The organism is Bacillus cereus group sp. BfR-BA-01381, assembly GCF_022663555.1.
GTDB classification, from domain to species: Bacteria; Bacillota; Bacilli; order Bacillales; family Bacillaceae_G; genus Bacillus_A; species Bacillus_A pacificus.
In genome coordinates, this window is the sequence record NZ_JAKUFR010000041.1 from 1 (window position 1) to 44,646 (window position 44,646).

Here is a 44,646-nt window from a genome sequence, read left to right on the forward strand (position 1 = left end):
TCCTTCACCTGTTGGTGGTGTTGTTGGATTCTCTCCACCAGTTTCCTTATCATCATCGTTCTTCTTCGTTATATCAATTGCATATTTAGCAAATTCATTTTCAGATGGTCCAACATATGATATTTTTCCATCTTTCTTTATATACTTTTGTGCATTTGGTGAAGAATCGAATGTTGTATGTAATTTATCGGCAACAATCGGTTTAAACGTCCAATTTTTATCTGCTGCTGGATCAATAACTGGTGTTTCTTGCATATACTTCACAATAATTTGACGCGTTTCATCTTGTGACTGGTATACAACTTCCCCTTTACTTACACCTGGGAACGTTTGGCTGCTTCCGCGATAGTTATTTGTAGCGACGATGAACTCTTGATTGTCAGCTACTGGCTTCCCTTCATATGTCATATTTACAATACGATTCGTATTTGCATTTACAACTTTTCCATCTTTATCGTATTTCGCCGGTTGTGTTACATCAATTTCGTATTTTAAGCCATCTAAAATATCGAAGTTATATGTAGGATAGCCTATATTTACTAACGGCTGTTCTTCTGTTTTCTTTGGATCAATTTGATTAAACTGACCTGCAGACATTTCAAGCCATTCTTTCACTTGTGCCCCATTTACTTTTACAGCATATAACGTATTTGGATATACATATAAATCTGCTACGTTTTTAATTGCTAACGTTCCAGCTGGAATATCCGTATAATATGTAGCACCGTTTCGGCCACCTGCTTTAAATGGTGCTCCTGCAGATAAAACTGGAATTCCTTTATATTTGCTGTACTGTCCATTTTCAGCAAATAACTTTTCTACATACCATTTTTGTGCATTTGTCACAAGTTGTACAGAAGGATCATCCTGTACTAATGAGAAATAACTATTAATTGGCGCTGTCGTTTTTCCTACGGCAGTATTCACATAATCAATTGTCGCTTGGTGATCATCTTTAATTTCATTAACTAAATTTTGATCAGATTGTACAAGTGGGTTTCCTTTACTATCAGCAATCGGACGAAGTTGCGGCTTCGATTGCTCTTTTTGTACTTCCCATTTTCCATTTACTTTTTTCAATTGCATATCAATAATGCCTAAGTTACTTCCAAAGACACCAGGCATTACAACTGGAACACCATTAAATACGTCCTTCACTTCAGTATGTGAATGTCCCATTAATACTGCATCTACACCAGGAACTTCTGTTAAATAATACGATGCGTTTTCCATGCCAACGTTGTATCCACTCTTATCAACACCTGAATGTGCTAGTGCAACGATAACATCTGCACCTTCTGCTTTCATTTTTGGCACCATTTTTTTCGCTGTTTCAACTATATCTTTTGCTTTCACTTTTCCTTCTAAATTTGCTTTATCCCAGTTCATAACTTGAGGTGGAACAAACCCCATTACGCCAATTTTCACTTTTTGTTTTTGACCTGATTCATCTTCTACTTCTTTTTCAAAAACATGATATGGTTTAAAGTAATTTTGATCATTCTCTTCATTATTATCTTTATCATCTTTATAGACGTTTGAGTTAATAACCGGGAATTCTGTTTTACTAATTACTTTGTTTAAATAATCTAAACCGTAGTTAAATTCATGATTCCCAAGAGAGATGACGTCATACTTCATTAAATTCATTAAACGATATAATGGGTGTGTATAACTAGGATCCACAGGCTTCTTCGGATCATTTATTTTATTCGCTACATAATCTCCAAGCGGTGTCCCTTGTAATGCATCCCCATCATCAAATAGGACAGAGTTCTTCGCTTCTTCACGCGCTTTATTCACAAGTGTTGCAGTTTGCACGAGACCTACCTTATTATCTGTTTTCGTTTGATAATAATCGTAATTCATTAAGTTAACGTGAATATCTGATGTTTCTAGAATTCGTAAGTTAACCGTACTCTCCCCAGTTTGCTCATCCGCATGAGCTGTTGCTGGCAATACTTGCGGCGCTATAACACCAATAGCAAGAGTTGCTCCAGCTAGCATTTTTTTTGACTTTTTCACAAAAAATCCCCCTTATACAATTACCAAAAATAATGAAATGAATCCGTCTCTAATCACATACCTTTTTTCTTCTATTGGAGATAAGATTTTCATTTCATCCTGCGCTAATGAGTAGTCCTCTTAAACGCTCGATTGGTGAGATTTTACTCATCGGGAAATAAAGCCCTACTAATTAAAATTTCACCTTATCTGACATTATCATATATAATGTACTTTCATATCGTCAATATTTTTTGACATACTTCTACAAATTTTCTGTAAAGTTATTGTAAACTTTTCATAAACATATAATATGCCCTTACATTGTTAATACTGCTGAATATGATACAATTACCAATTACAAGGAGGATGAATTTATGAAAAAAGTCATCTTAACAATTGTTTGTCTCCTCCTTCTAATCATTTCTTATTCTTATTTTGAAAAGAACGATGAGACAAAACAAAATGAACCCGAAGAAAAAACAGAAAAAACATCTACTCCAAGTTGGATTGATAAGCAAACAAACGATTCCTTTTATCATCTCGTACTAGGTGATTCGCTCGCCAAAGGATATGGATCGACACAAGGCGGATTTGCTGAATTAGCCTCTAAACAAATAGAAGCACAAATTCATAAACCAATTACTGTAGAAAACCTTGGGATAAACGGTCTTACAACAGATCGTCTCGCTAAAAAAGTTCAATCAGAAGATGTAAAGCAAAAAATTAGAGCAGCCAATATTATTACAATTAATATTGGGGGAAATAATTTGTTTCGCTTAAATCGTGATGTCGGTGTTATAGACGGTATTAAAATGTTAAATAAAGAAAAAGCTCATTTTGAAGCAGATGTAAAAAATATTGTAAAGACAGTCCGAGATCAAAATCCGCATGCTTTACTCATTCTTTCTGAACTCTATAACCCGTTACAACTCGATGACTCCATCGCAAGTTATGCAGATATGTTTTTAGACGGCTGGAATGAATCCGTTTATTCCATTGCAAAAGCAAATCAACCATCTATCGTTTTACCAATTCGCAAATTAATATCGAATGATAAGAAAGAATTACTCTTTGACCAAGTACACCCAAATGATAAAGGCTATTCGATTATTGCCGATTCCTTTACAAAAAAAGTGTTGGCCTACAAATATTAAAATCCGCATGAAACAATTCTATTTTTATAACATGTCTTTTTTGTTACAATGAGAGTGGAAGGGGGCCTTTATATGGAATCACGCGAGTGGGAACGTATTGTTGATCATCTTCTTTCGCTAGTGCCTCTTTTTTATCGCAAATTTATGCTTCCTGGAGAATTTTCTTCTCAAAGACATATGCCGCCATCACATACACAAGTATTACTGCTTCTGCATGAAAATGGCACATTAGCAGTTTCCGAAATCGGCAAGCGGCTAGCGATTTCACGGCCTAACATGACACCTCTATTAAACAAACTGATCCAAGAAGAACTAATAGAGCGTCATTATAGCGAAAAAGATCGACGGGTCATTTTAATTTCCCTGACAGCTGAAGGGAAATTGTTAGTAAATCAGTATCAACAATTCATTTTAGACAAATTAAAAGAAAATTTCCAAACGTTATCTGAGGAAGAACGTGAAAAACTCATTCACTCTCTTCAAACCATTCAAAATTTAATTTTGAAAACAAACGTATAAAGCTGCTTCAAATAGAAGCAGCTTTATGATTCGTAATAATTACCATAGTATACATTTGAATATGGCCATGTCGTTAAATACGGTTTATGTTCTTGCGTAGGCTGTTGTTGTGGTATTTGCTGAAATTGTTGCTGTTGATACACTCCAACTTGCTGCCTCATATCATTTACTGGATAATAATTTGTATATGGGTATACTTGAGGTACATAGTAATAATACATTCATTCTCTCCCCCTTTTTCTTAAACATATTCAAAGTAGGAAATGAATGTGCCATTCTTTATATTTGTACGAGTGGTTCTCTCACTTTTTTCTTTCTATTCTTCAAACGTAACTTACGGTTCTTTTCATACAAATAATGCACAACAAAATATGAAACTACACCAAACACACCCCCTAAAATCGTCATTCCAATTAATACATACACTTCACTCTGTAATAAGCTCTTTAATATCGTAAAAATGTGACTCGAAAACAAGTCCGATATCGTAAAGGGTTCATGATGTATTTTTTGTACATGAAATGGATAAATCATTTTTCCTAACGCATAAGCAAATGGAAATAAAAATACCGGTAAAAATGATATTTTCCCGATAATATTGCCAATCACCGCAGCAGGAAAAGATCCCTTTGCTAACCTGACGATTGGATAAAATATTAAATAGACGAGCGATGCTGTATATATAACCAACATCTCTAAACCAAAACCAATCGCAAAACCTAACGATACTTTCTTCGCCCCTTCTGGTGATCGAAGCAACTTATAATATTGAAACTTTAATATTCTCCACATCCGCTGAAAAAACGAATATGTTTTCTTAGTTGTTTTCAAATTCATCATCTCTTTAACTATATTTTTTTATCTAGTATGTCCTTACATGATATGAAAAACAAATTTAGTTTACTCTTTTTATTATAAATGATATAAAGATGGTTAACCAAATATACATACGACATTTCAATATAAAAAAGCACACCTCCAGTTATTTATATCTAACAACTGGGGTGTACATCCTTTAGGAAAGCTCTTCTACATTTTTAAATAAACTTACTAATAATGCTTTTTGCGCATGCAATCGATTACCAGCTTGCTCAAAAACGATAGACTGTGGTCCATCTATAATTTCTCCTGTTACTTCTTCTTCACGATGGGCAGGTAAACAGTGTAAGAAACGATATGTTTGTTTCGCATGCGTAACAAGTTCTTTATTGATTTGGTACGGTTGAAATAAAGTATATTTCTCTTCTTCTCCCTCTTGCCCCATGCTCATCCAAACGTCAGTATAAATGAAATCTGCTTCATTCACCGCTAGTTCAGGGTTATGCAAAATTTCAATTTTCGCTCCTGTTTCTTCAGCAATCGCTAACGCTTTTTTTACAATCTTCTCATTCGGTTCATATCCTACAGGCGTTGCAACAGTCATATGCATTCCGACTTTTGCACTCGCTAACAACAATGAATGACATACATTATTTCCATCACCTACGTAAGCCAATTTTATTCCTTTAAATGTATTTGTTTCTTCATATATTGTCATTAGGTCTGCCAATGCTTGACAAGGATGATGATCGTCAGTTAAACCGTTAATAACAGGAATGCTCGATTCTTTCGCAAGCTCTTCTACATCCGCGTGTGAGAATGTACGTATCATGATCCCGTCAATATAATGAGACAATACTTTTGCAGTATCTGAAACGGTTTCTCCTCTTCCCATTTGCATCTCTTTCCCATTTAAAAACATGCCATGTCCCCCGAGCTGTACCATTCCTGCTTCAAAAGATACGCGAGTACGAGTTGAATGTTTATCAAAGATAAGCCCTAATATTTTGCCCTGTAATAAAGGCTCCTGCTTATTCTTTTTTAAATATATAGCGAATTCAATTAATGAAATGATTTCTTCTTGCGTCAATTCTTCTAAAGTTAAAAGGTCTTTCGTATTTAATTTCGGTACTTGTACAGTTGACATGAAACTTCCCCCTTATATAATTGATACGTTTTTTGTACAAACTACTTTTTTTATCATATATACTGCCTGTTCTAATTCTTCATTCGTCACAATAAGTGGTGGTAATAGTCTTATAACATTAGGCCCTGCTTGTAATACGAGAAGTCCCTCTTTTTCTAGTTGTTCTATAAAACTTGCAACTTCATGCGTACATTTAATTCCAACCATAAGCCCCTTACCACGTATATTTTGAATACATTCGACATGTCGTAATTCCTCTTGCAACTTCTGTAATACGTATTCGCCCTTTTCCTTTACTTCTTTTAAAAACGATGGTTTCTTAGTTATTTGCAATACTTCTTTCGCTGCAGCCATTGCAATATAATTTCCACCAAACGTTGAACCGTGTGATCCTGCAGGAAACGATGTTCCAAGTTCTTTCCGGCCCATCATTGCTCCAACTGGAATGCCATTTCCAAGCGCTTTAGCGGTAGTAACGATATGAGGTGTTATTCCCATTTGTTCGTAAGCAAATAATGTCCCAGTTCTTCCAATTCCAGTTTGTACTTCATCTATAATAAATAAGGAACCGGACTTCTTACATAATGCTTCAATCGCTTTCAAAAAAGATAGATCAGCAGGTATGACTCCTCCCTCTCCTTGAACAACTTCTACCATTACTGCCGCAACTTCTTCATTCATTACCTCTTCCAATACCTTAATATCGTTAAAAGGAATATGTAAAAAAGATGGAAGTAATGGACCAAATCCTTCTTTCACTTTATTTTGCCCCGTCGCACTCATCGTTCCAAATGTTCTACCGTGAAAAGACTGCTCACACGTTACGACGAGAGATTTTCCAGTATGCTTACGGGCTAACTTCAAAGCTGCTTCATTCGCCTCTGCCCCGCTATTACAGAAGAACACATAATCTAATGCTGTGTTTTCTGTTAATAATGACGCGACTTCTTCTTGTAAGCTGTTTGTAAACAGGTTAGATATATGCCATATTTCATGCAGTTGCTCTTGTACAGCTTTCATAACAGTAGGGTGACAATGCCCTAAATTACATACGCCAATTCCCGATGTAAAATCTAAATATTGCTTACCGTTATGATCAATAACTTTCGTTCCCTTTCCCTTTACAAACTCACTCTTTCTTCTTCCATACGTTTGAAAAAGATGACTTGTCATGCAATACTCACACCCCTCGTTACCGTCGTTCCGATACACTCACCTGTAACCTCGGTAAAATCCTTCGTCCCATTTACGATACTAACCTTTTGCACTCCCATTTTTAATGATGCTAGTGCTGCCTGTACTTTCGGAATCATCCCACCGGTAATAACTCCTTTTTCTATTAAATTCACAATTTCAAATTCATCCGTTTTCTTTAGTAACTTTCCTTCATGTAATACCCCATCTACATCTGTAATAAAAATGAGTTCTTTTGCAGATAATGCAGCCGCAATTCCAGCTGCGGCGGTATCCGCATTTATGTTATAAATCTCATTATCTTTTATGCCGACCGGAGCAATAACAGGAATATAATTCATATTTATTAATCCTTTTAGTAAGGCCGTTTCGACATAACTTACTTCTCCCACATATCCTATCTCCTCACTGACAGGTTGAACTTGAAGTAACTTGCCATCACACCCTGAGCAACCTACCGCAAGTAAATTATGCTTTTGTAAATTCATTACGAGTTTTTTATTCGTACTTCCGCATAGCACCATTTGAACAATATCCATAACTTCTTTTGGTGTTACTCGTAATCCATCTTTTTTTTCTACGTTGATGTTACAATCTTTTAATTTGGCATCAATTTCTGGGCCACCACCATGAACAATCACTACTTTATACTTCTGTTGTAATTTCTTTATACAATCAAAAAACACATCATGTAATTGATTCAACATACTACCGCCGCATTTCACTACAATATAATCGCTCATCTTCCCTCTCCTTATGTACGATAACAAGCGTTTATTTTCACATATTCATAGCTTAAGTCACAGCCCCAAGCTGATCCTGTCTCTTCTCCTAAATGTAAATTCACATCAATCATAATTTCATGTTCTTGTAATCTCATTTTCATTTCCTCTTCAGAAAACATTTGAGGTTCACTATTTTTCAGCACTGCAATAGATTGAAGAGTAATATCAATTGTATTTGGGTTAATCGCGACTTCACTTTGTCCAATGCTACTAATAATTCGCCCCCAGTTTGGATCTTCACCATGTATTGCTGTTTTCACAAGACTCGAACCGACTATTTGCTTTGCAATTTTCTTTGCCTCTTCATTCGTTCGAGCTCCTAACACATTTACTTCTATTAACTTCGTAGCGCCCTCACCATCTTGTGCGATTTTTTTCGCTAAATCTTCACATACCTTCTGTAAAGCAAATACGAAAGTTTCCCAATCTGCATGTTCCATATTGATTGGTTTCGTTTCTGATAATCCACTTGCCATAACGATGACCATATCATTCGTAGAAGTATCTCCATCTACCGTAATTTGATTGAATGTATGATTTGTGATTTGTGATAATGCTGTTTGTAATACGTCATGCTCTATATGAGCGTCTGTCGTAATAAAACTTAGCATCGTTGCCATATTTGGATGAATCATCCCTGAACCTTTCGCAACACCAGCAATCAGCACCTTCTTCCCATCAATCACCATTTCATAGCAAGTTTCTTTCGTTATAAGATCCGTCGTTAAGATCGCTTCAGAAAAAGAATGAGCTTCCCTTTCTTCCTTCGCCGGGATAAGAGTAGCAATCCCATTTCGGATTATATCCATCGGCAGCGGAACACCAATTACACCTGTTGAAGCTACTGCAACATAATTTTCTTTCAATCCAAAATGTTCTGCTCCTAATGCACGCATCTCGTAAGCATCTTGTAATCCTTTCATTCCTGTACAAGCATTTGCATTTCCACTATTAACGATAATAGCTTGTAATTTCCCCTCAGTCGCTATACTATCCTTCGTTACTTGCAAGGGTGCTGCTTGTATTTGATTTGTTGTATAAACAGCAGCACATGATGCTGGTGTTTCACAAACGATTGCCCCTAAATCCTTTTTCTCCTTTTTCAGACCAATTGCAGTGCCAATGGCCAAGAAACCTTTTGGAGTTACAATCGAACCATTTTCTAATTTTGTAATAGACGCTACTTTAATCATCATGTCCCCCTTATAAATAAAGCGGCATATGTTGTAAACCAGTTGTTTCTTCTAGTCCCGCTACTATATTTGCATTTTGAATTGCTTGCCCAGCCGCACCTTTCATCATATTGTCTATAACAGAAACGACGGTCACTCTTTCTGTTCTTTCATCGTAAGCTATCCCCATATCACAATAATTTGAGCCCCTCACTTCTTTCGGACTTGGAAACTCTCCTTGCGTACGAATTCGAATGAAAGGCGATTGTTCATACGTTTCTTCATATAATTTTTGAAGTTGTTCTATTTCCATTTCTCGTTTTACTTTCGCATAAAGTGTAACCATAATTCCCCGTGATATCGGTATTAAATGTGTACTAAACGTGATTGGCTTCGTCTCCCTATTCCACTCCGCAAGCATTTGCTCGATCTCAGGAACGTGTTGATGCTCATTTACTTTATAAATACGTAAGTTATCGTATAACTCAGGAAAGTGAGTCATCGTTGTTGGCGTTTTGCCTGCTCCAGATACTCCTGATTTCGCATCAATAATAATTGAATCTTCTTCAATTATGCCGCTACGAACTAACGGTAATATCGCTAATAATGTAGCTGTAGCAAAACAACCTGGGTTTGCAATTAAATTTGCCTTTTGAATTTCGGACCTTTTCCATTCACTTAACCCATACACAGCTTCCCTAAGGACTCCTTCTTTTGCAGCTGTCCTTTTATACCACTGTTCATATATGAAAGGATCTTTCATACGAAAGTCTCCAGATAGGTCAATTACTTTTAAACCTACTGCTAATAATTTTGGAGTTAGCTCTGCTGATACTCCTGCCGGGGTTGCCAAAAATACAATTTCTGCTTCTTTCACTATTTCCTCCGCATCAATTTCTTGTAACGTATGAACAAGAACATTTTGAAAATGCGGATATACATTTGTTATACACTCGCCAACTTTGGAAAAAGAATGAAGAGATGCTATCGAAAAATATGGATGTTGCTCTAATAACCGAATTAACTCAATACCCCCATACCCAGTTGCTCCAATAATCGCGACTTTCATATGCTCCTCCTCATATCGATTCTTTAAATTAAGTATGATTATAATATTGTATATTTATAGAGTCAATTAAATATTTATAAATTTCATAAACTTAAAAAACTTAATTTTACTAGAAAAACAATATACACAACAGAATTTTTATACACAAATATTGCATAGTAGTTTTTTCATTTCACTTCAAGTACAATAAAACAATACATACGTACATACAGGCGGGGAAAACATGAATGAAAAATTAATTGAGAAAATGATTATAAAAAGTTTTCAGCAATATCAATGTAATCCTATGTCAAATGAGGATCAGGAAATGCTTGTTAAACATATTCAAACGATCATTCATTCAAATACTAAAATTGATGTATACGAGGCGGTTGAGGATATCGTTTACGATTATGTAACTGGAAAATAAAAAAACAGGAGATTTCCATATGGAAATCTCCTATTTTTTACTTAATGATTTGCCTGCTACGCGCTCAAATAAACCTGGGAATAAAGCATAAAGTTTTGGACCAATGCCCATCCATTTCGGTAAGTTTATTTCACGCTTTTTCGTTTGCATCGATTTTACAATTTGCTCTGCTACATATGTTGGTTTTAACATGTATCGTCCCATATTTTTCACATATGTACCGGATTGATCAGCTATTTCAAAAAAGTTTGTATCTATCGGACCTGGATTAATCGCTGTTACGAAAATATTTGTACTAGATAACTCCATGCGTAAACTATTCGTAAATCCTAGTACTGCATGTTTCGTCGCTGCATACGCACTCGATTTCGGAGTTGCAATTTTCCCAGCAAGTGAAGCAACATTAATAATATGTCCTTCGTTTCTTTTCACCATATAAGGTAGTACCGCTTTCGTACAAGCTACTAATCCAAATACATTTACTTGGAACATATCTTTCACTTCATCCATTGATGCATCTTCAAATGTTTTAAAAATACCAAATCCCGCATTGTTTACTAATATATCAATACGTCCTACCTCTTGTAATACTTTTGAAAAAACAGATTGTACTTCCGTCTCTGCACTTACATCTAATACATAATAATAGCAAGGCGTATTATAAGTTTCTTTAATTTTGTCTACTAACGCTTTTAATTTCTCTTCTGTTCTAGCCATTAATACTGGAGTCGCCCCCTGCTCTGCAACTTGCATTGCAACTTGCTCTCCAATTCCACTAGAAGCACCTGTAATGACGATTACTTTATTTTGTAAACGTCCCGTCATTGCTGTCACCTACTTTGCATAATAAATCAATTGTTGCGAAGATTCATCAATCATCACTTGTTGATTATATGCTAAAAAGTCTAATTGTCCAACCGTTTCTGAAATAGTAAGTGGCAATTGTTCCTTATACAATACTGGAAATAGTTTTACACATACTTCAAATGCTGTCATTGGTTTTTCCTTTAATAACTCAAGCACTTTAAATGCACGTGTTTCTTGCTTTTGTAATCTCGTTTCAATAAGTTGTTTCACATTTAGAACATCTTCTCCATGTCCTGATAAAATGCGTGAAATATTCATTTCACTTAAACGCTTTAACGTTTGATTATATTGTAATAACGGGCGCGCCCTTTCTGTTTGTCCTTCATATGGTGGTTCTAATATTGGATTCGAAGAAATATGACTAATGAGAGCATCCCCTCCAATTAGTATTCCATCAGATTCTCTATATAATGAAATATGAGTGGAAGCATGACCTGGTGTTTCAATTACTGTAAAACCAGGCATTGAATCAATACGATCTCCCTCTCTCACAGTATGCGTTAGCGATCTATTACAAGAATATTTCAGTGTCCTTGTCGTCAATAAAGCCTCGTCTTTCAAAAATGCTGCTGGAACACCAAATTGTAAAGCCGTCTCTCTAAAAAACTCATGATATCGCTTTAAAAATTCTGGATTTTGCGTGATCCACGGCTCATTCCAAGGGTGTCCAATAATGTTCGTCTTCTCAGAAAATATATTTAAAAGCCCACAATGATCTGCATGATGATGCGTAATAACTACTGTTTTAATATCTTCTATCGTATATCCTAATGTACCTAACTGACTTTCTAACACATTTCTTGCCTCTTCTGTATTCGTCCCTGTATCAATTAATGTTAATGTCTCCCCCTCAACTAAAAACACATTCACAGTTTCAACTGCAAATGGCACAGGAATCTCCATTCGGTGAATCGCCGTCATGCTTAGCCCCCCCTGTCTCTTTCCGGTTCAAAAATGAATACTTCTTCAGTTTACAACTTCCTTATATATTTGTCATTATTTTCAGATAAAAAGAGGTGTTTCCTAGAAAAAAACGAATGTATGTACATTTATAAGAATTTCTAACCAAAATTAAAGGAGGAACATCATGTCTATTCAAAACATTTCCTTTCTCGGTGCGGGCTCTATTGCCGAAGCGATTATTGGTGGCTTGTTACATGCAAATGTTGTGAAAGGCGAACAAATTACTGTAAGTAATCGTTCTAATGAGACAAGGTTACAGGAGCTACATAACAAATACGGTGTCAAAGGTACACATAATAAAAAAGAACTACTTACTAATACAAATATTCTTTTTCTAGCAATGAAGCCAAAAGATGTTGCAGAAGCGCTTACCCCTTTTAAAGAAGACATACATAATAACCTGCTTATTATTTCGTTATTAGCAGGTGTTTCTACTCATTCAATTAGAAATCTACTTCAAAAAGACGTTCCGATTATTCGTGCCATGCCAAATACATCTGCAGCTATTTTAAAATCAGCTACTGCTATCTCACCTTCAAAACATGCAACAAAGGAACATATTCAAACTGCCATAGCTTTATTTGAAACGATCGGTCTCGTCTCTGTTGTAGAGGAAGAAGATATGCATGCTGTCACTGCATTATCCGGAAGCGGGCCTGCTTATATTTATTACGTAGTAGAAGCGATGGAAGAAGCTGCAAAAAAAATCGGTTTAAAAGAAGATGTTGCAAAGTCACTTATTCTCCAAACGATGATTGGTGCTGCTGAAATGCTAAAAGCAAGTGAAAAACACCCGTCTATTTTGCGAAAGGAAATTACCTCTCCTGGTGGAACGACCGAAGCGGGCATTGAAGTATTACAAGAACACCAATTTCAACAAGCGCTTATTTCTTGTATTACACAGGCAGCGCAACGATCACATAATCTTGGGAAAACGTTAGAACAATTAACAAAAGAAAAATAAAAAATGGAGCTCAATCTTACTTGAGCTCCATTTTTTATAAACATATATTTTTAGTTATTCGTCTTCCCAAAAATCTCTTCTTGCAGACGGCGTCCAGTCGGTGTTGCTGCAAGTCCACCTTCAGCTGTTTCACGAAGTGCTACTGGCATCGTTTGTCCGATTCTAAACATCGCCTCAATTACTTCATCACATGGAATAGTACTCGTTACACCAGCTAATGCTAAATCAGCTGAAATCATCGCATTTGCAGCTCCTGCTGCATTACGTTTTACGCAAGGTACTTCTACAAGTCCTGCAACAGGATCACATACTAAACCAAGCATGTTCTTTAATGAAATTGCCATCGCTGTAGCTGCTTGCTCTTGTGTTCCACCAGCCATTTCAACTGCAGCTGCAGCTGCCATTCCACTTGCTGAACCAACTTCAGCTTGGCATCCTCCCGCTGCACCAGAAATACAAGCGTTATTCGCAACAACCATACCGAAAGCTCCCGCTGTAAATAAGAATTCAATCATTTCTTCACGTGTAGGCTGCAATTTTTCTCTTAGTGCAAATAGTACACCTGGCACTGTTCCAGCAGACCCTGCTGTTGGTGTTGCACAAATAATTCCCATCGCTGCGTTTACTTCATTTGTTGCAACAGCTTTACTCACTGCGTCCAAAATCGTATCTCCAGATAAGCCTTTTCCACTCTTCATATACGCCTGAACTTTTACAGCATCTCCACCAGTTAAACCAGTTGGTGATTTCACTCCGCGAATACCACGTTCTACCGCTTGCTCCATCACGACTAAGTTCTTTTCCATACCAGCAATTACTTCTTCACGTGAAATACTTCTTGTTTCCATTTCACATTGAATCATAATTTCTGCGATTTTTACATTTTGTTCTTTAGCTTGCGCCACTAGTTCCGCTGCGTTCCGAAACATGGTGTGTCCCCCCTGCAATTATTCCATAATAGTTACTTGACAAATATTTTGTTGCGCTTTTATTTCTTCAATCACTTCATCTGCTAATATTTCATCTGTTTCGATGACCATAAGCGCTCTTCTTCCTTTTTCTTTACGAGAAACACTCATTGTACTAATGTTAATCTCATGTTTCGCAAGGATTGAAGCTACTGCTGCAATAGCACCGAAGCGATCGTTATTTACAATAAGTAGTGCTGGACTCGTGCCAGATAATTGAAGATCGAATCCGTTTAATTCTACAACTTCAATTTTACCGCCACCAATTGAGCAAGCAACAACTTCAATTTCTTCTTCATCTTTATACAAACGAATTCTCGCTGTATTTGGGTGAGGTGCATTGGCATCCTCTTCAATGAATTCCACTTCAATTTCGCGCTCTTTTGCTATCTCTAGCGCCTCTGGAATACGTAAGTCATCTGTTTCAAACCCTAATATCCCACCTATTAGCGCTACATCTGTACCATGCCCACGATACGTCTTTGCAAATGATCCATATAATGAAATGCTTACTCTTTCTGGTTCATGACGAAACAGCTGGCGAGCAACTTGCCCCATTCTTGCTGCGCCTGCTGTATGTGAACTTGATGGACCAATCATAACTGGACCGATAATATCAAATACTGAGCGATACTTCATCATAACTCCCCCTAAACCTCTATGAAAAAATTTTTTACTATTCTATTAAGCTACCAAATCGGTTGCTTTTCCAGTTGTACTACGAATTTGTTCCGCTATACGAATTGGATCGTTTTTGAATAACAATGAAACAATCTATCCTGAAATAATACTAGTTGTCATAATAAATAAGAAACTTAGCATTACCTTCATTTAAAAATAATATAAGCTAATCCACAATAAAGTCTGGTAGCAATCCAAAGTTTAACACAGAACCACTTACAAGGATAGCATAAACAAGTGAAACTATAATCAGTGGGAGTTTTGTCCATTCCCAATAATTATTAGCCCACAACAATCGTGCTTTTACGAGCAGTTATCTCTCGCCTAAATTCCTCGCATTCGCGAATTTTGAGGTAGAGTCTTACTGCCCATTAAAGTGGGATAAATTATAATCTGCCCTCATTATAACTTGTTTTTAATAAAACGCTTACTTTTAATGAATTTTAAAAGTTCTGAATAAAATTCCGTTTTTGCTATTTGTATCATTCGTATGTCGTCTGACTTGTATAACAGTTTTTCTAAATAATCGATACTATGTATTTTTATCCTATATCTTCACATCATTAAAACTTTCTGTTTCATCTAATATAAGCATAAAATGATAACAGTTTTATTTTATTTTTTTCGAAAAAAAATGGCAACCTCTCGTCGCCATTTTTTCATATCATTATTATCTTTCTACTGGAAATGATTTTAAATCCGTTGCTATTTCTGTATTAGAAAATAGCTCTCTTGCCTCTTTCAATAATTCCTTATACGTATCCCCTTGATAACGAGAACTAATATGAGTCAATATTAATCGTTTTGCATTTGCCTGAAGTGCAATACTCGCAGCTTGCTTAGATGTGGAATGAAAATAATCATACGCTTGTTGTTCATCTTCTGCCGCAAAAGTTGCTTCATGAACTAGTACGTCAGCGTCTTGTGCCAGCTCTCTACTCGCTTCACAAAATCTTGTATCACCTAAAATGGTAATAATTCTTCCTTTTTGAGGTGGGCCGATAAAATCTTGTCCGTTTAGTATCGTACCATTTTCCAATTCAACCACTTCTCCATCTTTTAAACGCTTAAAGAGTGGACCTGGTTTCACACCCATCTCCAGCAATTTATCGACTAAAAGGGCGCCTTGTATATCTTTCTCTATAATACGATACCCAAAACATTCAATACCGTGTGACAATCTTTTCGTTTCCACATGAAATTCATTATCTTCAAACACAGTACCTTCTTCTGTTATCTCAACAATTTCAAGTGGGTATTTTACATGTGTCGTACTTACTGATAATGCTACTTCAATAAATTGTTTAATTCCTTTTGGTCCATACACTGTTAAAGGTGTAGTCCCTCCTTGAAACGAACGGCTTCCTAATAAGCCAGGCAATCCAAAAATATGATCACCATGTAAATGCGTAATAAATATTTTTTCAATGCGGCGTGGACGTACTGATGTATGTAATATTTGATGTTGCGTCGCCTCGCCACAATCAAATAACCAAGTTTGTCCTCGTTCTTCTAACAATTGCAAAGCAATTGCTGAAACGTTCCTTCCTTTCGAAGGAACACCTGCACCAGTTCCTAAAAATACAAATTCCACTTTCTTTCCTCCAGCTCTTTATATAATCTACCTTTCATCTTACGGAATGTTATTTCAAATGGCAAATCGAATTTACACAACCAATCATCTAGACAACTATATATCACGAACATTATACTCAAAAAACTTGGATATCGTTCGTGTTTTATGTTAAAATGATTATACTACATTTTAAGGGAGCGTTTTATTATGAAAGAAGCATTTCGTTTACAAACTGATTTTTCATCTTCATTTGATCGCTGGGTAAGTTCTTTCGTGTCTGATCACCCAGCACAATTAGAATGGACGACTTTGAAAGAGTTAATCCATGAATATACAACAACACATACAAATGATTCGTTACCAACATATATTTCTTCAGCTCTAACATATTATGCACAACGCGTTTCAACTGCAAACAGTTCAGAGATTGTTATTTTTGAAAATGCTACAATCTCATAATCTATAACAAAAAGCACTGTGATCAGTGCTTTTTATTTATGTTCATTACAATATTTATTTTCCAACCTTATTTCAAAAAAACTCCGCTTATTTCCTACTATATAGCCAAGATAAATCTATTTGAGTTTTCAAAAAATATGTTGACACTACAAAATTTCAGTGCTAACATTCAACATGTAATTGAATATGGTCTCTGTTAGGTGAGGCTCCTGTATAGAGAAACGCTGCTGCCCAAAAATGTCGAGAGACGCCAATGGGTCAACAAGAAAGGTCGGAATGAAGGCCTTTTTTAACGTAGCTGGTTTCAGTACCTATGCTATACAGTGCTAAAACTCAACGAGGGAGAGGTGCATGTATTTTGTCATACACAAAAACTGTTTTGATTTATGCTTACTATCAGTCTTTGTTGTGGACTCTTTTAACTGTGAATTCAGACCTTTACTCGTTTTGAGTAAAGGTCTTTTTACGTCTATATGCACCTTACTATGAAACAAACATAGCATATTCAGAAACTACTAAATTGTACGGAGGTGAGGAACAGTTGGCAATTGATGATTCGGCCCAGATACCCATATGTTTTACGTTAATATTTCATCATGTAGGTAGGAAAGAAACTGTTCCTCCTAATTTTAAATAGTCGAGTAACAGCTTGTTTCCTCCTTCATGAAAAAGGAGGAACTACCGATGTTAAATTTACAAAGACAAGAAACGAAACATTCATACGATCAAGATTGTATGAAAACAAATAACAAATTATTAGTGGAAGTCGCAACGCAGGATGCAAACAAAGCGTTACGACTTTTAGAAACAACAGAAAATGGACTCTCTAAAGAAGAAGCGTCTCGTAGACTTTCTTTATATGGCCTTAATGAAATAGCTCATAATAAAACATCACCGTGGTACATTCAATTTCTACTGGCATTTAAAAATCCATTTATTTTTGTTTTATTAGCTCTCGGCGCACTTTCTTTTTTCACAGATGACATACAAGGAACTATTGTCGTCTCTGTAATGGTAATGCTAAGTGCAACGATTCGCTTTTTACAAGAATTTCGTTCTCAAAAAGCTGCGGATCAGTTAAAGGCTATGGTTCGAACAACGGCGAGTGTCTTTAGAATAGATGGATTTGTACACGAAACAAAAAATGTAAAAATTTTGAAACAAACTGATACAACGGAAATTCCAATTGAGGAACTTGTACCTGGCGATATTATTTCACTTTCAGCCGGAGACATTGTTCCAGCTGATGTGCGTATTTTATCGGCTAAAGATTTATTTGTGAACCAATCTTCTTTAACAGGAGAAGCACTTCCTGTAGAAAAATACGAAAACTGCTACCATACAGAAAATAAACATCTATTACCGAAAAGCACGAAAAAAAATTACAATCCACTCGATATGGAAAATCTTTGCTTCATGGGGACAAATATTGTAAGTGGTAGCGCAAGAGCGGTTGTCATCTCCACAAGTACTGATACGTATTTTGGCTCTTTAGCAAATAAAGTAATCGGTAAGCGCGTAGAAACAAGCTTTGATAAAGGTGTAAACAAAGTAAGCTGGCTCTTAATTACATTCATGCTTATTATGGCACCTATCGTTCTTCTCATTAACGGATTCACAAAAGGGGATTGGCAAGAAGCTTTCTTCTTTGCTATTGCAATCGCAGTTGGTCTAACACCTGAAATGTTACCAATGATTGTGACTGCTAATTTAGCTAAAGGTGCCGTTAACATGTCTAAACAGAAAGTAATTGTAAAACAACTGAATTCTATTCAAAACTTAGGTGCTATGAACATTCTTTGTACCGATAAAACAGGAACTTTAACAGAAGATAAAGTTGTACTTGTTCGGCACTTAGATCCTAATGGTAATACATGTAATCGTGTATTACACTTTGCCTATTTAAATAGCTTCTATCAAACAGGATTGAAAAATTTAATAGATAAAGCCGTTATAAAACATACAGAAGAAAAGCAAAAATTTGATCCATCTGTTTTTCAAAAACTAGATGAAATTCCATTTGACTTTGCTCGTCGGCGTATGTCCGTCATTGTAAAAGACAATTCAGGTGAACATACAATGGTCTGTAAAGGGGCTGTAGAAGAAATTTTATCTATTTGCAACTACACTGAAATAGATGGCAAAATTGCTTCTCTTACCGATGACATGCGCTTACATGTAAAACAACTAAGTGAGACTTTGAATAGTGAAGGTATGCGCGTTATTGCTGTAGCTTATAAAAAAAATAGACCAACAAATAATAAAGAGTACGCCGTACAAGATGAAAATGATATGATTCTCGCTGGATATATTGGCTTTTTAGATCCACCGAAACCATCTGCCGCTACTGCCATTCAAGCATTACAAAAACATGGTGTACAAGTAAAAATTTTAACTGGTGATAACGAAATCGTGACAAAAAAGGTATGTAAAGAAGTTGGATTAAATATTGGCGAGCCTATCCTTGGTTACGAAATCGATGCTTTACCTGATAAAGCATTAGCAAAGCTAGCCGAAGAAACAACTGTTTTTGCTAAACTAAATCCAATGCAAAAATCTCGCATTATACGAGTATTACAAGGAAACGGACACACTGTAGGTTATATGGGAGATGGCATTAACGACGCCGTAGCGTTACGGGAAGCTGACGTTGGCATATCTGTTGATACTGCAACTGATATTGCAAAAGAGTCTTCCGATATTATTCTACTTGAAAAAAGTTTAATGATATTAGAAGCAGGTATTTTAGAAGGGCGCACTACATTCGGTAATATTTTGAAATACATTAAAATGACAGCGAGCTCTAACTTCGGAAATGTATTTAGTGTGTTAGTAGCAAGTGCCTTCATTCCTTTCTTGCCGATGCTTGCCATTCACCTTTTAATTCAAAACTTACTTTATGATATTTCACAACTGTCTATCCCATGGGACAAAATGGATAAAGAGTTTTTAGAAAAACCAAGAAAATGGGATACTGCAAATTTACGGAACTTCATTATTTGCATCGGTCCCATTAGTTCCATATTTGATATCATCACCTATGTGGTCATGTGGAACGTCTTCGATGCAAATACAGCTAGCGAACAATCATTATTCCAATCTGGTTGGTTTGTCGTTGGATTGCTAACACAAACTTTAATTGTTCACATGATAAGAACACAGAAGATTCCATTTATTCAAAGTACTGCATCAGTACCGGTTCTTTTATTAACCGCTTGTATTATGGTAATTGGAATTTATATTCCATTCTCGCCACTTGGAGCAGCCGTTGGATTACAAGCATTACCACTTAGCTATTTCCCTTGGTTAGTAGGAATACTATTAGGCTATGCTTTCTTAACACAGTTCCTAAAAAAAATTTATATTAAAAAGTTTCATAGCTGGTTATAAAAATGAGAATGAGCGGGTGCTTCCCGCTCATTCTCAAAAATATAACTTGGACTTATATGTATGGAGGTGACCATGATGGTATGGTATGACATTGTACTAAGATTATTTATTGCAATTATTGTAGGTGCTTGCATCGGAATGGAACGACAATGGAGACATAGGATGGCTGGGCTACGGACAAATGCTCTCGTATCACTTGGTGCCTGTATATTTGTTTTATTATCCGTCATGATTGATCACGATGCTAGCCCTTCACGTATTGCCGCTCAAGTCGTCAGTGGGATTGGTTTTTTAGGAGGCGGCGTTATTATCCGTGATGGTTTTAGTATTAGGGGGCTTAATACTGCGGCTACCCTATGGTGCGCAGCTGCTGTTGGTACTCTTACAGGCGCTGGTTTCCTCATTGCAGCTATATTAGGTGCATCTGGCGTTTTACTAGCAAACATACTACTTCGTCCAATCGCTCTCTTTATGAATCAGAAATCAAAAGAAGAATCACCTGAACAAACGAACTACTTACTTTCTCTTACTTGTTCAGAAGAACATGAAGCCCATATTCGTTTTTTACTTATGCATATGGTAAGTTCTGAAGGCATTGGTTTAAAAGAATTGTATAGTGAGGACGTAAACTCTAATCAAAAAGTGTGTATACAAGCGACATTACACTGCAACACAAATACAGCAGTCTTAATTGAAAAAATAGTGAGCAGAATGCTATTAGAATCTGGCGTTACTGCAGCTGGTTGGAAAACTTCATTAGATTTAGAAGCAAGTTGAACATGAAAGGTGTCATGATATTTACAGCTTCATGACACCTTCTACATAAACTTATTTTCTAATTTTTGCTGAAAAGACTTTTCTTGCTTACGTAATAATTGACTACCTCGTTGTAAAAGCGGCATTCCATACTTATCATTAATTTGATCAATGACAGCAAGTAGCGGCTCTTCTTTCGCATCTTCTTCAAATGAAAACAAATCTAATTGCTTCACCGATTCAGTCTTCCACTCTATTTCAGTAGCTGTAACACCTAATAAACGAACGGAATCGCCGTCCCAATGTTGCTTCCATAAACGAGAGGCCGCTTGAAAAATATCTCGTTCTTCCCAAATGGCATTTTTCAATTGCTTACTCCTCGTTACTGTCCGCCTATCATGATATTTAATCATAATCTGAATATTATAGCTGACAAGCGTTCGCTTTTGTAATCTTTTACTCACTGATTTTGATAGCCTTTCTAACATATCAAGTAATTCTTTTTCTTCATCCATATCCTTTGAAAAAGTCATCGAATTACCAACGCTTTTATGTTGTCCCATTTGACTCGGATCAACTTCTCTATCATCCACACCTTTTGCCCGCCTTTGTAAATCAACACCATGCTTTCCAATTTTAGCGCGAATGATATGTTCATTTCCTTTTGCTAACTGTTCAATTGTTTGTATATGAATATCTTTTAATTTCTCAGCTGTTTTTTCTCCAATTCCATGCATCGCTCCAACCGGAAGCGGCCAAATCATTTCTGGAATATCTCGTTTTCGGAGCACGGTAATACCGAGAGGCTTTTTCATATCAGAAGCTGTTTTTGCTAGGAAAAGGTTTGGAGCAATTCCGATGCTACACGGCAACTGTAACTCTGCTAATAACGCTTGCTGAATCATCTTTGCTATTTCAAGAGGCGAACCGAGTGCGTAACAATCTGTAATATCTAAATATCCCTCATCTATTGATACTGGTTGTATTTTTTCCGTAAAACGGGAAAGGATTTGAAACATTTGAAATGAAGCTTCACGATATAATGTAAAATTAGGGCGCCTTACAACTAATTGTGGACATAACCTTTTTGCTTCCCAAAGTGGCATCGTTGTACGTATTCCATATTCTCTCGCCTCATAACTACATGTGATGATAATTCCTTTTCTTTCTTTTTCATTTCCAGCAACCGCTAACGGCTTCCCCTGTAATGATGGGTCATGAGCAATTTCAACAGATGCGAAAAAACAATTCATATCTACATGTAAAATAACACGACCTTTTTTGGGATACATTTCTCGCATAGTACTCACTCCCTCCAAAGAACATTTGTTCCTTCATTATACCAAATTCATGTACAATATAATAATTACTTATTCTTTTTATCCTTATTTTTGCTATACTTAATATACATATGGATATTTTTGTAAAAGGAGTGATCTATTATGAAATCAAACAGTAACCTCAATTATACATTTCTCGTTATTATATTAATCATCTTAATTAATTATTTATTACTCCCTATTTTTGATATTAACGTAGCAAGGATTCTTCCAAGTCTACTAGGTATTATAACAAAGGACATACTGCCATGGATTTTCTTGTATTGGCTTATCCGCCTTGTAAAAGCAATCGAATCAAAATAAAAAGCGTGTAAATCAGTTGTGATTTACACGCTTTTTCTATTATATTACTTCGCTACTTCTTCAATAATTGCAACAACTAATTCTGCTGTTTTCGCTAATTCTTCAACAGGAATCTTTTCATTTGTTGTATGAATTTCTTCATAACCAACTGCTAAGTTAACTGTTGGAATACCGTGTCCTGCAATTACGTTTGCATCACTTCCGCCACCACTTTGGTGAAGAGAAGGTGTACGACCAATTGTTTCAGCTGCACGTTTTGCAACTTCTACAACGTGATCGCCATCAGCAAATTTAAATCCCGGATACATAACGTTTACTTCAACGTCTGCATGACCGCCCATTTCTTTTGCAGTTGTTTCAAATGCTTCTTTCATTTTCGCAACTTGCGCTTCCATTTTTTCATTGATTAAAGAACGCGCTTCTGCAAAGATTTGTACGTGATCGCAAACGATATTCGTTTGTGTACCACCTTCAAAACGTCCAATATTTGCAGTTGTTTCAGAATCAATACGGCCAAGTGGCATTTTCGCAATTGCTTTCGCTGCGATAGTAATTGCAGATACACCTTTTTCTGGTGCTACACCAGCATGAGCTGTTTTCCCGCGAATAATCGCATTCACTTTCGCTTGTGTTGGAGCTGCAACAACGATTTCACCAACTTTTCCATCGCTATCTAATGCGTAACCGTATTTCGCAGTAATGCGCTCACGATCTAATGCTTTTGCACCAACAAGACCAGATTCTTCTCCAACTGTAATAATAAATTCAATTGTACCATGAGGGATATTTTTCTCTTTTAAAACACGGATTGCTTCGAACATGGATGCTAATCCTGCTTTATCATCTGCACCTAAAATCGTAGTACCATCTGATACGATATATCCATCTTTAATAGAAGGCTTAATTCCATTACCAGGAACTACTGTATCCATATGAGAAGTAAAGTAAATTGTATCAACACCATCTTTTGTTGCTGGTAATGTACAAATTAAGTTACCTGCACCATGCCCAGTAACAGCCATTGTGTCATCTTCAAATACTTCTACACCTAAATCTGTAAATTTCTTTGTTAATACTTTGCAAATTTCTGCTTCAAATTTCGTTTCAGAATCTACTTGTACTAACTCCATAAATTCATTTACTAAACGTTCTTGATTAATCATAAGACTGCGCCTCCTGCACTACCATTATGTATGTAACACTATTAATTATAACAGAATTTCGCAAAAGTTTCGAAATACAAGACAAAAAACAGACGGTTTATATGTCTAGATAACCATCTGCTTTCTATTACTCATTTAACAATACCCAGCGCATATGATCTTCCCACACTCCATTAACCATTAACATCTTCCTAGACACGCCCTCATACTGAAAACCTATCTTCGTCACTACTTGTATAGATGCTAAATTTCGTGGCATAATCGGTGCTTCTATACGATGTAATTGAAATTCCTCAAAAGCAACTTGAATCGCTTTTCTAAGCGCTTCTGTCGTATAACCTTTGTTTAACTCTTCCTTATCTAATTTATAACTGAGTACACAAGATTGGTAAATTCCACGAACAATTAAATTAAATGAAATACATCCAATTATTTTCGTATCATCACCCTTTTTAAAAATCCATAATCTAATGATTTTACCTTCTGCGAACTCTTTTCTATCCTTTTGTAACTTTTTCTTTTGATAATCTAACGTAAAAAAATCCTCTGGTCTATACTCTTCCCAGGCTTTTAAAAATTCACGATTTCTGTCGTAATATTGAAGAACTTTTTCAGCATACGACTCATCAATTTCCCTTAAATGTAAACGATTTGTTTCATATATTTTCATCATCGTATCTCCATTCTTCAGCTTGCATAACAAAAAACTTATACCCTATCATTCTTATATATTCTCTACGTACATACAAATTTCCTGTTATAGTTTACACGCACTTCTCGAATTTTGTCATTTCTCTCCCCCTTGTCCACAATATCATTTCTCGTTACAATGATATTGTACTGATTTGCAAGGAGGTTTAACGATGCATAAAAAAGCTCAAAAAGTTATGATTTATGTAATGCTAATTTCTATGCTTGTAACAACATTACTTGCTGGCGCAAGTATGTTTTGGTAAAAAGGACGATCTGTTCGTCCTTTTTTTACTTTTTACACATAATAAAATAAACCATCTCGAAATCGAGATGGTTTATTTTATGTAAAGCACAATCGCTACAATACCAAAGGAAAATGACATTACAAGTGCTAGCACAAAACTTGTATATTGTTTCTGCTGAAATGCCCCAATAACAAAAGTAAGATTAAGTAATGCCATACATACAATCGCTACAAGATAAGAACATATATTAAAAGTTGCCAATATGAATGTAATAATAAATAGAAATCCCATAAAAAACTGCATATACGAAAGTTTTGGATTCAAGTACATACGAGCAACTCCTTTATCTAATTTAATCTTTCTATACTCTCATTAACGCATGGTTATGTACACATGTCAAGACAACTTATTACAATAGAAAAAACCAACTTTTTCGTTGGCTTTTTCATATGCAATGGCTCCTTTTTCTTTTGCCAATTGCTGAAATGACTTTTTCGATTTTACAATCCACACTTTCGTTCCAATTGGAATACGATCAAATAAATACTCCACATCATTTTTCTTCATTCTTATACACCCTTGTGAAATATACTTTCCAATTGAACTCGGTTGGTTTGTTCCATGTATTCCATATTTACTCCCATCAGTTCCTCGTGCATTAAATCCCATCCACCTAGATCCAAGTGGATTTTTCGGTGATCCCCCTGGAATATCTTTTGCAATATAATACGGATCCTTTGCTTTCATTACAATATCAAAAGTTCCCTCTGGGGTTAATTCATTTGTTTTTCCTGTCGCGACTGGAAAAACCTTTTGAATCTTCCCATCGTCAATATAAGCTAGTTTATTCGTCGCTTTATTTACAATAATAAAAGGATCACCGGCACGTGGATTATCACCAAGGGGCCAAATAGGCGATAAAGAAAGACATAATAGGAAAGAGAGAAGATACGGCATAAATAATTCCTACCTTCTATATAAGTTCTTTTATATTATCCTTTCCCTTAAAACGACTTTTAATGAGTAAATATTGTTCCATTTCGTATACAAGTTGAACAAGTTTCGCACGTATCTCAAATTCTTCACGTGTAGCCGGCAATGGCATCGCTCTAAATAATTCTCTCATTTCTTGAAGCTGTCTTAAAGAAATAACCCCGGTACTCTGAGGGCTAATAGCATTACTAATGTTTTCAACCACATCCGCAATCATGTCAGCTTGTTCATATGTCCACGATAAAGAAGCTGCTAACGGAATCATTCGCTCTAAAATTTCGAATTGTTGCATGCGCATATTAAAATAACGATAGTAATAGTCATCTTCTCGCATAAATGCATTCTCAAGTTTCTTAAACGATAAATCTCTAGCTTCATTTAGCATCTGTTCAGTCTCAATAAGTTCTGCCCCGCTCCAACTACTTTCTCGATTTCGTAAATACACAACCATTTCAAACAAAATCGTTTTAAAATTACTTTCTATTTTACCTTGATACTCTTTTAGCTTATTTTCACTACTTGGCATATACATATTCACTAAGAGAGCCACGCTAATCCCTATCGTTAATATCGCAATTTCATTTCCAACAATAAGCCATGTAATTTGTTTCAATGAATATAGATGCATCACAATAACTGAACTCGTGACAATACCTTCTTGAATTTTAAGCATAACCGCAGTCGGAATAAATGTAAGTAATAATACGCTAATTGCTAGTGGTGTATATCCAATTGTTTCAAAAATACAAAATGCGAACACCATTGATAATACACAAGCTAAAAAACGATGTAACGATACTTGAAGTGATTTACGTTTCGTATTTTGTACACATAATATAACTAAAATACCCGCTGAACTATAAAATTCTAATCCTAATAACTGAGCAATAAAAACGGCTGCGCCTGTCCCTATTGCTGTTTTCACTGTACGGTATCCAATTTTGAACATAGCATTGCTCCTATATGTATAAACGTATTTACAGTTAGTATAAAAAAAGGATGACACAATGTCATCCTTTTCTACTTATTATTCACGTATCCTTTACATATTACAATATTTTTTGTAAAAATTGTTGCGCACGCTCACTTTTCGGTGCTGCAAAAAATTCTGCTGGCGCACTATCTTCTACAAGTTTTCCACCATCTAAAAAGAGAACACGATCTGCTACTTCTTTTGCAAATCCCATTTCATGTGTAACAATTGCCATTGTCATTCCTGTGGTAACTAATGATTTCATAACTTCTAGCACTTCTTTTACCATCTCTGGATCTAGTGCTGATGTCGGTTCATCAAATAACATTACTTCTGGTTCCATTGCTAACGCTCTTGCAATTGCTACACGTTGCTTTTGTCCGCCAGAAAGACGATTCGGATACGTATCTTTTTTATCTAATAAACCAACCTTTTCTAAAAGTTTCTCGGCTTTCTTGTCAGCTTCTTGTTTCGTTACTCCTTTTACATTGATAGGAGCATACGTAATATTTTCTAATACAGTCATATGAGGAAATAGGTGAAAATGCTGAAATACCATTCCGACATTTTCACGGACGTGCATAATATTCGTTTTCGGATTCGTTACTTCTTCCGTTCCAATCCAAATGTGACCATTTGTCGGTGCTTCTAACACATTCATACAACGTAAAAATGTTGATTTCCCTGATCCAGACGGTCCAATAATTGCTACTACTTCCCCTTTTTCAATCGTTGTTGTAATTCCTTTTAATACCTCGTTTTTTCCAAATGATTTATGAAGGTTTTCAATTTTAATCACTTTTCTTCATTCTCCCTTCAATTGCCTTCCCGACTAATGTAAGAATAATGACTAGCATATAATAAATGAGTCCAACAAAAAGTAATGGTTCAAGATATTTAAATGTCTCCCCGCCTACGATGTAAGCACGGCGCATTAAATCCGTCGCTCCTATTACTGTTACTACAGCCGATTCTTTCGTAAGTGTCGCAAACTCGTTCACAAGCGCTGGTAATATATTTTTTAATGCTTGAGGGAAAATGATATTTCGCATCATTTTCCCGTAAGGAATCCCTAAAGCCATCGCTGCTTCTGTTTGTCCTTTATCAACCGCTTGAATGCCGGCGCGAATTACCTCTGACATATATGCACCTGAATTTAAGCTAAATGCTAATACAGCTGCTAAGAATGCCGGTATTTCATAACCAATTATTTGCGGGACACCGAAATAAATAATCATTAATTGCAATACAAGTGGTGTACCACGGAAAATTGATGTATAAAAATCTGCCACTATATTTAATGCTCGTATTCTAGCAATTTTGCAAAGCGCTAATAACGTTCCTAAAATAAACCCAACTAACGCTGATACTGCTACAATTTTTAAAGTAACTTCTAGGCCTTTTAGTATATATGGTATCGAAGGCGTAATCGCCGAAAAATCTAAGTTCATTCTTTTCATTCCCCTCACAGAAAAGTGAAAGGCAGCTTATTTTTCGCTGCCAAACCATTTCTTCACTAATTTATCCATTTCTCCATTTTCTTGCATTTTTATAATTACTTTATTAAATTCAGCTGTTTTGTCACTGTTTTTCGGAAGGGCAATTGCTGCTCCAACTTCTTCTGGCGCTTCTTTAATTTCAATTCCTTGTAAATCTTTCATTTTCTCTAAATAATTTTTAGCAACTGTGTCTTCTATAATTGCAGCGTCAAAACGACCAGCTTTAATTTCTTGTACGATTTCTGGTATACGGTCACGTCCCTCAACTTTGAAATCTACTTGTTTTTTAAATTCCGCTGCTTTCTCTTCTTGAATAGACCCTGTTTGTACCCCTACTTTTTTCCCTTTTAAATCCTCTACAGATTGAATGTTAGAGTCCTTTTTAGAAATGACCATGTTTTTCGCAACAAAATAAATATCTGTGAAATCAACATTGTTTTTACGCTCTGCAGTTGGCGTCATACCTGCCATTACGAAATCAACTTTTCCTGAGCTAAGAGATGCTAATAAACCACCAAAATCCATATCTTTCACTTTCACTTCATAACCAAGTTCTTTTCCGATATATTTAGCAACATCAACATCAAAGCCAATAATTTCATCACTTTTTGAAGCTTCTACGTATTCATATGGTTTATAATCTGCTGAAGTCCCCATAACCAGTACTTTTTTATTTTTTCCAGTAGCCTTTTCTTCCCCATTACTACAAGCGCTGAACATACTTATAATTAAAATAAGTGCAAACGATATTGATAATAACTTCTTCATCTTTCTTCCCCCTAATAATGTATATTTAAAAGTTTTATAGAATTTTTATTCGATGTTTGTATTGTATCAGCGATTTTATTTTTATGCAATATATAAAATAAAAATAAATAAAAAATCATTAAAATCATTGTTTATAATGCATAAAATAATGCATAAAATAATCAACTAATGTATATCCCCTCGTTTTGAATAATAAATAAAAAAGGCGCTACACCCACTTAATTGTGAGCATAGCGCCTTTTCAATTATTTATAGTTCTTCGCAATTCTCTTCGAAATACGATTGTAGTTTTGCGATAACTTGCATCGGTTCATGACCTTCAATTTCATGACGCTCTACCATCGTTACAATTTTTCCATCTTTTAATAAAGCAAATGATGGAGAAGATGGTGGATACCCTTCGAAATATTCACGAGCTCTTGCTGTCGCTTCTTTATCTTGACCTGCAAACACCGTTACAAGATGGTTAGGTCGTTTATCATAATGTACGGAATGCGCAGCAGCAGGACGAGCAATACCGCCTGCACAACCACATACAGAGTTTACCATTACAAGTGTTGTTCCATTTCTTTTAAACGCTTCGTCTACTGCTTCTGGCGTCGTCAATTCTGTATATCCAGCAGAAACAATCTCTTCACGCGCTTGGCGGACAACATCATTCATAAAAAAGTTAAAATTAATCAATCTTTTCCCTCCTCTAAAACTACCTATTTGTATCTTACCAGTTAATGTTTATGAAATACAAGTAAGTTTACTTGTATTTGGGTATAGAAAAGGTGTTAGAGCTCTTGCTCTAACACCTTTTCTTAATGACCACGATGCTTTTGCTTTGCTTTTTGTACTTTAATTAAACGTCTTCTTTGTTTTTCAGCCTCTCGCTTCTCCTTAGATTGCACTTTTTTTTCTTGTTTATGCACAGTTCATAAGATAAGCTAATTGCCTCTTGCGCCTTAGTAAAGCGGTTTACATTTACTTCTTTTGCTGCTTGTCGTATGATCCTCTTTATATTTTTGGGACGCTGTTTTTCTTTCACTTCCACGCCACATTTTGCAAAGTGCTGAAAATACGCTAACATTGAACCGTTCACAAATATAAGCACTTCTTCGTCTGAAGGTTCCGTTCCAAAAATATATCTCGCTCCATACAACTTCCCTTTTTCTTTACATGTAATGATTCCAACAAAAAATTGGCCATCGTGATATACTGTCAAATCCATTGACAGCCCCCCCTAAAAAAATTAGAAATACGGGACATCCCGGAGGGGAAGGTTACTGACATGAAATCATGCGTCTGGACTACCAACCAGAACTGTGTTTTTGTATTTCTTTCACTATTATTATATCTTTTTTTCCATAATCTTCATATATTCACTAATCATTTTTTTATGCGACCCAACAATATAGTCAGGTAGTTCTGTTAGTGGGAAGAATTTAAGCTGAACCGCTTCTTCTTTGTTCATAACAAAATCTCCATCGTATTCGTCCGTATAATAAGCAGTCGTTACAGATTGAAATTCATCACCGTTTGCTAATTTTGTAAAATAGTTCGCTCCAGAAAACACATTGATTAATCGTAGGTTCTTCACCTTTATTCCTGTTTCTTCGTATACTTCACGAAAAGCAGTTTCTTCTGGGGATTCACTAAGCTCCATTAATCCGCCAGGCAGCCCCCATTTTCCGTAAGGCTCTGTTCTTTGTTGTAATAATACGTATCTATTTTCATTTATAACGAGTACAACAGCACCAACTAAAATTAAAGGGCGATGACCAACTATTTTCCGTAATTCTTCTACATATCCCATCGTATCCCTCCTTTTTTGTTGTCCACACTATTGTATCATATGTATGAAACGACAAAATGCGTATATTTTTCATTTTTTTAACAAAATATTTATTTTATGTGCTTCATCTACTGTAGCTAACAAAATGGATTCAACTTCTGCGTTTTTCTCTAGAAATTCTCTCGCCCATTCTTCTGTTTTCCCTAATAAAGCAAGAACATCTTGCTGAATCCTACCATCCTTTACTAATACAAAAGAAACTGGAGATTTTTTTCCCGCAACTTTCAGATCAAGCCGCGAAACTCCCTCATATTCTGGATACCGGAATATAGAAACGACACCGTTCGCTTCCCATAATGCTAATTTGATCGTTTGAATATCGCCCACATTTCGCATACGAAGTTCTGAAAATAAATATTCCACCGTAATTCTCGCTTTTTTCAAATTGCTAAAATCAATGGAACCATTGTGTATAAGAATGATAGGTGCTGGCTCTAAAAAGCGTCTCCATCTATCCCATTTCAACATTAAAACTGAACTTATAATATGAAGTACAACGAGTATAAACGTTGTAATCATCGAGCCCATTAATCCTACTTTTTCATCAGACAATGCGTTAGAAATATTTCCGCCAAGCAATAACACTAATACAACATCTAAAAAACGAAGTTGCGCGATGGATCTTTGTCCCATTGCTTTCGCAACTAATATTAAAAATATGTATGCTATAATAGCCCGAATAACCCATTCACTATTAGAAAGATGCCGTGCTCCCTCAAAAATATGCATATGCATCACTTTGCACTCCTTACATCCCAAACTGCTAGTCTGTTTTAGTTTGCAACGTTTATGCGTATATATGTAAAAAAGCTGGTTCGTTTAAAAACGAACCAGCCTTTTTACTTAACTGAAAACATATATTTTTTATACGTTTTCCGTACCGATAATATAAGCCCCATCATAATCATATTCGAGAATAAGGAACTTCCCCCATACGATAAGAAAGGTAATGCAATCCCTTTTACAGGCATTAATCCAACGATCATACCGATGTTTTGGAATATTTGAACCGTTAATATCCCAATCGATCCAGCACATAATAATGTACCGAATAAATTATCAGCAGAATAACCGATAATAATTGTTCTATATAGTAGTAATAGGAACAAGAATACAACTAACGCTGCTACGATAAATCCACCTTCTTCGGCAATTGTAGCGAAAATAAAGTCTGTATGCTTCTCAGGGATATAAACGTTCCCTTCGCCAAACCCTTTCCCTTCCATACCGCCACTACCTACAGCTAAAATTGATTGCTGTGTTTGATAACCTTGATCTGTATGTTCAAATGGATCTAACCAACCTAAAATACGTGATTGTTGGTGAGGTTTTAGTAGCGTAACTAACTTATTAAAGAAGAAATCCTCATACCTTACGTAAATAAATATTAACGTGGATAATATGGTGACTGGAATAACTGTACATAATGCTATCAATTTCTTCTGAATACCTGACATAAATAAAATACATGCAATGGCAGCAGCATATAAGAACACCATCCCTGTATCCGGTTGGCTATATACAACAGCAATAGGCGGGAGAGATACTAGTACAATTTTACCTACTAATTTTAAGTCCGTTTGGAATGTCCTTGCCATATACTGTGCATTATGTTTCACTGCTATACTTGCTACCACGAGAAGCAATGAAATTTTGAAAAACTCAGATGGTTGAATTTGTCCAACTAACGGAAATACAAACCATCTTTTTGCACCTAATTTTTCAGGTGTGAAAGTGGAAACCGGTAGTATTTTCAAAAGAATAAGTGAAGCAAATCCAACGATATAAAGTGGCCAAGACAATTTTTGCAATTGATCTAAGTCAATGCTTGCAACAAGCAATAACAATACAACCCCAATTATGTAGTTCAAACCCTGTTTCATTGCAAAGTTTGCCTCTCCATATTGGCCAGTTTGCTGACTGCTATATATAGCAGCTATACTCGTAACACATAATGCTAACAAAATTAATATTAGTTTTACATCTAAACTTTTTAGAAACTCGGTACTTCTTTTCATGACATCCTCCTGAAACATTGTTACAGCAAAATAAAAAACCAGGAGTCAACATTCTTCATGTTTTGACGACTGATTACACATTATCTATAAAACACTTATATAGAATAACTCTCTTTTTCATACAATACAATATATTATACTACAGTTTCATCAGTAAGATTTGCCAAAAAAATTATTCTTTTCTTATTTTATATCCATATACCATATATCAGCAATGTATTTTCATAAATTCCTAATACATAATGGTTCATTGTAAGATTACTGGGAAAGGTATTATACATATAGTAGGATGTAGATGAAGAAATAGGATGATAAAAAGCTCGCATAAGCGAGCTTTTTATTTAATATACAGATGTATTATTTTCTGACGTATTTTCTAAAATTTCTTTTACACGTCCTAAGAACTTACCACAAATTAAGCCATCTAGTACACGGTGATCAAGTGATAAACATAAGTTAACCATGTCACGAGCACCAAACATGCCATTATCCATAATTACTGGGCGTTTTACAATTGATTCAACTTGTAAAATAGCCGCTTGTGGGTAATTAATAATACCCATAGATTGAACAGAACCGAATGATCCTGTGTTATTAATTGTAAATGTTCCGCCTTGCATTTCGTCCGCTTTTAACGATTTCGTACGTACTTTTCCTGCAAGTTCTGTAATTTCACGAGCGATGCCTTTAATTGTCTTCTCGTCCGCATGTTTAATTACTGGTACAAATAGTTCGTCCTCTGTTGCAACAGCGATAGAAAGGTTAATATCTTTCTTCTGAACGATTTTATCGCCAGCCCACATTGAATTAATTTGAGGGTATTCTTTTAACGCTTGTGCTACTGCTTTTACGAAGAAAGCAAAGAACGTTAAGTTAAAGCCTTCACGCTTTTTGAAATCACCTTTAATTGAATTACGGTATGAAACAAGGTTTGTCACATCTACTTCAATCATCATCCAAGCGTGTGGCGCTTCGTGTTTACTACGTAACATGTTCGCTGCGATTGCTTTACGCACACCTGTTACTGGAATTTCGATATCGCCAGGCATTGTTGGTACAGAAACTGGTTTCGCAGATTCTACTTTTTGCGCTACTGGCGCTGCTTTTGGTGCTTCTGGACGCGCTTCTACTACTGCTGCTACCGCTTCCTCTTTCTTCGCCGCACCTGCTTGCGGAACATTTCCAGATTCCACCAGATTTAAAATATCTTTACGAGTGATACGGCCGTTTGCCCCCGTACCTTCTACTTGATCTAAATCAACGTTATGCTCACCCGCAAGTTTTAACACAGCTGGTGAAAAACGAGGTTTTCCATCAGTTGGTTGTTTTGCTTTCGGTGCTTTTTCAGGCTTAGCTACTTCTGCCTTTGGTTCTTCTTTTGTTTTTTCCTCAACAGCTGTTGCCGCTACTTCATCTGCGCCTTCTACTTGAATGACACAAACTACTTCACCTACAGCTAACGTATCACCTTCACTAGCGATTAACTCTTTCACAATACCAGTGAAAGAAGATGGTACTTCAGCGTTTACTTTATCAGTCATTACTTCTGCAAGCGGATCATATTTGTTTACGTGATCGCCAACATTCACGAGCCATTTACTAATTGTACCCTCTGTAACGCTCTCCCCGAGCTGAGGCATTGTAATATTTTCTACAGCCATGTATAGTCCCCCCGATTAAAATTCCGCAAGTTCACGCATTGCTTTTTCAACTTTATCTGGATTTACCATAAAGAATTTTTCCATTGTTGGTGCATATGGCATTGCTGGAACGTCTGGACCTGCAAGACGTGCGATTGGTGCATCTAAATCAAACAGACAGTTTTCAGCAATAATTGCTGCCACTTCACTCATAATACTTCCTTCTTTATTGTCTTCTGTTACAAGAAGAACTTTACCTGTTTTAGAAGCTGCTTCAATGATTGCTTCTTTATCTAATGGATATACAGTACGTAAATCAACAATGTGTGCAGAGATGCCATCTTGTGCTAACTTTTCAGCCGCTTGAAGAGCAAAATGAACACATAATCCGTATGTGATAACAGTAATATCATCACCTTCACGTTTTACATCTGCTTTTCCGATTGGTAATACGTAATCATCTTCTGGCACTTCACCTTTAATTAAGCGATATGCACGTTTATGCTCAAAGAATAATACTGGATCTTCATCACGAATTGCAGCTTTTAGTAAGCCTTTTGCATCATATGGTGTAGAAGGGATAACGATTTTTAAACCAGGTTGGTTTGCAAACATCGCTTCTACAGATTGTGAATGATACAATGCACCGTGAACACCGCCACCAAATGGCGCACGAACTGTAATTGGACAAGTCCAATCATTATTAGAACGGTAACGAATTTTTGCTGCCTCAGAAACAATTTGGTTTACTGCTGGCATGATGAAATCCGCAAACTGCATTTCAGCGATTGGACGCATTCCATACATTGCTGCACCGATTGCGACCCCAGCGATTGCCGATTCTGCAAGTGGTGTATCTAGCGCACGATCTTCACCAAATTGATCATATAATCCGTGTGTCGCTTTAAATACGCCACCTTTTTTACCAACATCTTCACCTAAAACGAATACTTTCTCATCGCGTTCCATTTCCTCGCGCATTGCTAATGTAATAGCATCAATATAAGACATTACAGCCATGAAACGTTCCCCCCTATTCTGCGTATACGTGCTTCAATGCATCTTCAGGTGCTGCATACGGAGCATTTTCTGCATATTCTGTTGCTTCGTTTACGATATGCATAATTTCGTCTAACATTTGTTTTTCAGATTCCTCAGTTAACACGCCAACCTCTTTTAAATAAGCAGCAAATGTTATAATTGAATCATTTTTCTTTGCTTCTTCTACTTCTTCTTTATCACGATAAACACGATCATCGTCGTCACTTGAATGTGCTGTTAAACGATATGATACTGTTTCAATTAAAGTTGGGCCTTCACCGCGTCGGCCACGGTCTGCTGCTTCTTTTACAGCTTTATATACTGCAAGCGGATCGTTTCCGTCTACTGTATATCCAGGCATACCGTATCCAATTGCACGATCTGATACATTTTTACAAGCTAATTGTTTTTCAACTGGAATAGAGATTGCGTATTTATTATTTTCACACATGAAAATAACAGGTAACTTGTGTACGCCAGCAAAGTTTGCACCTTCATGGAAATCACCTTGGTTAGAAGAACCTTCACCGAATGTAACAAACGTTACTAAATCTTTCTTTTCCATTTTTCCAGCTAATGCAATACCAACTGCATGTGGTACTTGCGTTGTTACTGGAGATGAACCTGTCACAATACGATTTTTCTTTTGGCCGAAGTGACCAGGCATTTGACGACCACCAGAGTTTGGATCTCCAGCTTTCGCGAAACCAGATAACATCAGTTCTTTCGCTGTCATACCAAACGCTAATACAACACCCATATCACGGTAGTATGGTAATGCATAATCTTTCTCTCTATCAAGAGCGAATGCTGCTCCAACTTGTGCTGCCTCTTGTCCTTGACAAGAAATTACGAATGGAATTTTACCAGCACGGTTTAATAACCACATACGTTCGTCGATTTTACGTGCCAGTAACATCGTACGGAACATTTCTAATACTTGCTCATCACTTAAGCCAAGCTCTTCATGGCGCTTTTCTTTTACTTCTGCCATTTTTCATAACCTCCTAAATCCACATTTTTATGCGTGTAACGCTTTTCCATCTACAGCTAACGCTGCTTCACCAATCGCCTCAGATAATGATGGATGCGGATGAATTGTATGTGCTACTTCCCAAGGTGTTGCATCAAGTACTCTTGCAAGACCAGCTTCAGAAATCATATCTGTTACATGTGGTCCAATCATATGAACACCGAGAATGTCATTTGTTTCTTCATCAACTACAAGTTTTACGAAACCATCTGATTCGCCGTATACAAGCGCTTTTCCGATTGCACGGAATGAGAACTTACCTACTTTTAACTTATAGCCTTTTTCTTTCGCTTCTTGTTCTGTTAAACCGACAGAAGCAACTTCCGGACTGCTATATACGCATTTTGATACCATAGAATAATCAATTGGTGTAACTTCTTTACCAGCAATATGTTCTACTGCAGTAATTCCTTCATGAGAAGCAACGTGAGCAAGCTGTAAGCCACCGATTACATCACCGATTGCGTAAATATGAGATTCTTTCGTTTGATAAAACTCATTTGTTTGAATGTATCCTTTTTCCACAACGATATCCGTATTCTCTAAACCAATATTTTGCGTATTGGCTTGTCGTCCTACAGATACAAGCATTTTTTCTGCTTTAAATTCTTTATTCTCACCGTTATGTTCAGCTTGAATTGTTACTCCATTATCTTTTACCAATGTATCTGGTAATACTTTTGCACCAGTTACCACTTTAATACCTTTTTTCTTGAATAGACGTTGCATTTCTTTTGAAACGTCTTGATCTTCTAGTGGTAGTATCGTTTTCGCATACTCTAATACTGTAACTTCTACACCGAAGTCAGCAAGCATAGATGCCCACTCAATACCGATTACACCGCCACCAACGATAATAATTGAACTAGGAAGCGTTTCCATTTTTAGGGCATGATCGGAAGACATTACGTACTCTCCGTCTAATTCTAAACCTGGTAATGAATTTGGACGAGAACCTGTTGCAATAAGTACATTTTTTGGAATTAACATTTCATTCTCTTCTCCACTTGCAAGTTCAACTGAAATTGTCCCTGGCATCGGAGAGAAAATAGATGGACCAAGAATACGGCCAATACCTTCAAACACATCAATTTTACCTTGTTTCATTAAGTGCTGAACACCTTTATGAAGTTGCGTTACAATCTTCTCTTTACGCTCTTGTACTTTTGCAAAGTTTAGTTCTACATTACTTGCAATAACCCCGAACTCTTCACTTTTCTTAGCAGTTGCGTATACTTCCGCACTACGTAAAAGGGCTTTACTAGGAATACATCCTTTGTGTAAACAAGTACCACCAAGATTTTCTTTTTCAACAAGTGCCGTTTTTAAACCTAGTTGTGATGCACGAATAGCAGCAACATATCCACCAGTACCGCCGCCAACGATGACTAAATCATATTCTTTTGCCATTATCTCAACCCCTAGCTACCGTTTCTTTTTCACGTACAATATATTCTTTTGGAGCTTCTTCTTCACGAAGTACACGAAGTGCCCCTTCTGCTAATGCTTGTAATTCATCTTCTCCTGGATGTACGATAACATCTGCAATCCAGTCTACTCGTTCTTTTATTTCATCAACAAGAATTTTACTGTAAGCAAGTCCACCAGTTAATACAATTGCATCGATTTTCCCGTGAAGTACAGCGCTAGCTCCACCAATTTCTTTTGCAACTTGATACGCCATTGCTTTATAAATAAGAGTTGCTTCAGGATCACCTTTTTCAACCATTTGTTCTACTTTAATCGCATCATTTGTACCAATAAGACTTACAAGTCCACCTTGTCCGACAAGTTTTTTAACCATTTCGTCTCGGTAATACTCACCAGAGAAACACATTTCAACTAGTTGTCCTACTGGTACTGTACCCGCACGCTCTGGACTAAATGGTCCTTCTCCATTTAAACCATTATTCACATCGATAACTTTTCCTTTTTTATGAGCACCAACTGTAATACCGCCGCCCATATGTGTAACTAATAAATTTAAATCCTCATATTTGTGGTTTAATTCTTCAGCCACTTTACGAGCAACTGCTTTTTGATTTAATGCATGGAAAATACTTTTACGTTCCATACCAGCGATACCACTTATACGAGCAATCGGCTCCATTTCATCTACAACGACAGGGTCTACAATGAATGCCGGAATATTTAATCCAGAAGCAATTTCATATGCTAAAATGCCCCCAAGGTTTGAAGCATGATGACCGCTAAACCCATTTTTCAAATCTTCTAACATCGCATCGTTTACTGTGTATGTTCCGCCCTCGATTGGACGAAGTAATCCCCCGCGTCCACAAACTGCGTTTAACTTTGAAATGTTAATACCGTGAGAATGTAGAACTTCTAAGATCGTTTCTTTACGAAACTCATATTGGTCAATAATTCGCTTATATTTTCCAATCTGTTCTTCGTCATGACGAATAGTTTCTTCTAAAACGGGTCTTTCATTATCAAAAACACCGATTTTTGTGGATGTACTACCCGGATTAATAACAAGAATTCGATTTAAAGACACTGTTGCTACCTCCACTAATAAATTCAAAAGGAGGTGGAAACCTCATAAGAGGTAACCACACCTTTTGTAAAAGTAATATATGAATGATTAGCGACGGCTAATAATGTCGTGACCGTTGCGTAAGTATGTGCTACGAGAGTTTTTCAAGCTTGCAATGCGCTCTTCAGCTAGACGATCAGCTGCTACATAAGTTGCAATGCCATCGCGTTTTGAAATTTCGATTACTTTTGCAATTGTGTCATAAATTGACTCAACGCGTTTTAATGCACGTTCTCTATTGTATCCATATAACTCGTCTGCTACGTTAATTACGCCACCTGCATTAATTACATAATCTGGTGCGTATACGATACCCATTTCATGAATGATGTCGCCGTGACGATCTTCTTTTAATTGGTTATTCGCAGAACCAGCGATTACTTTTGCTTTAAGTTGTGGGATAGTTTCGTCATTAACTGTTGCGCCTAATGCACATGGTGCGTAAATATCACATTCAACACCGTAAATTTCATTTGGCTCAACTGCTGTTGCACCGAATTCTTCTACTGCACGTTGTACAGCTTCTTTATTAATATCTGTAACGATTAGTTTTGCTCCTTCAGCGTGTAAATGTTTGCATAGGTGATATGCTACGTTACCAACACCTTGAACAGCAATCACTTTTCCTTCTAAATTATCAGTACCGAAAGCCTCTTTCGCAGCAGCTTTCATACCACGATACACACCGTATGCAGTTACTGGAGATGGGTTACCAGAAGAACCGAATGATGGTGAAATACCTGTTACAAAGTCAGTTTCTTCGTGGATAATATCCATATCATCTACTGTTGTACCAACATCTTCAGCTGTAATGTAACGTCCGTTTAGTCCTTGAATGTAACGTCCTAATGCACGGAACATTGCTTCGCTCTTATCTTTACGTGGATCACCGATAATTACTGTTTTCGCACCACCTAAGTTTAAACCAGCTGCTGCGTTTTTATATGTCATCCCTTTTGCAAGACGCAATGCATCTTCAATCGCCGCTTCTTCAGAATCATATGTCCACATTCTTGTTCCACCAAGAGCTGGTCCAAGTGTTGTATCATGAATTGCAATGATTGCTTTTAAACCAGATTCTTTATCTTGACAAAATACTACTTGCTCATAATCATATTTTTCTAAGTATTCGAAGATTTCTAATGTCATTGTCGTTTCCCCCTAATTGTTTTACCCTATTTGGTTTATTTTGAAGCAGTCGCAACTGCCAATGCTAATGAATATACTTTTGTTTCTGCTGAATCAGCACGAGATGTTAAAACAATCGGTGCTTTTGCGCCAGCAATCATTGCTCCTACTTTTGCATCCGCAAAGTATACGAGTGATTTATATAGCACATTTCCAGCTTCAATCGTTGGGACGAGTAAAATGTCTGCCTTACCTGCTACATCACTTACTATGCCTTTATGTTCTGCTGCAATTTGTGATACTGCATTATCTAAAGCAAGTGGTCCATCAACGACACAATTTTTAATTTGTCCGCGGCGATTCATTTGAGTTAACATCGCTGCATCAATTGTCGCTTGCATCGCAGGATTCACAACCTCTACCGCTGCAATTGGTGCTACCTTTGGCAAATCAATTCCTATTGCCCGGGCAACTTCTACAGTATTCTGTATAATAGCAGCTTTCTGTGTTACATCAGGTGCAATGTTCATCGCTGCATCTGTAACAAAAATGAGACGATCGTAATTTGGAACTTCAAATGCTGCAACGTGTGAAAGTACACTACCTTTACGAAGTCCCCACTCTTTATTTAATACAGCTTTCAAAATATTTGCTGTTGGGATGTTTCCCTTCATAAGCACATCTGCTTCGCCATTTCTTACAGCTTTCACAGAAAGTTCTGCAGCCTCAGCACTTGACTGTGCTGCAATCACTTCAATATGTTCTGAAGTTTGTAAATTATGTTCTTGTAACATCCCCATTATTTTTTCTTGGTTTCCATATAGACGAAATTGAGCTAGCTGTAATGTAATTGCTTTCGCTACAGCTTCAATTACTTCATGATCTTCAGCTACTGCTACAGCCACAGTTTTTTTAGGCTGGCCTGCTGCTTGATCAATTAAGTGTTCTAACTTCATATTTTGTAATCAACCCTTTCCGTCGTCCCTCGTCTTTTTATTAAGCAAATACCGTGCCAACTTTTTAAAGTGGTCTTACCAATAATGAAAACGCATTCAAAACACAGTAAAATCAATACTTTGGAAAATAACAAAAGATTCTGTCTTATTTTGTCGCTTTTTGTATACCATGCAATAAATTGCACGGTACGCAATTTATTGCATGCTATTTTTTGCACACTCATACTTTTCTAGCTTGTAATATAAATTTCGAACCGAAATTCCTAACGCTCTTGCTGTTTGTGTTTTATTTCCACCAAACCTCTCTAAATATTCATGAATGATATTCCCTTCAAACTCCGTCACTAAATGCTCAAGTGGCTTTTCTTCTAACTCAGGTAATAAATGAGCTTGCTTTGACTCCACCTGCTCTTCGTTATGTAATGGCGGTAAATGTTGTACATCAATATAAGTCTCGTTATAATTCATAAAGATAATAGCTCTCCCCAAAATGTTTTCAAGTTCCCTCACATTCCCTGGCCATTCATATGATTGTAAATATGAAATAGCAGAATTAGTGAGCCCCTCTATATTTCGGCCATAATCTTGGTTAATTTTTTGAATTAATCTGTCTGCGATTGCCGGTATATCCCCTTTACGCTGACGAAGGGATGGAATGTGAATTGGAATTTTATTTAATCGATAATATAAATCCTCCCTGAATTCTCCTTCTAAAATGGCTTTTTCTAAATTCACGTGCGTCGCTGCAATTACTCTGACATTAATAGGGATTGCTTTCGTTCCACCAACTTTTACAATTTCTTTCTCTTGCAAAACGCGAAGGAGTTTCGCTTGCGTATTGGCAGAGAGTTCGCCTATTTCATCTAAAAAGATACTGCCGTTATTCGCTTCCTCAAAGAATCCACGTTTTCCGCCTCTTTTCGCGCCAGAAAACGCCCCTTCCTCATAACCAAATAATTCACTTTCTAACAACGTCTCCGAAATAGCTGCACAGTTTACACGAACGAACTTATTATATTTTCGATTACTTCCATTATGGATAGCATGTGCAAACAATTCTTTACCTGTCCCTGACTCCCCGCGTAGCAATACTGTTGCTGGTGTATTCGCCCCCAGTTTCGCCTGCTCAATAGCAGCCGTTGTTTCATCTGAATTTCCGACAATGTCATCAAATGAATATTTCGCTTCTAACGTTCGAATAATTTGCCTTGCTCGATTCAATTCATTTGTTAACTTTTGAATTTCTGATACGTCACGAATTACACCAACGCTCCCCTTCAATATTCCATTTACAATGACTGGTGCTACGTTTACAATTACGTCTCGCTTTTTTTGTCCAATCTTCATATGTATTCCTCGTACTGCCCTACGCGTTCGAAGTACTTTCATATGCATACTTTCACCTTCTACAATATCAGTTGTAGCTGGCTTTCCAATAATATCCTCTTCTGTTAAGCCTGTTAATTTCGTATATGCAGGGTTAATTACTAACCCTCGACCTTTTTCATCCACAACCGAAATGGCTTCCTCAGACGAGTTAATAATAGCCTCAAGTAACGTTTGAATCTCCTTTAAATCTGTAACTTCTTCCGCAAGATCTACAACCTCTGTTATATCTTTAAAAATCGCAAATGCCCCTTGCACTTCTCCTCCCTCTTTTAATATTGGAATACGGGTTGTAATAATTTTCTTTCCATTCTCAAGCGTCAGTTCATAATTTACTTCTATTTGTTTCGTACGTATAATACGAAGCAACTTACTAGTCGGAATAACTTCTAAAATATATTTGCCTACCGCATCTTCTTTTTTATATCCGATAATACGTTCTGCACTTTTATTAAATAGGCGAACTTGTCCTTCTTGATCAATCACTATCATACCGTCATGCGTGGAGTTTAAAATTAAATCACCTTGCTGCGTTTGCTCTTCTAACTTTCCAATTAAATCTTCCTTCTCATGTGCTAATCTCGTAACAATCTTTGCAATATCACCTGGTATAAGAAGAGTATCTTTATGCTTTTTCTTTAATAAATCTTTATGTAAATCAGCGTCACCTGTCATATCAAACATTACATCAATGTGCATAGAAAGAAACGGAGTCACACTCTCTCCAATTGCAATCCCGTATTCCTTTGCCATCTGTAACCCTTTTGCTATCGGATTTATATCAATAATCCCTATAATTTGAAATATATTCGAACTCTGTAACAGACGTAGCAGTGTACTACCACCTTCACCTGCACCAACAATTAAAACTTTTTGTTTCATATATTACACTTCCTCTCGAAGTATCTCTGCAAAATTTTTCACACCCTTATCTTACTCGTTCAGCACCCTCTTGACAAACCCCCTTTTCATATAACATTATTGAAATAAACGAAATAATCTGAAAAGGAGCGTTTATATGCAGCGTTACCTTGCTCTATTATTAGCACTCATCCCTATTTCATTAGCTGTGCTTGGCATTAAGTTAATGAGAGATACAGTATTCGGGATTCTATTTCCTCCACTCTCTATACTTTGGTTACAATTTTTAATTGGCGCTCTTTGCTTCGGACTCGGTTTTTATATTTTTGGTGGCTTCGTCTTACACCGAGACCGTAAACGAAATAAAGTACAAGCTCGCTTTAGAAGATAGGAAAGTCCTACTACTTATCAATAAAAAAATGAGACCGTTACACGCGGTCTCATTTTTTTATTGGCAATAATGTTCTTGCCGTTTCAGGATAATCAGTAATAATCGCCGATATGTTCATATCAAAATATTTACGCATAAGTGTTTCTTCATTAATTGTATAGGGCCGAACTTCTACATCGCTTTCCATCGTTAATTCAGCAATGGCATCTTGAAGGTAACGATAATTAGGATGCACCGCAGTAGCTCCCATCTTTTTTGCATATGCCCACGGGCTATGCAGGCCTTCGCGATATAAAATCGCTGTTTGAATATCAGGAGCCATCATATGACACCTTTTCATACTGTAGTGATTAAATGAAGAAAATATAACACGATCTTCTAAATTAAATTTACGTACAAGCGTTATAACTTCTTCCTCTAAGCCTCTGTATGGAATTTTATTATTTTTAAGTTCAATATTAAGTAACAACCCTGTTTGTTCAATCCATTGTAACACTTCTTCTAAAAGAGGTATTTTACAAAAACCTACTTTATCACCAAATTTATAGCTCGCATCTAATTTACATAAATCCTCATATACATAATTTCGAACCGCGCCTTTTCCATTCGTTGTCCGGTCCACTGTTTCATCATGAATGACGACAACCTTTCCGTCTTTCGTTAATTGAACATCAAGCTCAATTCCATCTGCCTTAAAAGATTCAGCTGCTTCAAATGAAATCATCGTATTTTCTGGGTACGTTCCCGCTGCACCACGATGTGCAAATATAAGAGTCATCCTCACTCCCCCAATCTTATGCTATACTATACGAAAAAGGAGGTACTTCTATGAGACCATTACAAATTTCTCCAGACACTGCAGTCCGCCTATCAAAAGCATTAGGTGTTCCACTTGAACAACTTATGCATATGCCGCAGC

Annotated in this window: 46 protein-coding genes, 2 pseudogenes and 1 riboswitch; of the genes and pseudogenes, 11 read left to right on the plus strand and 37 right to left on the minus strand. The window is 36.5% G+C overall.

From position 1 onward, the window contains the following. Positions 1-2,025, minus strand: a 2,025-nt coding sequence (cpdB, locus tag MR079_RS15470; protein WP_242294234.1) for a bifunctional 2',3'-cyclic-nucleotide 2'-phosphodiesterase/3'-nucleotidase, incomplete at its 3' end; no start/stop codon positions are given. A 356-nt stretch (positions 2,026-2,381) separates the two neighbouring features. Between cpdB and MR079_RS15475 the strand changes: the two genes are divergently transcribed. Together MR079_RS15475 and MR079_RS15480 are read left to right on the plus strand one after the other, a co-directional pair. Beyond that, positions 2,382-3,161 carry a GDSL-type esterase/lipase family protein gene (locus MR079_RS15475; RefSeq protein ID WP_139866762.1) on the plus strand — a complete coding sequence of 260 codons (780 nt, stop codon included), beginning with the start codon at positions 2,382-2,384 and terminating at the stop codon, positions 3,159-3,161. 72 nt (positions 3,162-3,233) lie between these two features. Then, positions 3,234-3,680 (plus strand): MarR family winged helix-turn-helix transcriptional regulator, encoded by a 447-nt coding sequence (locus MR079_RS15480; RefSeq protein WP_000445819.1) that lies wholly within the window; start codon positions 3,234-3,236, stop codon positions 3,678-3,680. A gap of 23 nt (positions 3,681-3,703) precedes the next feature. Here MR079_RS15480 and MR079_RS15485 read toward each other — a convergent pair whose 3' ends face one another. The 7 genes from MR079_RS15485 to argC all read right to left on the minus strand — a co-directional run bounded on the left by MR079_RS15485 (position 3,704) and on the right by argC (position 9,866). Then, positions 3,704-3,901, minus strand: a complete 198-nt coding sequence (locus MR079_RS15485) for a hypothetical protein (protein WP_100634243.1) — start codon at positions 3,899-3,901, stop codon at positions 3,704-3,706. 58 nt (positions 3,902-3,959) lie between these two features. Next, positions 3,960-4,520 carry a DUF2062 domain-containing protein gene (locus MR079_RS15490; RefSeq protein ID WP_139866760.1) on the minus strand — a complete coding sequence of 187 codons (561 nt, stop codon included), beginning with the start codon at positions 4,518-4,520 and terminating at the stop codon, positions 3,960-3,962. 175 nt (positions 4,521-4,695) lie between these two features. Continuing rightward, positions 4,696-5,646 carry an ornithine carbamoyltransferase gene (gene argF, locus MR079_RS15495; protein ID WP_139866758.1) on the minus strand — a complete coding sequence of 317 codons (951 nt, stop codon included), beginning with the start codon at positions 5,644-5,646 and terminating at the stop codon, positions 4,696-4,698. A gap of 12 nt (positions 5,647-5,658) precedes the next feature. After that, complete coding sequence (locus tag MR079_RS15500; protein WP_242294235.1) at positions 5,659-6,819, minus strand: acetylornithine transaminase; 1,161 nt, start codon at positions 6,817-6,819, stop codon at positions 5,659-5,661. After that, the gene (argB, locus tag MR079_RS15505) at positions 6,816-7,583 is read right to left on the minus strand and encodes an acetylglutamate kinase (protein ID WP_242294236.1); all 768 of its coding nucleotides are present in this window, start codon (positions 7,581-7,583) and stop codon (positions 6,816-6,818) included. The genes MR079_RS15500 and argB overlap by 4 nt, the downstream gene beginning before the upstream one ends. An 11-nt stretch (positions 7,584-7,594) precedes the next feature. Continuing rightward, positions 7,595-8,818 carry a bifunctional glutamate N-acetyltransferase/amino-acid acetyltransferase ArgJ gene (gene argJ / locus MR079_RS15510; protein ID WP_242294237.1) on the minus strand — a complete coding sequence of 408 codons (1,224 nt, stop codon included), beginning with the start codon at positions 8,816-8,818 and terminating at the stop codon, positions 7,595-7,597. Positions 8,819-8,828: 10 nt separating this feature from the next. Then, positions 8,829-9,866: an N-acetyl-gamma-glutamyl-phosphate reductase gene (gene argC / locus MR079_RS15515; protein WP_242294238.1), complete on the minus strand. Its 1,038-nt coding sequence runs from the start codon at positions 9,864-9,866 to the stop codon at positions 8,829-8,831. A 223-nt stretch (positions 9,867-10,089) separates the two neighbouring features. Between argC and MR079_RS15520 the strand changes: the two genes are divergently transcribed. Continuing rightward, a complete protein-coding gene (locus MR079_RS15520) occupies positions 10,090-10,275 on the plus strand; it encodes a YqzH family protein (protein WP_046197857.1) in 186 nt (61 codons plus the stop codon). 30 nt (positions 10,276-10,305) lie between these two features. Here MR079_RS15520 and MR079_RS15525 read toward each other — a convergent pair whose 3' ends face one another. Together MR079_RS15525 and MR079_RS15530 are read right to left on the minus strand one after the other, a co-directional pair. After that, positions 10,306-11,100 carry an SDR family NAD(P)-dependent oxidoreductase gene (locus MR079_RS15525; RefSeq protein WP_242294239.1) on the minus strand — a complete coding sequence of 265 codons (795 nt, stop codon included), beginning with the start codon at positions 11,098-11,100 and terminating at the stop codon, positions 10,306-10,308. A gap of 9 nt (positions 11,101-11,109) precedes the next feature. After that, positions 11,110-12,063, minus strand: a complete 954-nt coding sequence (locus MR079_RS15530) for an MBL fold metallo-hydrolase (RefSeq protein WP_242294240.1) — start codon at positions 12,061-12,063, stop codon at positions 11,110-11,112. A gap of 166 nt (positions 12,064-12,229) precedes the next feature. Here MR079_RS15530 and proI point away from each other — a divergent pair, with 166 nt between their 5' ends. Next, a complete protein-coding gene (gene proI, locus MR079_RS15535) occupies positions 12,230-13,069 on the plus strand; it encodes a pyrroline-5-carboxylate reductase ProI (protein WP_044793839.1) in 840 nt (279 codons plus the stop codon). Positions 13,070-13,119: 50 nt separating this feature from the next. On the opposite strand, the gene sdaAA is transcribed toward proI, so the two are convergent. From sdaAA to rnz, 4 genes and pseudogenes are all read right to left on the minus strand, one after another. Beyond that, positions 13,120-13,998 carry an L-serine ammonia-lyase, iron-sulfur-dependent, subunit alpha gene (sdaAA, locus tag MR079_RS15540; protein ID WP_000489463.1) on the minus strand — a complete coding sequence of 293 codons (879 nt, stop codon included), beginning with the start codon at positions 13,996-13,998 and terminating at the stop codon, positions 13,120-13,122. Between the two features lie 18 nt (positions 13,999-14,016). After that, positions 14,017-14,676 (minus strand): L-serine ammonia-lyase, iron-sulfur-dependent subunit beta, encoded by a 660-nt coding sequence (sdaAB, locus tag MR079_RS15545; protein ID WP_242294241.1) that lies wholly within the window; start codon positions 14,674-14,676, stop codon positions 14,017-14,019. A 79-nt stretch (positions 14,677-14,755) separates the two neighbouring features. After that, positions 14,756-15,013, minus strand: a pseudogene (locus tag MR079_RS15550) (hypothetical protein). Positions 15,014-15,388: 375 nt separating this feature from the next. After that, complete coding sequence (rnz, locus tag MR079_RS15555; protein ID WP_000397447.1) at positions 15,389-16,312, minus strand: ribonuclease Z; 924 nt, start codon at positions 16,310-16,312, stop codon at positions 15,389-15,391. 189 nt (positions 16,313-16,501) lie between these two features. Between rnz and MR079_RS15560 the strand changes: the two genes are divergently transcribed. From MR079_RS15560 to MR079_RS15570, 3 genes are all read left to right on the plus strand, one after another. Next, positions 16,502-16,753: a DUF3932 family protein gene (locus tag MR079_RS15560; RefSeq protein ID WP_000656492.1), complete on the plus strand. Its 252-nt coding sequence runs from the start codon at positions 16,502-16,504 to the stop codon at positions 16,751-16,753. Between the two features lie 185 nt (positions 16,754-16,938). Continuing rightward, a riboswitch (M-box (ykoK) riboswitch) is annotated at positions 16,939-17,106 on the plus strand. 331 nt (positions 17,107-17,437) lie between these two features. Beyond that, the gene (gene mgtA, locus MR079_RS15565) at positions 17,438-20,143 is read left to right on the plus strand and encodes a magnesium-translocating P-type ATPase (protein WP_139866744.1); all 2,706 of its coding nucleotides are present in this window, start codon (positions 17,438-17,440) and stop codon (positions 20,141-20,143) included. A 75-nt stretch (positions 20,144-20,218) separates the two neighbouring features. Then, positions 20,219-20,920 carry an MgtC/SapB family protein gene (locus MR079_RS15570; protein WP_139866742.1) on the plus strand — a complete coding sequence of 234 codons (702 nt, stop codon included), beginning with the start codon at positions 20,219-20,221 and terminating at the stop codon, positions 20,918-20,920. 41 nt (positions 20,921-20,961) lie between these two features. Here MR079_RS15570 and MR079_RS15575 read toward each other — a convergent pair whose 3' ends face one another. Further along, entirely contained in the window at positions 20,962-22,200 is a 1,239-nt protein-coding gene (locus MR079_RS15575; RefSeq protein WP_139866740.1) for a DNA polymerase IV, read from the minus strand. Between the two features lie 141 nt (positions 22,201-22,341). Here MR079_RS15575 and MR079_RS15580 point away from each other — a divergent pair, with 141 nt between their 5' ends. Then, a complete protein-coding gene (locus tag MR079_RS15580) occupies positions 22,342-22,542 on the plus strand; it encodes a hypothetical protein (protein ID WP_242294242.1) in 201 nt (66 codons plus the stop codon). Between the two features lie 44 nt (positions 22,543-22,586). On the opposite strand, the gene MR079_RS15585 is transcribed toward MR079_RS15580, so the two are convergent. Together MR079_RS15585 and MR079_RS15590 are read right to left on the minus strand one after the other, a co-directional pair. Continuing rightward, positions 22,587-23,705, minus strand: a complete 1,119-nt coding sequence (locus MR079_RS15585) for a tripeptidase T (protein ID WP_139866736.1) — start codon at positions 23,703-23,705, stop codon at positions 22,587-22,589. A 127-nt stretch (positions 23,706-23,832) separates the two neighbouring features. Next, entirely contained in the window at positions 23,833-24,378 is a 546-nt protein-coding gene (locus MR079_RS15590; protein WP_139866734.1) for a GNAT family N-acetyltransferase, read from the minus strand. Between the two features lie 190 nt (positions 24,379-24,568). Here MR079_RS15590 and prli42 point away from each other — a divergent pair, with 190 nt between their 5' ends. Continuing rightward, the gene (prli42, locus tag MR079_RS15595) at positions 24,569-24,661 is read left to right on the plus strand and encodes a stressosome-associated protein Prli42 (protein ID WP_000549038.1); all 93 of its coding nucleotides are present in this window, start codon (positions 24,569-24,571) and stop codon (positions 24,659-24,661) included. A gap of 72 nt (positions 24,662-24,733) precedes the next feature. On the opposite strand, the gene MR079_RS15600 is transcribed toward prli42, so the two are convergent. The 19 genes and pseudogenes from MR079_RS15600 to MR079_RS15690 form a co-directional block, all read right to left on the minus strand. Next, a complete protein-coding gene (locus MR079_RS15600) occupies positions 24,734-24,973 on the minus strand; it encodes a DUF3894 domain-containing protein (RefSeq protein WP_139866732.1) in 240 nt (79 codons plus the stop codon). A gap of 66 nt (positions 24,974-25,039) precedes the next feature. Continuing rightward, positions 25,040-25,600, minus strand: a complete 561-nt coding sequence (locus MR079_RS15605; protein WP_001146556.1) for a L,D-transpeptidase — start codon at positions 25,598-25,600, stop codon at positions 25,040-25,042. Between the two features lie 16 nt (positions 25,601-25,616). Further along, complete coding sequence (locus MR079_RS15610; RefSeq protein ID WP_113759097.1) at positions 25,617-26,585, minus strand: aromatic acid exporter family protein; 969 nt, start codon at positions 26,583-26,585, stop codon at positions 25,617-25,619. A 100-nt stretch (positions 26,586-26,685) separates the two neighbouring features. After that, positions 26,686-27,408, minus strand: a complete 723-nt coding sequence (locus MR079_RS15615) for an amino acid ABC transporter ATP-binding protein (protein ID WP_061678085.1) — start codon at positions 27,406-27,408, stop codon at positions 26,686-26,688. Continuing rightward, complete coding sequence (locus tag MR079_RS15620; protein WP_139866730.1) at positions 27,401-28,060, minus strand: amino acid ABC transporter permease; 660 nt, start codon at positions 28,058-28,060, stop codon at positions 27,401-27,403. Before MR079_RS15620 ends, MR079_RS15615 begins: the two co-directional genes overlap by 8 nt. A 36-nt stretch (positions 28,061-28,096) precedes the next feature. Continuing rightward, the gene (locus tag MR079_RS15625) at positions 28,097-28,876 is read right to left on the minus strand and encodes a transporter substrate-binding domain-containing protein (RefSeq protein WP_242294243.1); all 780 of its coding nucleotides are present in this window, start codon (positions 28,874-28,876) and stop codon (positions 28,097-28,099) included. A gap of 249 nt (positions 28,877-29,125) precedes the next feature. After that, the gene (locus MR079_RS15630; protein WP_001998211.1) at positions 29,126-29,539 is read right to left on the minus strand and encodes a BrxA/BrxB family bacilliredoxin; all 414 of its coding nucleotides are present in this window, start codon (positions 29,537-29,539) and stop codon (positions 29,126-29,128) included. 143 nt (positions 29,540-29,682) lie between these two features. Continuing rightward, positions 29,683-30,092, minus strand: a pseudogene (locus MR079_RS15635) (YjdF family protein). 120 nt (positions 30,093-30,212) lie between these two features. Next, positions 30,213-30,677 carry an NUDIX hydrolase gene (locus tag MR079_RS15640; protein ID WP_014481752.1) on the minus strand — a complete coding sequence of 155 codons (465 nt, stop codon included), beginning with the start codon at positions 30,675-30,677 and terminating at the stop codon, positions 30,213-30,215. A 69-nt stretch (positions 30,678-30,746) separates the two neighbouring features. Beyond that, positions 30,747-31,451 carry a DUF421 domain-containing protein gene (locus tag MR079_RS15645; protein ID WP_139866728.1) on the minus strand — a complete coding sequence of 235 codons (705 nt, stop codon included), beginning with the start codon at positions 31,449-31,451 and terminating at the stop codon, positions 30,747-30,749. A 104-nt stretch (positions 31,452-31,555) separates the two neighbouring features. Further along, a complete protein-coding gene (locus tag MR079_RS15650; protein ID WP_016718455.1) occupies positions 31,556-32,734 on the minus strand; it encodes an FtsW/RodA/SpoVE family cell cycle protein in 1,179 nt (392 codons plus the stop codon). A 341-nt stretch (positions 32,735-33,075) separates the two neighbouring features. Further along, the gene (locus tag MR079_RS15655; protein ID WP_139866726.1) at positions 33,076-34,395 is read right to left on the minus strand and encodes a dihydrolipoamide acetyltransferase family protein; all 1,320 of its coding nucleotides are present in this window, start codon (positions 34,393-34,395) and stop codon (positions 33,076-33,078) included. A gap of 15 nt (positions 34,396-34,410) precedes the next feature. Next, complete coding sequence (gene bfmBAB / locus MR079_RS15660; RefSeq protein ID WP_242294244.1) at positions 34,411-35,394, minus strand: 3-methyl-2-oxobutanoate dehydrogenase subunit beta; 984 nt, start codon at positions 35,392-35,394, stop codon at positions 34,411-34,413. A 13-nt stretch (positions 35,395-35,407) separates the two neighbouring features. After that, positions 35,408-36,409 carry a 3-methyl-2-oxobutanoate dehydrogenase subunit alpha gene (bfmBAA, locus tag MR079_RS15665; protein WP_000852554.1) on the minus strand — a complete coding sequence of 334 codons (1,002 nt, stop codon included), beginning with the start codon at positions 36,407-36,409 and terminating at the stop codon, positions 35,408-35,410. 27 nt (positions 36,410-36,436) lie between these two features. After that, positions 36,437-37,858 carry a dihydrolipoyl dehydrogenase gene (gene lpdA, locus MR079_RS15670; RefSeq protein WP_139866724.1) on the minus strand — a complete coding sequence of 474 codons (1,422 nt, stop codon included), beginning with the start codon at positions 37,856-37,858 and terminating at the stop codon, positions 36,437-36,439. A 4-nt stretch (positions 37,859-37,862) separates the two neighbouring features. After that, complete coding sequence (buk, locus tag MR079_RS15675) at positions 37,863-38,966, minus strand: butyrate kinase (RefSeq protein WP_098667353.1); 1,104 nt, start codon at positions 38,964-38,966, stop codon at positions 37,863-37,865. An 87-nt stretch (positions 38,967-39,053) separates the two neighbouring features. Next, positions 39,054-40,154, minus strand: coding sequence for a leucine dehydrogenase (locus tag MR079_RS15680; protein ID WP_000171362.1), 1,101 nt, complete (start codon positions 40,152-40,154; stop codon positions 39,054-39,056). 35 nt (positions 40,155-40,189) lie between these two features. Beyond that, positions 40,190-41,089 (minus strand): phosphate butyryltransferase, encoded by a 900-nt coding sequence (gene yqiS / locus MR079_RS15685; RefSeq protein WP_000763072.1) that lies wholly within the window; start codon positions 41,087-41,089, stop codon positions 40,190-40,192. 195 nt (positions 41,090-41,284) lie between these two features. Next, on the minus strand, positions 41,285-43,357 hold the full coding sequence (locus tag MR079_RS15690; RefSeq protein ID WP_139866722.1) for a sigma-54 interaction domain-containing protein: 2,073 nt from the start codon (positions 43,355-43,357) through the stop codon (positions 41,285-41,287). 136 nt (positions 43,358-43,493) lie between these two features. Here MR079_RS15690 and MR079_RS15695 point away from each other — a divergent pair, with 136 nt between their 5' ends. Next, positions 43,494-43,727: a DUF2627 domain-containing protein gene (locus MR079_RS15695; RefSeq protein WP_098667350.1), complete on the plus strand. Its 234-nt coding sequence runs from the start codon at positions 43,494-43,496 to the stop codon at positions 43,725-43,727. A 49-nt stretch (positions 43,728-43,776) separates the two neighbouring features. Here MR079_RS15695 and MR079_RS15700 read toward each other — a convergent pair whose 3' ends face one another. After that, positions 43,777-44,505, minus strand: coding sequence for a glycerophosphodiester phosphodiesterase (locus MR079_RS15700; protein WP_139866720.1), 729 nt, complete (start codon positions 44,503-44,505; stop codon positions 43,777-43,779). A gap of 50 nt (positions 44,506-44,555) precedes the next feature. On the opposite strand from MR079_RS15700, the gene MR079_RS15705 reads away from it, so the two are divergent. Then, on the plus strand, positions 44,556-44,646 hold a 91-nt coding region (locus tag MR079_RS15705), incomplete at its 3' end, for a YycC family protein (RefSeq protein ID WP_242294245.1).

Coding starts and splice junctions, on each gene's coding strand:
- MR079_RS15475 (WP_139866762.1), top strand. CDS start 2,382: ATGAAAAAAGTCATCTTAACAATTGTTTGTCTCCTCCTTCTAATCATT.
- MR079_RS15480 (WP_000445819.1), top strand. CDS start 3,234: ATGGAATCACGCGAGTGGGAACGTATTGTTGATCATCTTCTTTCGCTA.
- MR079_RS15485 (WP_100634243.1), bottom strand. CDS start 3,901: ATGTATTATTACTATGTACCTCAAGTATACCCATATACAAATTATTAT.
- MR079_RS15490 (WP_139866760.1), bottom strand. CDS start 4,520: ATGATGAATTTGAAAACAACTAAGAAAACATATTCGTTTTTTCAGCGG.
- argF (WP_139866758.1), bottom strand. CDS start 5,646: ATGTCAACTGTACAAGTACCGAAATTAAATACGAAAGACCTTTTAACT.
- MR079_RS15500 (WP_242294235.1), bottom strand. CDS start 6,819: ATGACAAGTCATCTTTTTCAAACGTATGGAAGAAGAAAGAGTGAGTTT.
- argB (WP_242294236.1), bottom strand. CDS start 7,583: ATGAGCGATTATATTGTAGTGAAATGCGGCGGTAGTATGTTGAATCAA.
- argJ (WP_242294237.1), bottom strand. CDS start 8,818: ATGATTAAAGTAGCGTCTATTACAAAATTAGAAAATGGTTCGATTGTA.
- argC (WP_242294238.1), bottom strand. CDS start 9,866: ATGAAAGTCGCGATTATTGGAGCAACTGGGTATGGGGGTATTGAGTTA.
- MR079_RS15520 (WP_046197857.1), top strand. CDS start 10,090: ATGAATGAAAAATTAATTGAGAAAATGATTATAAAAAGTTTTCAGCAA.
- MR079_RS15525 (WP_242294239.1), bottom strand. CDS start 11,100: ATGACGGGACGTTTACAAAATAAAGTAATCGTCATTACAGGTGCTTCT.
- MR079_RS15530 (WP_242294240.1), bottom strand. CDS start 12,063: ATGACGGCGATTCACCGAATGGAGATTCCTGTGCCATTTGCAGTTGAA.
- proI (WP_044793839.1), top strand. CDS start 12,230: ATGTCTATTCAAAACATTTCCTTTCTCGGTGCGGGCTCTATTGCCGAA.
- sdaAA (WP_000489463.1), bottom strand. CDS start 13,998: ATGTTTCGGAACGCAGCGGAACTAGTGGCGCAAGCTAAAGAACAAAAT.
- sdaAB (WP_242294241.1), bottom strand. CDS start 14,676: ATGAAGTATCGCTCAGTATTTGATATTATCGGTCCAGTTATGATTGGT.
- MR079_RS15560 (WP_000656492.1), top strand. CDS start 16,502: ATGAAAGAAGCATTTCGTTTACAAACTGATTTTTCATCTTCATTTGAT.
- mgtA (WP_139866744.1), top strand. CDS start 17,438: ATGTTAAATTTACAAAGACAAGAAACGAAACATTCATACGATCAAGAT.
- MR079_RS15570 (WP_139866742.1), top strand. CDS start 20,219: ATGGTATGGTATGACATTGTACTAAGATTATTTATTGCAATTATTGTA.
- MR079_RS15575 (WP_139866740.1), bottom strand. CDS start 22,200: ATGCGAGAAATGTATCCCAAAAAAGGTCGTGTTATTTTACATGTAGAT.
- MR079_RS15580 (WP_242294242.1), top strand. CDS start 22,342: ATGAAATCAAACAGTAACCTCAATTATACATTTCTCGTTATTATATTA.
- MR079_RS15585 (WP_139866736.1), bottom strand. CDS start 23,705: ATGATTAATCAAGAACGTTTAGTAAATGAATTTATGGAGTTAGTACAA.
- MR079_RS15590 (WP_139866734.1), bottom strand. CDS start 24,378: ATGATGAAAATATATGAAACAAATCGTTTACATTTAAGGGAAATTGAT.
- prli42 (WP_000549038.1), top strand. CDS start 24,569: ATGCATAAAAAAGCTCAAAAAGTTATGATTTATGTAATGCTAATTTCT.
- MR079_RS15600 (WP_139866732.1), bottom strand. CDS start 24,973: ATGTACTTGAATCCAAAACTTTCGTATATGCAGTTTTTTATGGGATTT.
- MR079_RS15605 (WP_001146556.1), bottom strand. CDS start 25,600: ATGCCGTATCTTCTCTCTTTCCTATTATGTCTTTCTTTATCGCCTATT.
- MR079_RS15610 (WP_113759097.1), bottom strand. CDS start 26,585: ATGTTCAAAATTGGATACCGTACAGTGAAAACAGCAATAGGGACAGGC.
- MR079_RS15620 (WP_139866730.1), bottom strand. CDS start 28,060: ATGAACTTAGATTTTTCGGCGATTACGCCTTCGATACCATATATACTA.
- MR079_RS15625 (WP_242294243.1), bottom strand. CDS start 28,876: ATGAAGAAGTTATTATCAATATCGTTTGCACTTATTTTAATTATAAGT.
- MR079_RS15630 (WP_001998211.1), bottom strand. CDS start 29,539: ATGAATGATGTTGTCCGCCAAGCGCGTGAAGAGATTGTTTCTGCTGGA.
- MR079_RS15640 (WP_014481752.1), bottom strand. CDS start 30,677: ATGGGATATGTAGAAGAATTACGGAAAATAGTTGGTCATCGCCCTTTA.
- MR079_RS15645 (WP_139866728.1), bottom strand. CDS start 31,451: ATGCATATGCATATTTTTGAGGGAGCACGGCATCTTTCTAATAGTGAA.
- MR079_RS15650 (WP_016718455.1), bottom strand. CDS start 32,734: ATGAAAAGAAGTACCGAGTTTCTAAAAAGTTTAGATGTAAAACTAATA.
- MR079_RS15655 (WP_139866726.1), bottom strand. CDS start 34,395: ATGGCTGTAGAAAATATTACAATGCCTCAGCTCGGGGAGAGCGTTACA.
- bfmBAB (WP_242294244.1), bottom strand. CDS start 35,394: ATGGCTGTAATGTCTTATATTGATGCTATTACATTAGCAATGCGCGAG.
- bfmBAA (WP_000852554.1), bottom strand. CDS start 36,409: ATGGCAGAAGTAAAAGAAAAGCGCCATGAAGAGCTTGGCTTAAGTGAT.
- lpdA (WP_139866724.1), bottom strand. CDS start 37,858: ATGGCAAAAGAATATGATTTAGTCATCGTTGGCGGCGGTACTGGTGGA.
- MR079_RS15680 (WP_000171362.1), bottom strand. CDS start 40,154: ATGACATTAGAAATCTTCGAATACTTAGAAAAATATGATTATGAGCAA.
- yqiS (WP_000763072.1), bottom strand. CDS start 41,089: ATGAAGTTAGAACACTTAATTGATCAAGCAGCAGGCCAGCCTAAAAAA.
- MR079_RS15690 (WP_139866722.1), bottom strand. CDS start 43,357: ATGAAACAAAAAGTTTTAATTGTTGGTGCAGGTGAAGGTGGTAGTACA.
- MR079_RS15695 (WP_098667350.1), top strand. CDS start 43,494: ATGCAGCGTTACCTTGCTCTATTATTAGCACTCATCCCTATTTCATTA.
- MR079_RS15700 (WP_139866720.1), bottom strand. CDS start 44,505: ATGACTCTTATATTTGCACATCGTGGTGCAGCGGGAACGTACCCAGAA.